The sequence below is a fragment of the Kaistia adipata DSM 17808 genome, from assembly GCF_000423225.1.
Taxonomy (GTDB): domain Bacteria; phylum Pseudomonadota; class Alphaproteobacteria; order Rhizobiales; family Kaistiaceae; genus Kaistia; species Kaistia adipata.
Window position 1 is genome coordinate 676,204 of the sequence record NZ_AUHO01000007.1, and the last position, 55,807, is coordinate 732,010.

General features: G+C 67.7%; 51 protein-coding genes (2 of these 51 running past the window's edge). 27 read left to right on the forward strand and 24 right to left on the reverse strand.

What is annotated here, in order from left to right:
- The 4 genes from G539_RS0108090 to G539_RS0108105 form a co-directional block, all read left to right on the forward strand.
- Nucleotides 1–363 carry the end of a carbohydrate ABC transporter permease gene (locus G539_RS0108090; RefSeq protein WP_051231199.1) on the forward strand. 543 nt of this gene lie to the left of the window's left edge, so the window shows 363 of its 906 coding nt (coding positions 544–906); the start codon falls outside the window, past its left edge; it ends in the stop codon at nucleotides 361–363.
- Nucleotides 363–1,193, forward strand: a complete 831-nt coding sequence (locus G539_RS0108095; RefSeq protein WP_029074742.1) for a carbohydrate ABC transporter permease — start codon at nucleotides 363–365, stop codon at nucleotides 1,191–1,193. Before G539_RS0108090 ends, G539_RS0108095 begins: the two co-directional genes overlap by 1 nt.
- A 79-nt stretch (nucleotides 1,194–1,272) precedes the next feature.
- Entirely contained in the window at nucleotides 1,273–2,055 is a 783-nt protein-coding gene (locus G539_RS0108100; protein ID WP_029074743.1) for an SDR family NAD(P)-dependent oxidoreductase, read from the forward strand.
- Nucleotides 2,056–2,285: 230 nt separating this feature from the next.
- Nucleotides 2,286–3,311, forward strand: coding sequence for an aldose epimerase family protein (locus G539_RS0108105; protein ID WP_029074744.1), 1,026 nt, complete (start codon nucleotides 2,286–2,288; stop codon nucleotides 3,309–3,311).
- 12 nt (nucleotides 3,312–3,323) lie between these two features.
- On the opposite strand, the gene G539_RS24135 is transcribed toward G539_RS0108105, so the two are convergent.
- Complete coding sequence (locus G539_RS24135) at nucleotides 3,324–6,194, reverse strand: FAD-binding and (Fe-S)-binding domain-containing protein (protein ID WP_035830558.1); 2,871 nt, start codon at nucleotides 6,192–6,194, stop codon at nucleotides 3,324–3,326.
- A gap of 61 nt (nucleotides 6,195–6,255) precedes the next feature.
- Here G539_RS24135 and G539_RS0108115 point away from each other — a divergent pair, with 61 nt between their 5' ends.
- From G539_RS0108115 to G539_RS0108130, 4 genes are all read left to right on the forward strand, one after another.
- Nucleotides 6,256–7,176, forward strand: coding sequence for a LysR family transcriptional regulator (locus tag G539_RS0108115; protein WP_029074745.1), 921 nt, complete (start codon nucleotides 6,256–6,258; stop codon nucleotides 7,174–7,176).
- A gap of 187 nt (nucleotides 7,177–7,363) precedes the next feature.
- Nucleotides 7,364–8,557, forward strand: coding sequence for an amidohydrolase family protein (locus tag G539_RS0108120; protein WP_029074746.1), 1,194 nt, complete (start codon nucleotides 7,364–7,366; stop codon nucleotides 8,555–8,557).
- A 32-nt stretch (nucleotides 8,558–8,589) separates the two neighbouring features.
- Nucleotides 8,590–9,174: an amino acid synthesis family protein gene (locus G539_RS0108125; protein ID WP_029074747.1), complete on the forward strand. Its 585-nt coding sequence runs from the start codon at nucleotides 8,590–8,592 to the stop codon at nucleotides 9,172–9,174.
- Nucleotides 9,171–9,743: an amino acid synthesis family protein gene (locus G539_RS0108130; RefSeq protein ID WP_029074748.1), complete on the forward strand. Its 573-nt coding sequence runs from the start codon at nucleotides 9,171–9,173 to the stop codon at nucleotides 9,741–9,743. The genes G539_RS0108125 and G539_RS0108130 overlap by 4 nt, the downstream gene beginning before the upstream one ends.
- Nucleotides 9,744–9,820: 77 nt before the next feature.
- Here G539_RS0108130 and G539_RS0108135 read toward each other — a convergent pair whose 3' ends face one another.
- Together G539_RS0108135 and G539_RS0108140 are read right to left on the reverse strand one after the other, a co-directional pair.
- On the reverse strand, nucleotides 9,821–10,963 hold the full coding sequence (locus G539_RS0108135) for a CaiB/BaiF CoA transferase family protein (RefSeq protein ID WP_029074749.1): 1,143 nt from the start codon (nucleotides 10,961–10,963) through the stop codon (nucleotides 9,821–9,823).
- Nucleotides 10,963–12,186, reverse strand: a complete 1,224-nt coding sequence (locus tag G539_RS0108140; RefSeq protein WP_051231200.1) for an acyl-CoA dehydrogenase — start codon at nucleotides 12,184–12,186, stop codon at nucleotides 10,963–10,965. Before G539_RS0108140 ends, G539_RS0108135 begins: the two co-directional genes overlap by 1 nt.
- Before the next feature lie 159 nt (nucleotides 12,187–12,345).
- Here G539_RS0108140 and G539_RS0108145 point away from each other — a divergent pair, with 159 nt between their 5' ends.
- Complete coding sequence (locus tag G539_RS0108145; RefSeq protein ID WP_029074751.1) at nucleotides 12,346–13,251, forward strand: LysR substrate-binding domain-containing protein; 906 nt, start codon at nucleotides 12,346–12,348, stop codon at nucleotides 13,249–13,251.
- Here G539_RS0108145 and G539_RS24140 read toward each other — a convergent pair.
- Together G539_RS24140 and G539_RS0108155 are read right to left on the reverse strand one after the other, a co-directional pair.
- A complete protein-coding gene (locus G539_RS24140; RefSeq protein WP_245576829.1) occupies nucleotides 13,248–13,691 on the reverse strand; it encodes a MarR family winged helix-turn-helix transcriptional regulator in 444 nt (147 codons plus the stop codon). The genes G539_RS0108145 and G539_RS24140 overlap by 4 nt on opposite strands.
- A gap of 123 nt (nucleotides 13,692–13,814) precedes the next feature.
- Nucleotides 13,815–14,447: a cysteine hydrolase family protein gene (locus G539_RS0108155; protein ID WP_029074752.1), complete on the reverse strand. Its 633-nt coding sequence runs from the start codon at nucleotides 14,445–14,447 to the stop codon at nucleotides 13,815–13,817.
- 302 nt (nucleotides 14,448–14,749) lie between these two features.
- On the opposite strand from G539_RS0108155, the gene G539_RS0108160 reads away from it, so the two are divergent.
- The 7 genes from G539_RS0108160 (at nucleotide 14,750) to G539_RS0108190 (ending at nucleotide 21,721) form a co-directional block, all read left to right on the forward strand.
- A complete protein-coding gene (locus G539_RS0108160; protein ID WP_035830560.1) occupies nucleotides 14,750–16,081 on the forward strand; it encodes an ABC transporter substrate-binding protein in 1,332 nt (443 codons plus the stop codon).
- A gap of 136 nt (nucleotides 16,082–16,217) precedes the next feature.
- Complete coding sequence (locus G539_RS0108165) at nucleotides 16,218–17,150, forward strand: sugar phosphate isomerase/epimerase family protein (RefSeq protein WP_029074754.1); 933 nt, start codon at nucleotides 16,218–16,220, stop codon at nucleotides 17,148–17,150.
- 4 nt (nucleotides 17,151–17,154) lie between these two features.
- The gene (locus tag G539_RS0108170; RefSeq protein WP_245576830.1) at nucleotides 17,155–18,099 is read left to right on the forward strand and encodes a carbohydrate ABC transporter permease; all 945 of its coding nucleotides are present in this window, start codon (nucleotides 17,155–17,157) and stop codon (nucleotides 18,097–18,099) included.
- Entirely contained in the window at nucleotides 18,099–18,971 is an 873-nt protein-coding gene (locus G539_RS24145) for a carbohydrate ABC transporter permease (protein ID WP_051231203.1), read from the forward strand. Before G539_RS0108170 ends, G539_RS24145 begins: the two co-directional genes overlap by 1 nt.
- A gap of 2 nt (nucleotides 18,972–18,973) precedes the next feature.
- Nucleotides 18,974–20,059: a Gfo/Idh/MocA family protein gene (locus G539_RS0108180; protein WP_029074756.1), complete on the forward strand. Its 1,086-nt coding sequence runs from the start codon at nucleotides 18,974–18,976 to the stop codon at nucleotides 20,057–20,059.
- Nucleotides 20,059–20,898 (forward strand): NAD-dependent epimerase/dehydratase family protein, encoded by an 840-nt coding sequence (locus G539_RS0108185; protein ID WP_029074757.1) that lies wholly within the window; start codon nucleotides 20,059–20,061, stop codon nucleotides 20,896–20,898. Before G539_RS0108180 ends, G539_RS0108185 begins: the two co-directional genes overlap by 1 nt.
- Nucleotides 20,899–20,911: 13 nt before the next feature.
- Nucleotides 20,912–21,721, forward strand: coding sequence for an SDR family NAD(P)-dependent oxidoreductase (locus tag G539_RS0108190; protein WP_029074758.1), 810 nt, complete (start codon nucleotides 20,912–20,914; stop codon nucleotides 21,719–21,721).
- Nucleotides 21,722–21,779: 58 nt separating this feature from the next.
- Here the strand turns inward: G539_RS0108190 and G539_RS0108195 are convergent, their stop codons facing one another.
- The 3 genes from G539_RS0108195 to G539_RS0108205 form a co-directional block, all read right to left on the reverse strand.
- Complete coding sequence (locus tag G539_RS0108195) at nucleotides 21,780–22,160, reverse strand: RidA family protein (RefSeq protein ID WP_029074759.1); 381 nt, start codon at nucleotides 22,158–22,160, stop codon at nucleotides 21,780–21,782.
- Between the two features lie 172 nt (nucleotides 22,161–22,332).
- Nucleotides 22,333–23,820, reverse strand: coding sequence for a M81 family metallopeptidase (locus G539_RS0108200; RefSeq protein ID WP_029074760.1), 1,488 nt, complete (start codon nucleotides 23,818–23,820; stop codon nucleotides 22,333–22,335).
- A 6-nt stretch (nucleotides 23,821–23,826) separates the two neighbouring features.
- Nucleotides 23,827–24,618, reverse strand: coding sequence for an IclR family transcriptional regulator (locus G539_RS0108205; protein ID WP_029074761.1), 792 nt, complete (start codon nucleotides 24,616–24,618; stop codon nucleotides 23,827–23,829).
- Nucleotides 24,619–24,881: 263 nt separating this feature from the next.
- On the opposite strand from G539_RS0108205, the gene G539_RS0108210 reads away from it, so the two are divergent.
- The 7 genes from G539_RS0108210 to G539_RS0108240 all read left to right on the forward strand — a co-directional run bounded on the left by G539_RS0108210 (nucleotide 24,882) and on the right by G539_RS0108240 (nucleotide 34,979).
- Nucleotides 24,882–26,342, forward strand: a complete 1,461-nt coding sequence (locus G539_RS0108210) for a M81 family metallopeptidase (protein WP_029074762.1) — start codon at nucleotides 24,882–24,884, stop codon at nucleotides 26,340–26,342.
- Nucleotides 26,333–27,637: a type III PLP-dependent enzyme domain-containing protein gene (locus tag G539_RS0108215; RefSeq protein ID WP_029074763.1), complete on the forward strand. Its 1,305-nt coding sequence runs from the start codon at nucleotides 26,333–26,335 to the stop codon at nucleotides 27,635–27,637. Before G539_RS0108210 ends, G539_RS0108215 begins: the two co-directional genes overlap by 10 nt.
- Before the next feature lie 266 nt (nucleotides 27,638–27,903).
- Entirely contained in the window at nucleotides 27,904–29,415 is a 1,512-nt protein-coding gene (locus G539_RS0108220) for a M81 family metallopeptidase (RefSeq protein WP_245576831.1), read from the forward strand.
- A 76-nt stretch (nucleotides 29,416–29,491) separates the two neighbouring features.
- Nucleotides 29,492–31,057 carry an ABC transporter substrate-binding protein gene (locus G539_RS0108225; RefSeq protein ID WP_029074765.1) on the forward strand — a complete coding sequence of 522 codons (1,566 nt, stop codon included), beginning with the start codon at nucleotides 29,492–29,494 and terminating at the stop codon, nucleotides 31,055–31,057.
- 39 nt (nucleotides 31,058–31,096) lie between these two features.
- Entirely contained in the window at nucleotides 31,097–33,157 is a 2,061-nt protein-coding gene (locus tag G539_RS24150) for an ABC transporter ATP-binding protein (RefSeq protein WP_051231204.1), read from the forward strand.
- Nucleotides 33,154–34,035 carry an ABC transporter permease gene (locus G539_RS24155; RefSeq protein WP_035830561.1) on the forward strand — a complete coding sequence of 294 codons (882 nt, stop codon included), beginning with the start codon at nucleotides 33,154–33,156 and terminating at the stop codon, nucleotides 34,033–34,035. The genes G539_RS24150 and G539_RS24155 overlap by 4 nt, the downstream gene beginning before the upstream one ends.
- Nucleotides 34,032–34,979 (forward strand): ABC transporter permease, encoded by a 948-nt coding sequence (locus G539_RS0108240; protein WP_029074766.1) that lies wholly within the window; start codon nucleotides 34,032–34,034, stop codon nucleotides 34,977–34,979. Before G539_RS24155 ends, G539_RS0108240 begins: the two co-directional genes overlap by 4 nt.
- Nucleotides 34,980–35,150: 171 nt before the next feature.
- On the opposite strand, the gene G539_RS0108245 is transcribed toward G539_RS0108240, so the two are convergent.
- The 4 genes from G539_RS0108245 to G539_RS0108260 are packed head-to-tail and all read right to left on the reverse strand — an operon-like array spanning nucleotide 35,151 to nucleotide 38,479.
- Nucleotides 35,151–36,299 (reverse strand): DSD1 family PLP-dependent enzyme, encoded by a 1,149-nt coding sequence (locus tag G539_RS0108245; protein WP_029074767.1) that lies wholly within the window; start codon nucleotides 36,297–36,299, stop codon nucleotides 35,151–35,153.
- Nucleotides 36,300–36,357: 58 nt separating this feature from the next.
- Nucleotides 36,358–36,846 (reverse strand): hypothetical protein, encoded by a 489-nt coding sequence (locus G539_RS0108250; protein ID WP_029074768.1) that lies wholly within the window; start codon nucleotides 36,844–36,846, stop codon nucleotides 36,358–36,360.
- Complete coding sequence (locus tag G539_RS0108255; RefSeq protein WP_029074769.1) at nucleotides 36,843–37,301, reverse strand: hypothetical protein; 459 nt, start codon at nucleotides 37,299–37,301, stop codon at nucleotides 36,843–36,845. The genes G539_RS0108250 and G539_RS0108255 overlap by 4 nt, the downstream gene beginning before the upstream one ends.
- Nucleotides 37,302–37,303: 2 nt before the next feature.
- Nucleotides 37,304–38,479, reverse strand: coding sequence for an N-acetylglucosamine-6-phosphate deacetylase (locus G539_RS0108260; protein WP_029074770.1), 1,176 nt, complete (start codon nucleotides 38,477–38,479; stop codon nucleotides 37,304–37,306).
- Between the two features lie 65 nt (nucleotides 38,480–38,544).
- On the opposite strand from G539_RS0108260, the gene G539_RS0108265 reads away from it, so the two are divergent.
- Complete coding sequence (locus G539_RS0108265) at nucleotides 38,545–39,306, forward strand: SDR family NAD(P)-dependent oxidoreductase (RefSeq protein WP_029074771.1); 762 nt, start codon at nucleotides 38,545–38,547, stop codon at nucleotides 39,304–39,306.
- A complete protein-coding gene (locus G539_RS0108270; protein ID WP_029074772.1) occupies nucleotides 39,303–40,295 on the forward strand; it encodes a GntR family transcriptional regulator in 993 nt (330 codons plus the stop codon). Before G539_RS0108265 ends, G539_RS0108270 begins: the two co-directional genes overlap by 4 nt.
- Before the next feature lie 863 nt (nucleotides 40,296–41,158).
- On the opposite strand, the gene G539_RS0108275 is transcribed toward G539_RS0108270, so the two are convergent.
- From G539_RS0108275 to G539_RS0108295, 5 genes are all read right to left on the reverse strand, one after another.
- A complete protein-coding gene (locus tag G539_RS0108275) occupies nucleotides 41,159–41,998 on the reverse strand; it encodes an ABC transporter ATP-binding protein (protein WP_035830563.1) in 840 nt (279 codons plus the stop codon).
- On the reverse strand, nucleotides 41,998–43,014 hold the full coding sequence (locus G539_RS0108280; protein WP_029074774.1) for an ABC transporter ATP-binding protein: 1,017 nt from the start codon (nucleotides 43,012–43,014) through the stop codon (nucleotides 41,998–42,000). Before G539_RS0108280 ends, G539_RS0108275 begins: the two co-directional genes overlap by 1 nt.
- Nucleotides 43,011–43,934, reverse strand: coding sequence for an ABC transporter permease (locus tag G539_RS0108285; protein ID WP_029074775.1), 924 nt, complete (start codon nucleotides 43,932–43,934; stop codon nucleotides 43,011–43,013). Before G539_RS0108285 ends, G539_RS0108280 begins: the two co-directional genes overlap by 4 nt.
- A 14-nt stretch (nucleotides 43,935–43,948) precedes the next feature.
- Nucleotides 43,949–44,896 carry an ABC transporter permease gene (locus G539_RS0108290; RefSeq protein ID WP_029074776.1) on the reverse strand — a complete coding sequence of 316 codons (948 nt, stop codon included), beginning with the start codon at nucleotides 44,894–44,896 and terminating at the stop codon, nucleotides 43,949–43,951.
- An 80-nt stretch (nucleotides 44,897–44,976) separates the two neighbouring features.
- A complete protein-coding gene (locus G539_RS0108295; RefSeq protein ID WP_029074777.1) occupies nucleotides 44,977–46,515 on the reverse strand; it encodes an ABC transporter substrate-binding protein in 1,539 nt (512 codons plus the stop codon).
- A 578-nt stretch (nucleotides 46,516–47,093) separates the two neighbouring features.
- Between G539_RS0108295 and G539_RS0108300 the strand changes: the two genes are divergently transcribed.
- Complete coding sequence (locus tag G539_RS0108300) at nucleotides 47,094–48,080, forward strand: aldo/keto reductase (RefSeq protein ID WP_029074778.1); 987 nt, start codon at nucleotides 47,094–47,096, stop codon at nucleotides 48,078–48,080.
- 135 nt (nucleotides 48,081–48,215) lie between these two features.
- Here G539_RS0108300 and G539_RS0108305 read toward each other — a convergent pair whose 3' ends face one another.
- From G539_RS0108305 to G539_RS0108315, 3 genes are read right to left on the reverse strand one after another with little or no spacing between them, the layout of a single operon-like run.
- On the reverse strand, nucleotides 48,216–49,493 hold the full coding sequence (locus G539_RS0108305; RefSeq protein WP_029074779.1) for an ABC transporter substrate-binding protein: 1,278 nt from the start codon (nucleotides 49,491–49,493) through the stop codon (nucleotides 48,216–48,218).
- 46 nt (nucleotides 49,494–49,539) lie between these two features.
- Nucleotides 49,540–50,382 (reverse strand): carbohydrate ABC transporter permease, encoded by an 843-nt coding sequence (locus G539_RS0108310; protein ID WP_029074780.1) that lies wholly within the window; start codon nucleotides 50,380–50,382, stop codon nucleotides 49,540–49,542.
- Between the two features lie 9 nt (nucleotides 50,383–50,391).
- Complete coding sequence (locus G539_RS0108315) at nucleotides 50,392–51,336, reverse strand: carbohydrate ABC transporter permease (protein WP_051231205.1); 945 nt, start codon at nucleotides 51,334–51,336, stop codon at nucleotides 50,392–50,394.
- 240 nt (nucleotides 51,337–51,576) lie between these two features.
- On the opposite strand from G539_RS0108315, the gene G539_RS0108320 reads away from it, so the two are divergent.
- Nucleotides 51,577–52,350, forward strand: a complete 774-nt coding sequence (locus G539_RS0108320; protein ID WP_029074782.1) for an IclR family transcriptional regulator — start codon at nucleotides 51,577–51,579, stop codon at nucleotides 52,348–52,350.
- Nucleotides 52,351–52,400: 50 nt separating this feature from the next.
- Here G539_RS0108320 and G539_RS0108325 read toward each other — a convergent pair whose 3' ends face one another.
- The 4 genes from G539_RS0108325 to G539_RS0108340 form a co-directional block, all read right to left on the reverse strand.
- Nucleotides 52,401–53,153 carry a ribonuclease activity regulator RraA gene (locus G539_RS0108325; RefSeq protein WP_029074783.1) on the reverse strand — a complete coding sequence of 251 codons (753 nt, stop codon included), beginning with the start codon at nucleotides 53,151–53,153 and terminating at the stop codon, nucleotides 52,401–52,403.
- A 64-nt stretch (nucleotides 53,154–53,217) separates the two neighbouring features.
- Nucleotides 53,218–54,396 (reverse strand): mandelate racemase/muconate lactonizing enzyme family protein, encoded by a 1,179-nt coding sequence (locus G539_RS0108330; protein WP_029074784.1) that lies wholly within the window; start codon nucleotides 54,394–54,396, stop codon nucleotides 53,218–53,220.
- A 39-nt stretch (nucleotides 54,397–54,435) separates the two neighbouring features.
- Nucleotides 54,436–55,533: an ABC transporter ATP-binding protein gene (locus G539_RS0108335; RefSeq protein WP_029074785.1), complete on the reverse strand. Its 1,098-nt coding sequence runs from the start codon at nucleotides 55,531–55,533 to the stop codon at nucleotides 54,436–54,438.
- Between the two features lie 34 nt (nucleotides 55,534–55,567).
- Nucleotides 55,568–55,807, reverse strand: partial view of a carbohydrate ABC transporter permease gene (locus tag G539_RS0108340; protein WP_156911915.1) — the end only. The gene runs 630 nt beyond the window's last position; the window shows 240 of its 870 coding nt (coding positions 631–870); its start codon lies off the right edge, out of view; it ends in the stop codon at nucleotides 55,568–55,570.

Here is a 55,807-nt window from a genome sequence, read left to right on the forward strand (position 1 = left end):
GTGATCCTCGGCGGCCTTTCCTCGCTGCAGGCCGACATCTTCGAGGCGGCGAAGATCGACGGCGCCAGCGGCTGGCAGCGCTTCCGCCATCTGACGCTGCCGCTGATCCGGCCGTTCCTCAACATCGTGCTGGTCCTCAACTTCATCTATGTCTTCAACTCCTTCCCGATCATCTGGGTGATGACGCAGGGAGACCCGGCCAACAGCACCGACATTCTGGTGACCTGGCTCTACAAGCTCGCCTTCCGCTATGGCGAGCTCGGCGTCGCCTCGGCGCTGTCGATCGTCATGTTCCTGATTCTGCTGGCGCTCACGATCGTCTACGCGGTCCTCGCCATGCGGAACGAGCGGAGGCAGGCCTGATGGAAAACCGCACCCGCAAATCGATCCTGATGTGGTTGCTGCTGTCGCCGCTGGTGGTCGTCATCCTGTTTCCCTTCGCGGTGATGGTCTCGACGGCGGTGAAGCCACGGGCGGAGGTGCTCGCTTATCCGCCGCGCTGGTTGCCCTCCGAGATCCGCCTGCAGAACTTCGTCGACATGTGGGAGGCGACGCGGCTGGGGCCGGCTGTGATGAACAGCCTGCTCGTCAGCGTCGCGGCGACGCTTCTGTGCCTCGCCATCGCGATCCCCGCCGCCTACGCCTCGTCGCGCATGCAGTTCACCGGCCTGAAGCTCTATCGCCAGTTCCTGCTGGTGACGCAGATGCTGTCGCCGATCGTCCTCGTGCTCGGCATCTTCCGCCTGATGGCGTCGCTGGGGATGGTCGACAAGCTGCCGGCGCTGGTGCTGGCCTATGTCGCCTTCAACCTCGCCTTCTCGGTCTGGATGCTGCAGGCCTATTTCCAGACCATCCCGAAGGAGCTGGAAGAGGCGGCGAAGCTCGACGGCGCCTCGACGCTGCAGCGGATGCGGCTGATCTTCCTGCCGCTCGCCCTGCCGGCCATCGGCATCACCGCCGTCTTCGTCTTCATCTATTGCTGGAACGAATTCGTGCTGGCGATGACGCTGCTGCGTTCGCCCGAAAGCAACACGCTGACGATCCAGACCTTCTCGCTCGTCGGCGGGCGCTACCAGGTCGACTGGGACCACGTCATGGCCGCCACGCTGGTCGCGAGCGTTCCCGTCGCGGTGATCTTCGCGCTGCTGCAGCGTGCGCTGGTCAGCGGGCTGACGGTCGGCGCCGTGAAGTAGCGGCCCGCAAGCCTCCCATCCGGCACGGCGGGTCCCCGGGGCCCGCCGTGTCCCCACGCCAGATTCGTCGGAGACCGAAATGGGACTGAAGGAATGGTTCGGCCTCGAGGGCAATCGCGCCCTCGTCACGGGCTCAAGCCGCGGCCTCGGCCGCGAGATGGCGCTGGCGCTGGCGGAAGCCGGCGCCGACATCATCATCACCGGCCGCACGCAGGCGACGCTCGACGCGACGGCGGCCGATATCCGCGCGCTGGGCCGGCAGGCCTGGACGATCTGCTCCGACATGGCCGTGCCGGAGGAATGCGAGGCGAGCTGCGAGCGCATCCTCGCCGAGATCGGCCCGGTCGACATCCTGATCAACAATGTCGGCAATCGCGACCTGAACGTGCCGATCGTCGACGAGACGCTCGACGACTGGCGCAAGCTGATGGATCTGAACGTCACCAGCTGCTTCCTGACGACGCGCATCATCGGCGGCGCCATGCTGAAGCGGGGCGAGGGCGGGCGGATCATCAACATCGCCTCGATCAGCGGCCTGATCGCCAATCGCGGCATCGGCGGTCGCCATTACGAGACCGGCAAGGCGGCGGTGCTGCATTTCACGCGCTGCGCGGCGGCCGACTGGGCGCCGCACGGCATCACCGTCAACGCCATCTGCCCTGGCCTGTTCATGACCGACGCCAACCGTTCGTGGAACGAGAAGCGGCCCGAGGTGATCGAGGCCTTCGTGCAGAACATCCCGATGGGGCGGCCCGGCAATCCGCCGGAGATCGGCCCGCTCGCGGTCTATCTCGCCAGCCCCGCGGCGACCTACGTGACGGGCGGCGCCTATGTCATCGATGGCGGCTATACGCTCTGGTAGATCGGGTCTGCGGGGAAAGGCGTAACTTGCGGCGGGGAATGGGACTGACTTTACCTCTCCCTGAGGGAGAGGTCGGAGCGAAGCTCCGGGTGAGGGCTTACGGCCCTACCCGGATGGTTCCCTAAACCCTCACCCGCCGCCGTTCCGGCGCCGACCTCTCCCTCAGGGAGAGGTGAAGAACGAGGACTTGCACGCGGGCACACGGCCCGCGCTGCAACGAGGGAGAGAACGTGTCGATACATTTCTTCGGTCGCCTGCCGGACGGCACGACCATTTCCGAGATCCGGCTTGCCAACGCGTCCGGGGCCACCGCCTCGATCCTGACCCTTGGCGCGGCCCTGCGCGATCTCGTCGTGCCGGTCGAGGGCGGCGAACCGCGCCGGGTGGTGCTCGGCTTCGAGGCGCTCGACGGCTATCAGGACAACCCGCGCTATCTCGGTGTCACGGCCGGCCGCCACGCCAGCCGCATCGATCGCGGCCGGCTGGTGATCGACGGGATCGCGCATCAGCTGGCGCTGAACGAGGGCGGCCTGCATCTGCATGGCGGCCCGGTCGGATTCTCGCGAAAGCCCTGGCGCATCGTCGAATCGGACGAAAGCTCCGTCACGCTCGGCCTGGTCTCGCCCGATGGCGACGACGGCTATCCCGGTGAGCTCGACGTGCGCTGCACCTATCGCCTGCTGGAGCCGGGCACGCTGTCCGTGACGATGACGGCGACGACTGACGCCGCGACCATCGTCAACCTCGCGCATCATTCCTACTTCACGTTGCTGCCGGGGGAATCGCTGCGCTGGCACAGCCTCAAGGTGGACGCGCTCGGCTACACGCCGTTCGGGGCCGACCTCGTGCCGACCGGCGAGATCGCCGATGTCGCCGGCACGCCCTATGATTTCCGCGCGCCGCGCCCGGTCGCCAATCCCTTCGGCGATCCGGACTTCCTCTATGACTGTGCCTTCGTCATCGATCGCGCCGGCCACGAGGACGGCAAGGGGCTGGTGCGCGCCGCCCGCCTCGAGGCGCCGGACGGCAGCCTCGCCATGGAGGTGCACACGACCGAGCCCTGCCTCATCGTCTATGACGGCGCCGGGCTCGAGCCGAGCTGGCCGCCCACCGGCGGCATCGCGCATGTCGCGCATGCCGGCATGTGCTTCGAGCCCATGCAATATCCCGACAATCCGAACCAGCCGGCCTTTCCCTCGGCGGTGCTGCGCCCCGGCGAGATCTATCGCCAGGTGACGGAATACCGCTTCAGCTGAGCCCGTTCCGGCTCAGCGCGCGGCGAGTCCGGCGGCGATCGCCGCCATCGGATGGGTCGCCTTGCTGCGCGAAAGCCGCTCGACCTGGCACCGGCAGGAGAAGCCGGTCGCCAGGATCTCGGCCTCGCCCGCGATCGGGCCGGCCCAGGAGGCCTTGAACAGATCCCGGCTCATCGCCTGGTGGCGCGCCTCGTGGCCGAACAGGCCGGCCATGCCGCAACAGCCGGTCGCGGTCGGTGCCACCGGCAGCTTCACGGTTGCGAAGATCTCCTGCCAGAGCCTGAGCGACTGCGGCGCGGCGGAAGCCTCTGTGCAGTGGACCATCAGCCGCTGGGCCTGCGCGTCGCCCTCCCGCGCGGTCGGCCAGATGTCGCCGGCGGCGCGCCGTTCCCCCAGGAATTCCTGCACGAGAAGCACTTTCGGCAGGTCCGTTTCTATTTCGCGAAGCTCGCTCCGCGTCATCAGCACGAAGGCGGGGTCGACGCCGATCATCGGCAGGCCGTGCGCGGCGAGGGCGCGCAGCGCCGCCGCTTGCCGCCGGGCCAGCTTCTCGAAGCGGCGGCGCATGCCCTTGACGTGGCTCGCCTTGGAGCCGGGCGGCATGGCGACGATCACCGGCCGGTAGCCGAGCGCCGCGAGGCCGTCGCAGACGGCGGCGACAGCGTCGGTGTCGAAGGTGGCGGTAAAGGCATCCTCGAGCACCAGCACGGTCCGCGCGTCGCCAGCGGGATCGCGGATCCGTCCCGGCATGACGACCGGGTAGCCAAGGGATGCGAGGCCGCGCCGCGAAATGGCGGGCAGGTCGACGAGGCCCAGCAGCGGCCGCGCCAGGCGATAGGCGATCGGCGCCAGCCGGCGCGCCAAGGGCCGCGTCGCCGCGATCACGGGGGCGAGCGCCTCGACGGCGACCGCCGCATGGTCGCGCAACGGCCGCCGGTGGGTCGCGTGATACGCATCGAGAAACTGCGACTTGAGGCTGGGCACGCTGACATGGGCCGGGCAGGCGCTGCCGCAGGCGTTGCAGCCGAGGCAGGTGTCGAGCGCGGCGTGGGCGTCCTCTGCGATCGCGTCCTGCTCCGGCGCCCCGGCGGCGACCGCCTGCCGCCAGCGCCGCACGACCTCGGCCCGCCCCTTCGGCGACTGGCGAAGATCGCGCGTCGCCTTGAAGGGGGGGCAGATCGGCACGGTCTTGCTGTAGTTCAGGCAGGCGGCGTTGCCGTTGCAGTGGAAGGCGCGCTCGAAGGCGGGATCGTTCTGCGCGTTGCCCTCGCGGAAAGGCAGGTCGACGATGCCGAGCGGGCGGCGCCTCACCGTGACGAGCTTGCCGGGATTGAAGCGCTCGTTCGGGTCGAAGGCCTGCTTGACGGCCTGGAGCGCGGCGAAGGCGACGGGACCGACATAGTCCGGCAGATAGGCGCCGCGAATGCCCTTGCCGTGCTCGCCCCAGAAGATGCCGCCCTGCGCCTTGCAGAGCGCGTAGACCGCGTCCGAGACGTCGCGGAACACGGCCTGGTCAGCCTTGCCGTCGAGGTCGAGCGCCGGGCGGACATGCAGGCAGCCGACGTCGATATGGCCGTAGATGCCGTATCGGAGGCCATGCCGGTTCATGATCGCGTCGAAGCCGTCGACGAAGGCGACGAGGTTCTCGACCGGCACGACGCAATCCTCGACGAAGGCGACGGGCCGGCGCGCGCCGTCGCGCTTTCCGAGCAGGCCGACGGCGGCGGAGCGGGTCGACCATAGGCGGGCGCTGTCGGCCGCGTCGACGGCGCAATAGGTGCCGATCGCGCCGGGGAGACTCTCTGCCGCGTCCTGAAGGCGCGCCACGGCGGCATCGAGCGCGTCGGCGTCGGCGCCTGCGAACTCGACGAACAGGTACGAGATGCGGTCGTTCGCCGCGCCGCGGATCGCCGGCGGCAGGCCGTCCATCAGCCCCGCCTCGCGGGCGAGCCGTTGCACCCAGTCGTCCATGATCTCCATCGCCAGCGGCTCGTGGGCGAGCAGCGGCGTGCCGGCGGCGAGCGCGTCGGCGAAGCGCGAAAAAGCGACGACGACGAGGCGCTTGTCGCGCGGCCTGGGCGTCAGCTTGAGGCGGATGCGGGTGACGAGGCCGAGCGTGCCCTCGGCGCCGAGCAGCAGACGCCACCATTCCAGCCGGTCCGCGGCCGGGCGGGCGCGCTCGAGGTCGTAGCCGGTGAAGCGGCGCGAGATGCGCGGCGTGTTCGCGATCAGCGCGGCGCGCCCGTCATCGCAGGCCGTGGCGACGGCCGCGAGCATCGGCGCTGCCCAGTCGGGGGCGGCCGCGAGGCTGCTGAGCTTTCGCCCGCCGTCCAGCACGAGGTCGAGGCCGAACACGTTGTCGCTGGTCTTGCCGTAGATCCGCGAGCCCTTGCCGGAGGCATCGGTGCTGACCATGCCGCCGATCGTGCAGCGGTTCGACGTCGAGGTATCGGGCGCGAAGAACAGGCCGGTATCGGTGATCGCGGCGTTTAGTTCGTCGAGCACGATGCCGGGCTCGACATCGACCCAGCCCTCGGCGGCGTTCACTTCCAGGATTCGCGTCATGAAGCGCTGGAAGTTGACGATGACGCCACGATTGAGGCTCTGGCCATTGGTGCCGGTGCCGCCGCCGCGCGCCGTCACCGGCAGCTCGGCGAAGGCCGGTTCGGCCGCGACGCGCATCAGGATCTCGACGTCGGCAGCCGCCTTCGGCGCGACGATCAGATCCGGTTCCAGCTGGTAGACGCTGTTGTCGGTCGCCATCGCCGCCCGCGAAGCGTGGTCGGTGGTGATGTCGCCGGCAAAGCCGGCGGCCCGCAGCGCCTCGGCGAAGGCGGCGGTCGATGCGGGAGCGGTCGAAGCGGGAATAGCGGTCTGGATCATGTGGCGAACCCTTCTCGGGCCCGTTCAAGCATGATCCGCCGGTTCGTGATATTGGAATGAAATGATCTTTCATTCGAAGAATACGAACATCGGCATTCGCCACTTCCGCGCCGCCCTGGCGCTGGCCCGTGAGCAGTCCTTCGTGCGCGCCGCCGAAATCCTCGGGGTCGTGCCGTCGGCGCTGACCGAGACGATCAAGCAGATCGAGGCCGATTGCGGCCTGCGCCTGTTCGACCGCGAGGCGCGCCCGGTGACGCCCACCGCCGCCGGGGGCGAGTTCCTGGTCGCGGCGCGGCGCGTCGTCTCGGATTTCGACCTCGCCCTGCACGATTTGCGGCGGGTCGGCGGCATCGAGCGCGGCGCGGTGAAGGTCGCGGCCGCGCCCTCGGTCGTGCTGCACCATCTCGCCCCGGCGTTGAAGCGCTTCCATGCCGAGCATCCGGCCGTCGAGGTCACCGTCCAGGACGACATCGCGGCGCGGGTCGGGGCGCTGGTGCTGGAGCGGGCAGTCGATTTCGGCATCGCCGAGCGTTGGCACGAGAGCGAGCAACTCGCCTATGAGCCCTTCCATTCCGATCCGTTCGTGCTCGTCTGCCACGCGGCACACCCGCTTGCCGGACGGGCGGAGGTGGCGCTCGCCGACCTCGATGCCGCCGAGGTCATCGGGCTCGACGAGAGCACGGGAACCGGCAAGCGGATCGCGGCGGCCACGGGGTTACCAAAAGGTTTACAGAATGGACGCCTGCGGGCGCATGGCACGATCGCGCAGCTGACGATGATCTCCCGGGGATTGGGCGTGGCCCTGATGCCGGAACTCGCGGCTTCGGTGATCCAGAGCCCGGACCTGCGCCGGATCCCGGTGCGGGACCTCGGCCTGCGGCGGACGCTCTGCATCGTCACGCGGTCGCGCATCGGCCTGTCGCCGGCGGCGGAGCGCCTGCTCGCGCATCTGCGTCCGCTCGGCTCCGTCGCAAGCGGCTGAGGCCGTTGCGTCAGCCGCGCTGGGGGCGTAGATGCACAAAATCCGTTTTCCGTCCGTCCACGCTTGAGTTTCCCTCTCGCATCCCCTGTCAAGAATGGTGATTTGTCCGCCAATATTGTTTGAACTCATATGAATTTGGGTGTAGTGGACGAAGGCTGCCTGACTATTGCACGCATGGAGAAGCGCGATGTCCCACGACCCCGTCTCGGCGCAGCCGAAGGGCAAACTCGTCATTCGCAACATCGGTATGGTGCTGAGCGGCGCCATGGAAAACCCGATCCTCGATGCGGATACGATCATTGCCGTCGACGGGAAGATCGCGGCCATCGGGCGCGCCAGGGATCTCGACATCGATCAGGCCGACCAGGTCATCGACGCCAACCAGGCGGTCGTCGCGCCGGGCCTGATCGACAGCCACGTCCATCCGGTGGCGGGCGACTGGACGCCGCGCCAGAACCAGCTGAACTGGATCGACAGCACCATGCATGGTGGCGTCACCACCATGATCTCGGCCGGCGAGGTGCACACGCCGGGGCGCCCGACCGACATCGTCGGCCTGAAGGCGCTCGCCATCGCCGCGCAGCGCACCTTCACGGCCTTCCGTCCGGGCGGCGTCAAGATCCACGCCGGCGCGCCGATCATCGAGCAGGGCATGGTCGAGCAGGACTTCAAGGACCTGGCCGATGCGGGCGTGCGCCTTCTCGGCGAGATCGGCCTCGGCAGCGTCAAGGACGGCGAGACGGCCGGCAAGATGGTCGCCTGGGCCCGCAAATACGGCATCCAGTCGACGATCCATACCGGTGGCCCCTCCGTGCCCGGCTCGGGCCTGATCGGCGCCGACGTCGTTCTGGCGGCGGGAACCGATGTCGTCGGCCACATCAATGGCGGTCACACCGCGCTGCCGGATCGCGAGATCCGCTGCATCTGCGAGGGCTGCAAGGCCGGCCTGGAGATCGTCCACAACGGCAATGAGCGCTCGGCGCTGTTCGCGCTGCGCACGGCCCTGGAGTTGAATGAGCTGGAGCGCGTCATCCTCGGCACCGACGGCCCCGCCGGCTCCGGCGTGCAGCCGCTCGGCATCCTGCGCATGGTGTCGCTGCTCTCCTCGCTCGGCGACGTTCCGGCCGAGATCGCCATCTGCTTCGCGACCGGCAACACGGCGCGCATGCGCAATCTCGACTGCGGCCTGATCGAGGTCGGCCGTCCCGCCGATTTCGTGTTCCTGGCCAAGGCGATGCATTCGGCCGGCCGCGACATGCTCGACAGCATCCAGCTCGGCGACCTGCCGGGCGTCGGCATGATCGTCATCGACGGCATCGTCCGTTCGGGCCGCAGCCGCAACACGCCGCCGGCCGAGCGTCTGCCCTTCGTCTGCAACTAGCCATCGCGTCCCCTCTCTCTCAGGAGCTTCAAATGACCGACGTCGTCGTTCGCAAGTTCGTCATCCGCATCGAGGAAATCTTCCACGAGGGTGGCCCCGTGGTTGCCAATCCGCCCCGTCGCGGCACGATCATGGCCGTGATCAAGAACCCCTATGCCGGCCGCTATGTCGAAGACATCACCGGCCTGATGGAAGACCTGAAGCCGCTCGGCCTGCAGATGTCGACCCGCCTGCTCGAAGCGCTCGGCGGCGACGCGTCGGCGATCGAGGGTTATGGCAAGGGCGCCATCGTCGGCGAGGGCGGTGAGCTCGAGCACGGCGCGCTCTGGCACGTTCCCGGCGGCTATGCGATGCGCGAGCTGCTCGGTGAAGCCAAGGCGATCGTTCCCTCGACCAAGAAGGTCGGCGGCGTTGGCGCGGCGATCGACATTCCGATCACCCATGTCAACGCCTCGTACGTCCGCAGCCATTTCGACGCCATCGAGGTCAACATCCCCGATGCGCCGCGCGCCGACGAGATCGTCGTCATCCTGTCGATGACGACCGGTTCGCGCGTGCACGCCCGCGTCGGCGGCCTGGCCGTCGCCGACATCAAGGGCGAGGATGGCCTGCGATGAGCCGCGTGATCCGCAAGATCGTCACGACGCTCGAAGAGACGCTGATCGAAGGCGACGTCGTGCTGCCGGCCCCGACCCGCAAGGTCGCGGCCGCCGCGGTCGTGTCGAACGCGGCCTCGGGTCGCTATGTCGAGAACCTCGACGAGCTGATCGCGCTCGGCGAGCAGCTTGGCGACCTGCTGCCGCGCCGCGCCGTGGCGCTGCTCGGCATTCCGGGTGACCAGGTCGAGAGCTTCGGCAAGGCGGTCATCGTCGGCGCCGAGGGCGAGTTCGAACATGCCGCCGCCATCATGCATCCGAAGCTCGGCGCACCGTTCCGCGTCGTGCTCGGCAAGGGCGACGCGCTGATCCCGTCGGCTAAGAAGCGCGCCAAGGTCGGCGCGGTCATCGACGTGCCGCTCGGCCACAAGGACCATGCGCGGGTGCGCAGCCATTTCGACGCGATGGAGATCCGCATTCCGGATGCGCCGCGCGCGCACGAGATGGTCGTCGCCATCGCCATCACCGATTCCGGGCGGCCGCTCGCCCGCGTCGGTGGCCTGCGCAAGGAGGATATCGACAAGGCCTAGACCGTCTGCGCCTTGTCGAGAACGAAAAGGGCCGCTGCGCGAGCAGCGGCCCTTTTCTATTGCGGTGGCTAGAGATTTCAGGCCTTGGCGGCGATCTCGGCGCGGATTTCGTCGCCATGCTCGCCGAGGCGCGGCGAGCGCCTGGCGAGCGACAGCTCGGCGCCCGACATGGTGATCGGCGTGCGCACGCCGGGAATACCCTCGGCGTCGATCCGCATGCCGCGCGCCAGCACTTGCGCGTCGGTGAAGACGTCCTCCAGCGTGTTGATCGGCCCGGCCGGAACATGCGCCGCCGCGAGCCTTTCGAGCAGCGCATCGCGCCGCCAGGAGGCGAGCGCGGCGGCGATCGCCTCGGTGAGGGCGACGCGGTTGGCGACGCGGCTGGAATTCGTCAGGAAGCGCGCGTCCGTCGCAAGCTCCGGCCGGCCGATCACGTCCGCGAAGCGGGCGAACTGGCCGTCATTGCCGACGGCGAGGATCAGGTGGCCGTCGGAAACCGGGAAGGTCTGGTAGGGCGCGATGTTCGGATGGGCGTTGCCGAGCCGGCGCGGCGGCTTGCCGGTGGCGAGGTAGTTCATCGCCTGGTTGGCGAGCACGCCGACCGAGGTGTCGAGCAGCGCCATGTCGATGTGCTGGCCGAGGCCGGTGCGTTCGCGTTGCGCCAGTGCCGCCTGGATGGCAATGACGCTGTAGAGGCCGGTGAAGATGTCCGCGAAGGCGACGCCGATCTTCTGCGGCTCGCCGGCCGGGTCGCCGGTCAGGTCCATGATGCCGGCCATGCCCTGGATCAGGAAGTCGTAGCCGGCGCGCTCGCGATAGGGCCCGGTCTGGCCGAAGCCGGTGATCGAGCAATAGACGAGGCGCGGGTTGATCGCCTTCAGGCTCTCATAGTCGAGCCCGTATTTGGCGAGGCCGCCGACCTTGAAGTTCTCGATCACGACATCGGCGTCGCGCACCAGGGCGCGCACGAGGTCGACACCCTCGGGCGTGCGAAAATCGGCGACGATCGAGCGTTTTCCCCGGTTGCAGGCGTGGAAATAGGCGGCGGATTTCTCGCCGCCGTCCTCGATGAAGGGCGGGCCCCAGGTGCGGGTGTCGTCGCCATCCGGGCTCTCGACCTTGATGACGTCGGCGCCGAGATCGGCCAGCGTCTGGCCGGCCCAGGGGCCGGCCAGAATGCGCGCGAGCTCGATGACCTTCAGTCCCTCGAGCGGCTGCATCAGAAGAACGCCTGGATGCCGGTCTGGGCGCGGCCGAGGATCAGCGCGTGCACGTCGTGCGTGCCCTCATAGGTGTTGACCGTCTCGAGGTTCTGGGCGTGGCGCATGACGTGGTATTCGATCTGGATGCCGTTGCCGCCATGCATGTCGCGGGCCTGGCGGGCGATGTCGAGCGCCTTGCCGCAATTGTTGCGCTTGACCAGCGAGACCATTTCCGGCGCCGCCTGGCCCTCGTCGAACAGGCGGCCGACGCGCAGCGATGCCTGCAGGCCGAGCGCGATCTCGGTCTGCATGTCGGCGAGCTTCTTCTGGTAGAGCTGCATGCCGGCGAGCGGCTTGCCGAACTGCTTGCGGTCGAGGCCGTACTGGCGGGCGCGGAACCAGCAATCCTCGGCGGCGCCCAGCACGCCCCAGGAGATGCCGTAGCGGGCGCGGTTCAAGCAGCCGAACGGGCCCTTGAGGCCGGCGACGTTCGGGAGCAGCGCGTCTTCCGGAACCTCGACGTCGCTCATCACGATCTCGCCGGTGATCGAGGCGCGCAGCGACAGCTTGCCGCCGAGCTTCGGCGCGGATAGGCCCTTCATGCCCTTCTCGAGGATAAAGCCGCGAATCGCGCCGTCATGCGCTTCCGACTTCGCCCAGACGATGAAGACGTCGGCGATCGGCGAGTTGGAGATCCAGGTCTTGGCGCCGTTCAGGACGTATCCGCCCTCGGTCTTCTTGGCGTTGGTGATCATGCCGGCCGGGTCGGAGCCGGCGTCGGGCTCGGTCAGGCCGAAGCAGCCGATCCACTCGCCGCTGGCGAGCTTCGGCAGGTACTTCTCGCGCTGCGCCTCGCTGCCATAGGCGTAGATCGGGTACATCACCAGCGAGGACTGCACGCTCATCATCGAGCGATAGCCCGAATCGATGCGCTCGACCTCGCGGGCGACGAGGCCATAGGCGACATAGGAGGCGCCGACGCCGCCATATTCGGCCGGCACGGTGACGCCGAGCAGGCCGGTCTCGCCCATCTCGCGGAAGATCTCGGGATCGGTCAGCTCGTCCAGATAGGCCTTCTCGACGCGGGGGAGGAGGCGATCGGACGCGAAGGCCTTGGCCGTGTCGCGGATCATGCGCTCCTCGTCGGTGAGCTGCGCCTCGAAGTGGAACGGGTCGTCCCAGACGAAGCGCGAGAGCGCGGGCAGGTCCTTCGGCTTCAGGGTCGGGTTCTGGGTGGACATGATTCTCACCTTTGCGTCTGACGGGGGAGGGCGCGGCTCTGCGCCGGCCGCCCTACCGGAATGATCGACCGAGAAACTAGCAAATCTGGCCCAAGCGAGATAACAAGCCTTTCAGCGAAGTTGATGAGTAATGATCATAGAGGGGCGGGAGTGCGGGCCATGCGCGAGGGCTATATCCCCACGATCACGGAGCTGCAGGCCTTCTCCGCCTGCGCCCGGCTCGGCTCCACGACGCGGGCCGCGCAGGCGCTCAACCTGACCCAGAGCGCCGTCAGCCGCTCCGTCGGAACGCTGGAGGAGCGGCTGGGCGTACGGCTGTTCCACCGGGTCAAGCAGCGCCTGATCCTCTCCGATGCCGGGCGCGCGCTCAATCGCGATGCCGATCGGCTGCTCGACGATTTGCGCCAGGCGGCGATGACCGTGATGGCCTTCGGCGGCCATGCGGACGTGCTGCGGCTCGCCGTGCTGCCGACCTTCGGCTCGAGCTGGCTGGTGCCGCGCCTCGCCGCCTACCGGGTGATCGCGCCGGACCTCACCTTCGACATCTCGGCCCGGCTCGAGGCGGTCGATTTCGAGGCGGACGGATTCGATGCCGCGATCCAGCGCGGCGACCACCGCCCGGGCGGGGCCTATGCCGACGTGCTGATGGCGGAGGAGCTGGTGGTTGTCGCGGCGCCGGCCTTGCTCGGCGGGCGGCCCGTGCTGCCGGACGACGAGCTGGCGCATCTGCCGCTCCTGCAGCAGTCGACGCGGCCGACGCTCTGGCTCGACTGGTTCCGTGATGCGGGCCTCGACAGCCGCACCATCCTGCGCGGCGCCCGCTTCCAGCATTTCGACATGGTGGTCAACGCGGCGATCGCCGGGCTCGGCGTCGCGCTCGTGCCGGAGGTGGTGGCGCGGCCGGCGCTCGCCGCGGGCACGCTGGCGCCAGCTTCCGATCGCCGCCTGGTCGGCGACCAACCCTATACGCTGATCTATCCGGCGCGCAGCCGCCAGATGGAGGGCTTCATGCGCTTCCGCTCCTGGCTGCTGGAGCAGGTCGGCCAGACGGCGGCCGCCCCCTAAGAGGAGCTCTGGTCGTCGCTGATCCGCTGCAGCAATTCGAGCAGCAGCGCCTGTTCGGCGGCGGAAAGTGGCGCCAGCAGCTGCAGGCCCGCTTCCTTGCTCTTGCCGAGCCGCGCGAGCGTGTAATCGACGCCCTTGTCGGTCAGCTGGATGATCACCATCCGCTGGTCCGTGCTGGAGGCGCCGCGCGTCACCAGGCCGAGCTTGCGCAACTTGCGCACGACGAGGCTGATCGTCGAGGGATCCATCGCGGTCAGGCGGCCGAGATGGTTCTGCGAGACCTCGCCGTGGCGTAGGATCGTGGCGAGCGCGGCGAACTGGGTCGGCGTCAGATCCTCGCCCGCCATCACCTGCTGGAAGCAGGTGGTGGCGCGCTGATGCACCTTGCGGACGATATGGGCCGGATGCAGGTCGAGATCGTAGCCGGTGGCGGCGATCATCGCGTCGATCTGCTCCCGTGTGTAACGGGTTCCCTCCGCGGACGGTTCGTCCGGCGGGATCGCGCTACTGCTTTCATCAATCAAGGGATCGGGCCTCTTCATCGCTTGCCGCAAAGACAAACCTCAAACCTGCTGCAACGCAAGGCCGTTCTTCAGGGAAGCCACAACATCCGCGGCAGTCGAGACGACGCCGAAATGGGTGGCGATGTCGTAGAGCGAGCTCTCCTGCTCGCGCGGTCCGGTCGCGGCGCAGCAATCCTCCGGGACGACCACCTCGTAGCCGTTGAAGAAGGCGTCATGCACGGTCGAGCGGACGCAGATGTTGGTGACGACGCCGAACACCACGATCTGGTTGACCTGCATGTCCTTCAGCGTCATGTCGAGGTCGGTCTGGAAGAAGGCTGAATAGCGCCGCTTGATGATGTGGATCTCGTCGTCGCGCGCGCCGAGGTCCTCGATGATCTCCGTGCCCCAGCTGCCCTCGACGCAGTGCGGCGTGCGCTTCACCCACTCGCGGTCGCGGCGCATGTTGGCGCGGTGCACGTCATGCACCCAGAGGACGGGGGCGCCGACTTCGCGGGCGGCCTCGATGACGGCGAGCTGGTGCGGGACCAGCTTTTCATAGCCCGGCAGCACCATGGCGCCGCCCGGCTTGCAGAACTCGTTGATCATGTCGACGACGATGACGGCCGTCCTGGCCTTGTCGAGCACCATCTGCTCGCCATGACGATGCGACGAGAAAACGTCAGTACTCATACGGCCCTCCATGCCGGTTCTGTGGCGTCGCCAGGGTTGTGCCGGCGCGCCATTACGCCTCTCGGCGCCAAAATTTATTTGGCTAGTAAGTATATTCCGAGGGCTCTGTCAACCAAAGCAGACTGCCCTGCCTTTGGTCAAGGGCATGCACTATCTAGCTGATTTTTATGCAGATTTCAAAAATGAGCTGCGCCCCTCAGAATGCATTGACAAAGACCGGGATTCAGTCGGATCATTGTATGACTACCAATGAACGGAGAGGCTGGAGGGACCGGTTCTCATCATTGGTTGGGAGACAAGTCATGCATATTCGCAAGCAAACTGTGTCGCGTCTCATGCTCGCCGGCGCGCTCACGGCCCTGGTCGCGTTTTCGCCCTCGCTCGCCAGTGCCGAGGGGCTGACGCTCAAGGTGTTCGGCGGCTCGGCCCTGAACAAGCTGGCGCCGCGCCAGACGCCGGATGTCCAGAAGGCCATCCAGGACAAGGTGATCGCCGGCTTCCTCGCCGCGCATCCCGAGGTCAAGGCGGTCGAGTGGGACGCGCAGGGACCGCAGGCCAATGACGTCCAGCGCGTGATGACCGCGCGCCTCGCCGGCCAGGAAATGGATCTGCTCTCCTGCTCGGCCTATTACACCAACGGCGCCTATGTCCGCCGCGGCGTGCTGCGCCCGATCACCAAAGAGATCGAGGCGTTTTCCGCCAATCTGGATCCGGCCGCCGTCGGCGCCTTCACCATTCGCGGCGAGGTCTATGGCGTTCCGATCACGACGATGTCTACCTCGGCGATCTTCTACAACAAGAAGGCCTTCGCCGATCTCGGCATCCCCGTGCCGCCGAGCTACGAGGACCTGAAGGCCGCCGCGCCGAAGCTGGCCGCCGCCGGCATGATCCCGCTGCTGCATCAGGGCTCGAACACGCCGATGTGGCCGATGTGGTATTTCGAGACCTACGCGCAGGCTTCCGGCGATCCGATCGGCCGCACCACCGCGATCCTCGATGGGACCGCGAAGTTCAACGACGCCGACGGTGTCGCCGCATTCGAGCTGATCAAGCAGTGGGTCGATGACGGCATCCTGTCGAAGGATTCGCTCGCGGTCGACCAGGACGGCATGCGTTCGGCCTTCGCCGGCGGCAAGAGCGCCATGTACTATGGCGGCACCTGGGAAATCCCGTCTCTCCAGGAAGGCGTCAAGAACTTCGAATGGGGCGCCTTCGCCTTCCCGAAGATGCCGGGAACGCCGGGCGAGCCGAAGCATGGCGGCGGCGCCGACAATGGCATGTGCCTGTCGGCGACGATCGCTCCGGAGAAGGTTGATGCGGCGCTGGCCTTCATGGCCTACCTGACCAAGCCCGACGTCGCCACGCTCTATCTCGAACCCGAGCAGCCGCTCGCCGCTTCGGTCAAGGGCGTGCCGGTCGTCGAGGCGGAATACGCCAAGCAGCTGCGCGCCAGCGCCTTCCCGAACACCGTCAAGTTCCTCGACTGGATCTGGCCGTCCGAGGTCGCGACCGCCGTCTCGTCCTCGATCGCCGGCGTCGTCGGCGGCCAGCTGACGCCGCAGCAGGCGGCCGACGCCGTGCAGGCGGCCTTCGACGACCTCGTCGCCCAGGGCAACTGGCCGCCGGCCGACTGAGTCCCCTGACACGCGACCCGACGCCGGCGGCTCGATCCGCCGGTGTCCAGCCTTCGAGGAGGCGCCCGGGGCCGGAAGCCCGCCGGGCGTCGCCTTTGGCGTTCCGCCTGACCCGATCGTCGACAAGGATATGACCATGACCACCCTGAGCTCGAAGCCGCAGCGCTTCTCCATCGGCTATCACCTGAACAGCTGGGACCTGACCGGGTTGCCGCTGCAGCCGGCGCTGAAGTTCCTCGCCGACCAGGGCTTCGGCTGGTTCGAGATCCTCGCCTTCACCAGCCTTTCCGACCAGTTCGCGCGCAAGTACATGCAGCTCGGTCACCAGGCGCCGATGGGCGTCACCACCGACACCGACATCCTGCGCCGCTACGCCATCCTGTCGAAGGCGCAGAGCGAGCTCGGCATCCGCCTGTCGTCGCTCTACGTCAACGCCGTCTTCGTCAATCCCGTCGCCTGGGAATACGAGCGCGACGTGCTCCTGTCGCTCGCCCGCCTGCTGAAGGGCTTCGATGCGCCGGTGCTGGTGCTCGGCGGCGGACCGTCGGTCGCTTCCGGCAACGCGCATGACGCGCAGGACTATCGCGATTTCGCCCGCGCGCTCGAGGATATCGGCCGCCGCACCAAGGACCTCGGCATCGACACGGTCTATCACCCGCATCTCGACACCTTCGTCGAGACGCGCGAGCAGCTCGACCGCCTGATGGACGAGCTCGACACTTCGGTCGCCGGCCTCTGCATCGACCCGGCGCATCTGGCGCAGACCCATTCCGACCCGGTCGACGCGCTCAGGACCTACATCGAGGCCGTGCGCTACATGCATCTGAAGGACACCAAGGTCGATCCGGCGCTCAAGGGCTATGACCGCTACGCCGCCTTCTGCGAGCTCGGCGCCGGCGTCGTCGACATGCCGGGGCTGGTCAAGGTCCTGCTCGACAACGACTATGACGGCCTCGCCATCGTCGAGCTAGACGCCTCGCAGAAGACGGCGGAGCAGAGCGCGCTGGAGAGCATCGCCTATCTCAAGGACACGCTCGGCCTCGTGCTGACGCCGGAAACCAAGCCGTAAGATGATGAGCGCGCCGGCAATCTCGGTCCTGAAAACATCGGCCGCTCCTCGCGTCTCGCTCGCGCGACGCCTGGGGCGCAGCGATGGCTTTGTCGCGGCGATGATGATCCTGCCGGCCGCCATCCTGTTCGGGCTGTTCTTCCTCTGGCCGTTTTTCAACGGTCTCTGGCTCAGCTTCCATCGCTGGGACGGCTTCTCGCCGCCCCGCTTCATCGGCGCCGCCAACTATCTCCGCCTGTTCAAGGACCGGATCTTCCTCGGCGCTTTGGAAAACAGCTTCATCTTCGTCATCCTGAGCCTCGCCTTCAAGAACGGGCTCGGGCTGGCGCTGGCGCTGCTGCTCAACCGCGTCACCTTCGCGCGCGGCTTCATCCGTGGCTCGGTCTTCGTGCCGGTCACGATTTCCTTCGTCGCCGCCGGCCTGCTCTGGTCGTGGATCTACAATCCCGTCTTCGGCCTGCTCAATGCCGGCCTCGATCTCGTCGGCCTGGCCTCGCTGAAGCGCAGTTGGCTCGGCGACGCCAACACGGCGCTCTACGCCGTCATCGTCGTCGATGTCTGGAAATGGCTCGGTTTCCATGCCGTCATCTATCTGGCTGGCCTGCAGACGATCCCGTCCGAGCTCTACGAGGCGGCCCGCGTCGACGGCGCCAGCGCCTGGCGCCGGCTCTGGCACATCACGCTGCCGCTGATGGTGCCGGTGATCTTCATCAACACGATCCTCGGCCTCTCCGGCGCCTTCGTCCGCAACTTCGATATCGTGCATGTGCTGACGCAGGGTGGCCCCAACCACGCCACCGAGGTGGTGATCACGGCGATGGTGAAGACGGCCTTCAACGAAAGCCAGATGGGTTACGCCGCTGCCATGGGCTACGCGCTGTTCGTCCTCGTCGGCGGTCTCTGCGCGGCGCTCGTCTATCTGCTCGGTCGCACGAGGTTCAAAATCTGATGGCCACCTCCTCCGTCCACGGCGCGCCGCCGGCGGCCCCGGCTTCCTTCGCGCAGTCGCTCGAGCGGCTCGGCATCTATGCCGCGCTGGTGATCGTGCTGTTCCAGACGCTCTATCCGCTGATCTGGGTGCTGTTCGGTTCGCTCAAGACCAAGCCCGAGCTGATCAACAATGTCTGGGGCCCGCCGTCGAGTCTGGTGTTCGAGAACTATGTCCAGGCCTGGCAGATGGCCGACATGGGCAACCGCATCTTCAACAGCGTGACGGTGACGGTGTTGTCGCTGGCGATCCTGATCGTCGTCGTGACGCCCTGCGCCTACGCGCTGGCGCGGTTGCGCTTCCCCGGTCGCGGCGTGATCACAGGCCTCGTCGTCGGCTCCATGCTGGTGCCGCCGCAGGTGCTGGCCATTCCGCTCTTCATGGTGGCGCGCGACCTCGGGATCATCAACTCGACGGTCGGCATCTCGTTCATCTACGCGGCGGCGATCATGCCGCTGTCGATCTTCATCATGCGCAGCTTCTTCCTGTCGCTGCCCTTCGACCTCGAGGACGCGGCCCGCGTCGACGGCGCCGGCCGGGTGGCGATCCTCGTCCGCATCATGCTGCCGCTGGCGCGGCCAGGCATGGCGCTGATCATCATCTTCGGCTTCATCGAGGTGTGGAACGACTTCTTCCTCGCCTTCCTGCTGCTCCGGCAGCCGGAGGTGCAGACCATCCCGCTCGGGCTGGTCAACTTCTTCCAGCAGTACGACTCCCTGTGGAACCTCTATTTCGCAGCGCTGATGATCACCACCCTGCCGGTGATCGCCCTGTTCGTGCTGATGCAGCGGCAGTTTATTGCCGGCCTGACCGCCGGCGCAGTGAAGGCCTGAGAATGACAAAGCGTAAGATCGGTGTCGGCGTCGTCGGCTGCGGCGAGATCGCCCAGCTCATGCATCTGCCGATCCTCAAGGAACTGCCCGAGCTCGAGATCGCGGCGCTCTGCGATCTCTCGCGCCAGGTGGTCGACAGCCTCGGCGACGCCTATGGCGTGGCCGGCCGCTACACCGACCATCACGAGCTGATCAACGATCCGGCCGTCGACGTCGTGGTGATCTGCACCTACGACCACGGTCCGATCATCGAGGACGTGATCGCCGCCGGGAAGCACTTCACGGTCGAGAAGCCGCTCGCCTTCACGGCCGAGGAAGCCGCGCCGCTGATCGAGAAGGCGAAGGCCAAGGGCGTCATCGGGCTGGTCGGCTACATGAAGCTCTACGATCCCGGCTATGTGCTCGGCATCGAGCGCATGGCCTCGATCGAGGCGCTGAAGCAGATCCACGTCCATAATTTCGCCGGCCGCTTCGACCGCTACCAGAGCCTCTACACCCAGGTGCGCGGCACCGACATCGATCCGGCGAGCCTCGCCGCCGGCCGTGCCGCCGCCGATGCCCGCATCGAGGCGTCGCTCGGCCCGGATCATGCCGGCTACAAGAACCTCTATCTGATGCTCCTGATGCTCGGCAGCCACAACCTCGCCGTCCTGCGCGGCGCCTTTGGCGTCGCCGAAAGCGTCGAATACGCCAAGGCGGTCGATCCCAACCACATCTTCGCGCTGCTCAACTTCCCGAACGGCGTACCCTGCGTTTTCGAAGTGTCGTTCGGCGCGCAGTATGAGTGGTGGGACGAATGGATTGCCGCCTATGGCAAGCATGACGAGGTTCGCGTCGACTTCCAGAACCCCTATGTCCGCAACACGGCGGCGACCGTGACGATCCGCGAGCCGCGCGGCGACGGCCCGTCCGAGGTGGTTATCCCCGGCAAGCCCGACACCGCCTTCCGCCAGCAGTGGCTGCACTTCATCGATTGCCTGCATAATGGCGCCGCGCCGCGCACCAGCATGGAGGGCGGCCTCGAGGATCTGAAGCTGGCGCAGGCGATCATCCAGGCGCTGCCCGCCTGCCCGAAAGAGGTGAAGTGATGCGGATTGTCATTACCGGTTCTAGCGGTCTGCTCGGCCGTCACGTTGCCGCCGCGGCCGTCGCGGCGGGGCATGACGTGCTCGGCATCGACACGGCGCCGCCGCCGGAAGGCGGCTGGCGTCACATCAGTGCCGACCTGACCGATCTCGGCGTGGCGCTGCAACTCGTTCGCGATGCCGACGCGGTCTTCCACATCGCCGCCATCCCGCGCCCGACGGGTCGCGCCGCGGCGGAAGTGTTCCAGACCAACATGGCGCTGGCCTACAACGTCATCGAGGGCGCGGCGCTCTCCGGTGCCCGTCGCTTCGTCTACGCCTCGTCCTTCTCGATCTTCGGCTATCCGTTCTTCACCAAGCCGCCGGAGCAGCTCTACCTGCCGATCGACGACGCCCATCCGGCCGGCCCGCAGGATGCCTATGGCGTCTCGAAGTGGCTTGGCGAGGAGATGGTCGACGCGGCGGTCCGCCGTGGCGCCTTCACGGCCGTCAGCCTGCGCATGCCCTGGGTGCAGACGCCGGAGAGTTTTGCTGGTCAGATCGGTCCCCGCCGCGCCTCCGGCGAGGCGTGGAAGGATCTCTGGACCTATGTCGACGCGCGCGACGCGGCGGCCGCCTTCCTGCTGGCGCTGGAAGCGCCGGTCGAGGGGCACGCCCGCGTGATGATCAGCGCCGCCGACAGCTATGCCGACGAGCCGTCGGCGGAGCTCGCGGCGCGCCATTTCCCGAAGGCGCGGCAGGGGGCTCTGCCCGGCTTCGCCAGCACCTTCGACCTCGACAAGGCGCGGAAGACGCTGGGCTACGAGCCCCGCTATTCCTGGCGCGACTATCCGAAAGCATGATTGGAGACAGCGTATGACGCGCTTCGTGGACAAGATCGTTCTGGTGACCGGCGGCGCGGGCGCCATCGGTCAGGCGGCGGTGCGTCGCTTCCTCGACGAGGGCGCGGCCGGGGTCGCCATTCTCGACCAGAACGCCGAGCAGGCGGCGGCGCTCGCCAAGGAACTGGGCGAGCGCGCCTTCGCAGTCGCGGCTGACGTGACCGATCCGGCGGCGGTCGACAAGGCGCTCGCCGCCGTTGTCGAGCGTTTCGGTAGGATCGATGTCCTCTTCAACAATGCCGGCATTTCCGGCACGCCGGCGCCGATCTATGACCTGCCGCTGGAGGAATGGGATCGCGTCATCCGCATCAACCTGCGCGGCATCTTCATCGTGCAGCAGGCGGTGGTGCGGATCATGATCGCCCAGAAGAAGGGCGGCGCGATCGTCAACATGGGCTCGTCCATGGCGGGCTGGGACGTGTTGTCGGGCGGCTCGCCCTACACGGCCAGCAAGCACGCCGTCGTCGGCCTGACCAAGGTCGCCGCACTCGACTGCGCGCCCTACGGCATCCGCATCAACGCCGTCTGCCCCGGCGTCATCCAGACGACGCTGGGCGTGCCGGCTGGCGACAAGGCCGCCTTCGAGGCGAGCACCAAGCGCTTCTCCGACCGCATCCCGCTGCGTCGCATCGGCCAGCCCGAGGATGTCGCGGCGACGGTCGCCTTCCTCGCCAGCGACGATGCCCGGCATCTGACCGGCTCGGAGCTCCTGATCGACGGCGGCCAGACCCTGATGAGCTGGGCCAACGCGCCCGACGCGGACGCCTATCCGCGCTACATCTAAACAAGAAGGGGCAGCCTCGCGGCTGCCCCTTTTGCTTTGGTCCGAGCGGACGGGCCCGTCAGGCCTTCTTGGCGATGGCGATGCACTCGACCTCGTAGCGGAGCGCCGCGCCGAGGCAGTTGGTGATCGTCGTGCGGGCCGGGAACGGCTCGCTGAAATATTCGCGATAGAGCTTGTTGAAGAGCGGGATGTCGGCCGGGTCCTGCACGTAGTTGCGCGTCTGCAGCACATGCTTGAAGTCGCTGCCGGCGGTCTCCAGCACCTTGCGCATGTTCTCCATCGAGCGGCGCATCTCGCCCTCGAAATCCTCCGAGATGATCTTGCCGGTGGCGTCGACCGAGGCCTGGCCGGACACGAAGATCAACTCGCCGAACTTCGTTGCCGGGCTGAAGGGCAGGTGCGAGCGGGGGGTATCCGGTTCGCTCGGATATTCGATCATCTTGGGTCTCCGTTTGGCTTTCTTCACCTCTCCCTGAGGGAGAGGTCGGACCGAAGGTCCGGGTGAGGGCTTAGGGAACGTTCCGGAGAGGGCGTAAACCCTCACCCGCCGGCTTCGCCGTCGACCTCTCCCTCAGGGAGAGGTGCAAGGGCGGGAGGACGCCGTCCGGCGCTTAGCTGACGGGGAAAACCGGGCTGCGCAGGCGGCGATAGGGCAGCGAGGTCAGCACGCTGGTGCAGGGGCCCGATGTCGCCACCGTGAAGCTCTTCGCCGTGATCGGGTCGTAGGCACGCCGGTGCGCGACGGCGGCCTTGACGCCGATCGCCTTCAGCGCCTCCGGGATGATCCCCTGCGAGCGGAGCTGGCCGAGATCGAAGGGCGGCGTCTTGCGGCTGTTGACGAGGATCTGGATGCCAGCCGCCTCCAGCACAATCGACGGCCCCATGCTGATATGGACGCCCTGCATGGCGGCGAGGTGGCTGTTGCGGTCCTCGAGCTCGAACTCGCCGTCGCTGCGGCTGACGAAGGTCGCCTCGATCTCGACCGGGCCGGCGCCGAGCCGGCTGCCCTTGCCGCCGAGGGAGACCTTGCGCACCTCGCCCGGCTTCGCATCCGCGAAGAGCTTCACGGCCTCCGCGTCGGCGATGGCGACGGCGGCGTTTGTGATGCCGTGGCGCAGGAAGCCGCGCAGCACGGCCGTGTCGTCGCCGGGCGCGCCGCCGCCGATATTGTCGGCCGGCTCGACCACGATATAGGGGCCGCCTTCGGCGTCCTTGATCTCGGCGAGCGCCGCGTCGAGGTCCCACTCCTTCGGCTGGCCGAGTTCGCGCAGCTCCCAGGCGAGCGCCTCCAGCCGGTCGAGCGCGGCTTTCGCCTGCTCGGCGCTGCCGGTGGTGATCAGCGAGAAGGCAACGCCGGCATCCGGCACGTCGGAAAAGGAATAGCCGCCGATGATGTTGACGGTCCAGATTTCGGCATCCTCGGCCTCGATCTGGCGGGCCAGCGCCTCGAGGTCGCGCATCGGCCGATCGGCCGTGCCGGTGCCGGGCGGCGCCCAGAGGATGGCGGCGTTGCGCGCGTGCATGACCGGCGCGGCCTTCTCAGCCAGCGCCCGCGCTAGCAGCTCGGCCGAGCGGACGGCGGAATCGCGCGCGTCGGTGTGCGGGTTCTCGCGATAGGCGACGAGGCCGTTGGCGTTCTTCGCCATGGCGGCGGTGAAGGTGGCGTGCAGGTCGAACACGCCGTAGAGCGGCAGCGCCTCGGCGCCGGGAACGGAACGGATGCGGGCGAGCAGCTCGCCCTCGGGATCGATGGATCCGGTCGTCACCATGGCGCCGTGCAGGGCCAGCCAGATGCCGTCGAGGCCGCCATCGGCGAGCGCCGCGCGCAGGCCGGCTTCGAGTTCGTCCCAGAACTGCTCGAACACGGCGTGGTCGGTCGTGCCGGAGGGGAGGGCCGAATATTCGACGACCGGAACGACGTCCCAACCTTCGGCCGCAGCCACCTCGAGGAAGCCGTCGACGGTGGAGCCGTCGCCGGCGCGCGCCGGCAGCTCCGCCCCGCGCAGGATCTCGTAGTCGGCGAGCCCGGTGATTTCGTCCACGAAGGTGTGGGTCTCGTGATACAGCCCGGCCAGCAGGATGCGGGGACGTCTGGTCATGGATGGCTACCTGTTGCGTGACATGTTCGCCGTGATCTCGGCGAGGGTGGCGACGAGGAGGCGACCGAGCCGCTCGATGGCGTCGGGCTCGAAGCGGGCCGAGGGGCCGGCGATCGAGACGGCGGCGATCGCCTCGCCGCCCGGCGCGAAGATCGGCGCCGCGACGCAGGCACCGCCGATCTCGTTCTCCTCATATTCCGTGGTCCAGCCGACGGTGCGGCAGCGTTCGAGCACTTCCTCGAGCGCCTGCGGGTCGGTGATGGTGCGGTCGGTCGCGGCCGGCAGCGAGCCGAGATTGTAGATGATCTTGCGGAAGGTCAGTGGCTGGTAGGCGAGCAGCGCCCGGCCGCAGGCCGTCGAGTGATAGGCGGCGCGCGTGCCCGAATAGGACGAGACGCGCAGCGTCTGGCTGCCTTCCAGGCTCTCGACGATGACGGCGTCGGTCGGGCCGGGCAATGCGAGGTTGACGGTCTCGCGCGTCTCCGCGCAGAGCCGAACCAGATAGGGCTGCGCGATCGCCGCGATGTCGAGCCGGCGTTCGACCGCCTTGCCGTAGACGAGGTGCTGCAGGCTGAGCCGGTAGGCGCCGGCCTTGGCGTCGCGCTCGGCGAGGCCGACATCGACCAGCGCCGTGACCAGGTTGAAGGCGGTCGTCTTGGCGAGCCCGGTTCGGAGCGCCAGATCGCGCAGCGAGACGAAGTCGCCGCTCGCCATCGCGTCGAGCAGCGCCTTGGCGCGGGCGACCGACTGGATGCGCGCGGCGACGGCCGCGCCGGATTCGCTCTCTTGTTTCGACATGCTCGTCCTGACCCGGCCTCTCGTTGGGAGGGTGGTTCGTTTGTTCCATATTATAGGATAATCGATCGCGCCCTCGGTCGACAGTTTGGCACGAAGCGAAAATCATGCGCAAGGCGAATGCGGGATTTCCCATGATGATGGTGTCTGGCGTGGTTGACACCGTGGCGGGCAATCCCTTTAACTTTGCCCAACGGGCCGAATGGACGTTCCATTAGGTGGAATGATTGTGCGGCGGGGTCTCCCGTCGCTGCGGGGGATCGGGAATGCGGGTTTTTGTGGCGTCGCTGGCGACGGAGACGAATACGTTTGCGCCGCTCTTCGTCGATCGCGGGGCGTTCGAGGAGGCGTTCTACTGCCCGCCCGGCACCCATCCCGAAACGCCGACGCTCTGCTCCGGGCCGATGGTGGCGGCGCGCCGCCGCGCCCGCACCGACGGCTTCGCCCTGTTCGAGGGCACGGCAACCTGGGCCGAGCCGGCTGGCCTCGTCTCCCAGGCGGCTTATGAAAGCCTGCGCGACGAGATTTTGGACCAGCTCCGGGCGGCGATGCCGGTCGACATCGTGCTGTTCGGCCTGCACGGCGCGATGGTGGCGCGCGGCTATGACGATTGCGAGGGCGACCTGCTGGCGCATGCGCGCGCCATCGTCGGGCCGAAGGCGATCGTCGGCGCCGAGCTCGACATGCATTGCCACCTGACCGACCAGATGGTCGAGGCGGCCGATGTCATCGTCGCCTTCAAGGAATTCCCGCACACCGATTTCCTGGAGCGCGCCGAGGATCTGGTCGATCTCTGCCTCAAGGCGGCGCGGCGCGAGATCGCGCCGGAAAGCGCCGTCTTCGATTGCCGCGCCATCACCGGCTTCATGACCAGCCGCGAGCCGGGCCGCAGCTTCGTCGACCGGATGAAGGCGCTGGAAGGGCGGGACGGCATCCTCTCGATCTCCGTGGCGCACGGCTTCCAGGCCGCCGATGTCTATGACGTCGGCACCAAGGTGCTGGTGATCGCCGATGGCGAGGCCAACCGCGGCAAGGCGGCGGCTCTCGCCGAGCAGCTGGGGCGCGAGATCCTGAGCTGGGGCGCCGGCGGCGGCCCGTACCACTACAAGCCCGAGGAGGCGATCGAGCAGGCGCTGGCCGAGATCGGCCAGCCTGTCGTGCTGGCGGATCGCTGGGACAATCCCGGCGGCGGCGTCGCCGGCGATTCGACCGTCATGGTCGAGGCGCTGCTGCGCCACCCCGAAATTCCGGCCGCGATCGGAGCGCTCTGGGATCCGGTCGCCGTCGCCTTCTGCCGCGCCGCCGGCGTCGGCGCCGAGATCGACCTCCGTTTTGGCGGCAAGGCGGCGCCGACCTCGGGCAAGCCGGTCGACGCCCGGGTGGTGGTGCGCGGCATCACCGACGACCTGCTGGTGCCGTTCGAGCAGAGCTGGGTCTCGCTCGGGCCGGCCGCGGCGGTCACGATCGGCAATCTCGACGTCGTGCTCGCCTCGACCCGGGCCCAGACCTTCAGCCCGCCCGTCTTCACCGATCTCGGCGTCGACCTCGCCGCCAAGAAGATCGTGGTGGTGAAGTCCTCCAACCATTTCCACGCCGCCTTCGCGCCGATCGCCCATAAGGTGCACTACCTCGACACGGGCGGCCCCTATCCCAGCGACACCGCCAAGATTCCCTATACCAAGGCCCGTCGCCCCCTCGCACCGCTGGACCCCAATCCATGGCTCTGATTCCTCGTCTCGACATCGCCGCGCTTGACGCCCTCGAACTCGATCCCTCGACCAAGGGGCTGCCCTATGATGCGCCGCGACTGACGGTCGGAGACGTCGCAAAGCAGGGCTGGTCCGTCCTCGACGGCGACCTGCCAATGCCGCTCGCCGTGATCCGCCAGGACATCCTGGCGGCGAACAGCGCCTGGATGAGCGCCTTCACGGCCGGAAACGACCTCGTCATCGCGCCGCACGGCAAGACGACGATGTCGCCGCATCTGTTCGACCTGCAGATCGCCGACGGCGCCTGGGCGATCACCGCCGCGACGCTGCAGCAGGTCGAGGTCTGCCGTCGCTTCGGCGTCAAGCGCGTGCTGCTCGCCAACCAGCCGGCCGGCCGCCAGGCCGTCGACGCCTGTTTCCGCGCGCTTCAGGGCGACAACGCGATCGAGCTCTACTGCCTGGCCGACAGCCTCGACGGCGTCGCCATGCTGGCCGAGGGCGCGCTGCGCAATCCGCCGCCGGCCGGCAATCCGTTGCGCATCCTGATCGAGATGGGCTTCGAAGGCGGCCGCACCGGCGTGCGGTCGCGCGCCGGCGCGCTCGAGATCGCCCGCGTGGTCGCGGCGGCGCCGGGTCTGGAGCTGGCCGGCTTCGAGTGCTTCGAGGGCATGCTGCCAACGCCGGAAACGGCGGATGTCCTGATCGACGACGTCGCCGAGACGGCGCTCCTGGCGCTGGAGCAGGGCCTCTACACGTCGTCGGCGCCGATCATCATCAGTGCCGGCGGTTCGGCTTTCTTCGATCGCGTCGTCGAGCGCTTCAACCGCGTTGCCTTCCCGCATCCGGTGCTGCGCGTGCTCCGCTCGGGCTGCTACCTGACGCATGACTCGATCGCCTATGCGGCGGCTTTCCGGCGCATTGTCGACGAGACGACGCTGACGCTTCCAGAGGGCGGGCTGGAGCCGGCGCTGGAAGTCTGGGCGCATGTGCAGTCGCGCCCCGAGCCGGGCCGCACCATGCTGACCATGGGCAAGCGCGATGTCAGCCACGACGCCGGCCTGCCGGTGCCGCTGCGCTGGTATCGTCCGGACGGCAGCATGAGCGCTCCGGCCGAGTTGCCGGCCGGCCATCAGGTGGTGGCGCTCAACGACCAGCACTGCCATCTCGTCACGCCGGAGGGAAGCCCGCTGAAGGCGGGCGATCTCGTCGGCTTCGGCATCAGCCATCCCTGCACCACCTTCGACAAATGGTCGGTGCTGATGCTGGTCGACGAGGAGTACCGCGTCACCCGCGCCCTGAAGACGTTCTTCTGACCAAGCTTGCGCCGCCGCGCTCCGCGCGTGGCGGCGCATGAAATGCCGGGAGTGTAGAAGTTATTCCGCCTGACGAAACGTCGCGGCATTGACGCGAAATTTGACGGTTTATAGCCTGATCGACGACCGGACACCCCGATCTGTGCTGTCCATGTGCTCTTCGAGCGCAAGCCTATACCGACCGATTGCGATATTCCCATTCGCACGGATGCCGGCTTGGCCAATCTATTCGTTCGCACTGAACACTAATTCTCATGGAGACTGACTTGCGTATCGCCGTCATCCACGTCGCGCAGGAAACGAACGACTTCAATCCGGTGCTGACCACGCTGGACGACTATCGCTCCTTCGGCATTTTCGAAGGGGACGAGATGATCGAGAAGCAGCGCGGCTACGGCCAGGTCGGCGGCCATATCCAGGCGATCGAGGAAAGCGGGCTCGACATCGAGACCATCCCGATCATCCGCGGCTATGCGGTCGCCGGCGGCCGCATCTCGACGGAATCCTTCCAGTTCTTCCAGGACAAGATCCGCGAAGGCCTGCGCGCGGCCGGCAAGGTCGACGGCCTGGCGCTGCAGTTGCATGGCGCCTGCTCGGCCGAGGGCATCGACGATGTCGAGGGCGAGCAGATCGCGCTCTGCCGCGAGATTCTCGGGCCGGACGTGCCGATCGTGCTCGGCCTCGACCATCATGCCAACGTCACGCAGAAGATCATCGATAACGCGACCGCCATCGTCGGCCATCGCACCCAGCCGCATGATCCCTACGACACCGGCCTGATCGGCACGCGCCTGCTGCTCCGCATTCTGACCGAGGGGCTGAAGCCCGTGACGGCGTGGCGGAAGATCCCGCTTGTCTCGCACCAGGAACAGTTCCTGACCTCGCAGGGGCCGATGAAGGTCTGGTTCGACGCGGCCCGGGCGGTCGAGGCCGATACCCGCGTGCTGCAGGCGTCGAATTATCCGATGCAGCCCTGGCTCGACGTCGCCGAGGGCGGCTGGTCGGTCATCGTCGTCACCGACAACGACCCCGAACTGGCGGAGAAGCTGGCCGACGATCTCGCCGATCTCTGCTGGTCGTTGCGCGACGATTTCCAGATCCGCGAGGCGGTTCCGGTCGACGAAGCGGTCCGCCTCGCCGACGCGGCGCCCGGTCGCGTGGTGCTGAGCGATACAGGCGACACCGTGTTCGGCGGCGCCGCGGGCGACAGCAACCTGCTGCTCGAAGCCATGCTGCGGCTCGGCATCCAAAAGCGCGCGCTGGTGCCGCTGATCTCGCCGCAGGCGGCGGCGACGCTGGTCGCGGCGGGCGAGGGCGCCACGGTGACGCTGCCGCTCGGCGGCGATGCGGCGGCGGCGTTCTTCACGCCGCTCGAGGTCACCGGCACGGTGCGCAAGGTGGGCGGCGGCGTGGTGACGCTGGACGACTATAACCAGCAGTCCGAGGTCGATCTCGGCCCGTCCGTCATCTTCGACGTCGGTCCCGTCACGCTGATGATCACGACGCTCCGCGGTGTCGCCGGCAACGTCCCCGGCATCTACCGGGCGATGGGCGTCGAGCCGGAGGATTACGGCATCGCCGTGCTGAAGACGGCGTCGAACTTCCAGTATTTCGCGCCGATCGCGCCGACGGTCGTCCGTGCCGACACGCGCGGTCCCGGCCAGTCGGACGTGTTCACGCTGCCATGGGCGCGGATTCCGCGCCCGATCTATCCGATCGAGCAGTTCAACGACTGGCGGGCGCACTCGTCGCAGCCGGGCAAGCGCGTCGACGCCTGAGCGGTCGCGGCCCCGGCTGCGACACCACCTTGTTAACCAATCGTTAGCCATAAAGCGCAACAGCGGGGATCCCAGCATGAAGACCCAATTCCTTCGGACACTCAGGCGGCTGGGGTTCCTGTTTCTCGCCGCGACGGCGCCCGTCGCCATCGGTGGCGCGAGCTTCATCGCCCCGGCGCAGGCCGAGGAGGCGGCGCTGAAGGGCGGCACGCTCCGCGTCGCGGTGCTGAGCGACCTGACCAATTTCGACCCGCACCAGTTCTCGACGGTGAACTTCCACCTGATCAAGAACCTCTATGACAGCCTGATCGAGTATTCGCCCGAGGGCGAGGCGGTGCCGAGCCTGGCGACCGCCTGGGCGATCGCGCCCGACAACCAGTCGGTGACGGTGACCCTGCGCGACGACGTCAGCTTCGCGAGCGGCGCCAAGCTGACCTCCGCCGACGTGGCGGCGACGCTCGCCAAGGCGGCCGATCCCGATCGCGGCAAGAACGTCTATGCCACCATGTCGATCGTCAAGGACTGGACGACGCCAGACGACAAGACGATCACGATCAACTTCAAGGCGCCCGTGCCGCAGCGCCAGATCACCGACCTGCTGCAGTTCACCCTGCCGATCGAGGCCAAGGGCATCGACACCGTCGAGACCGTGCCGGCCGGCACCGGCCCCTACCTGCTCGACAGCCGCGCCGTCGGCCAGGGCCTGACGCTGAAGGCCAATCCGAACTACTGGCGCAAGGGCCAGCCGATCGCCGAGAAGGTCGACTTCACCATCTTCAGCGAGGATTCCTCGGCGAGCGCCGCGCTCGAATCCGGCGCGATCGACCTGATCTATGGCGGCTCGTCGCGCAGCGCCGTCCGCCTGCAGGATGCCGGCTTCCAGGTCCTGCGCGGCTCCGGCCCGCTCGTCCAGGTGTTCCGGATGAACTCGACCCGCGGTCCGTTCCAGAACGCCAAGTTCCGCCAGGGCTTCAACTACTTGATGGACCGCGAGGGCATGCTGCGAGTCGGTTATGCCGGCCTCGGCGAGGTCGTCGCGCTGCCCTGGGCGCCGGCGAGCCCGGCCTTCGACGCGTCCTATGTCGAGGAATTCGCCTACAATCCAGAAAAGGCCAAGGAACTCTTCGCCGCCTCGGGCCTCAGCCCGGCCGAGCTGAGCGGCTGGAAGCTGCTCGTCTGGGGCAATGACGAGCCGAGCGTCGTTCTCAGCCAGATCCTGCAGAGCGCGCTCGCCGAGCTCGGCATCAACATCGAGCTCGATGTCCGCCAGGGCGCCGAATACACCGAGGCGCAGCTCGCCGGCGACTATGACGCCACCTTCGGCGCCGTCGGCAACGTGCAGAAGTTCCCGTCCCGCGTCGCCACCAACAGCATCTACCGCGTCGTCAAGAACCCGGTGCTGAAGGACCCGCATCCGCATCCCGAATATGTCGACGCCATCAACCGCGTGAACACGACCTCGGGTCCGGAAGCCGACGTCAAGGCCGCCTACGACCATCTGAACCGCGTGCTGGTCGAGACCGCCTTCGCCGTGCCGACGAACTCCTACGACACCGGCCTGGTCGTCGCCGCGCCGAATCTCGGCGGCCTCGCGCTCGACATCGACAACCTCTTCGTCGCGCGCACCGTGGGCTTCCAGTAATGCGGCCGGGCACCGTTCGCATCGCCGCGGGGTCCGCGCATGGTTGACCCGGTTCTCTCCGTCCGGGGGCTGAAGGTGGATTTCGGCGGCGAGGGGCGTTCGGTGCCCGTCGTGCGCGGCGTCGATTTCGACGTCTATCCGAACGAGCTGCTCTGCATCGTCGGCGAGTCCGGCTCCGGCAAGAGCGTCACGTCGCTGGCGGTGACGGGCCTGTTGTCGGAGACGGCGCGGATGTCCGGCTCCGTCCGGCTGTGCGGCGTCGACGTGATCGGCGCCGCGCCCGAAACGCTGCGCCAGATGCGTGGCCGCGACGTCGGCTTCATCTTCCAGGACCCGACGACGACGCTCAATCCGGTGTTGACGGTTGGTCGGCAGATCACCGAGGGCGAGGTGGCGCATGGCCGGCTGAAGAAGGCCGACGCCCATGCCCGCGCCGCCGAATTGCTGCGCGAGGTCGACGTCGCCGACCCGGAGGGCAGGGCGGGGCAGTATCCGCACCAGTTCTCAGGCGGCATGCGCCAGCGCGCCGTCATCGCCATGGCGATGGCCGGCCAGCCGAAGCTGATCATCGCCGACGAGCCGACCACCGCGCTCGACGTCACCGTGCAGGCGCAGGTGCTCGCCGTGCTGGCGCGGCGCCAGGCCGAGCTCGGCTCGGCCGTCATCCTGATCACGCATGATCTCGGCGTCGTCGCCGAGGTCGCCGACCGCGTCGCCGTGATGTATGGCGGCCGCATCGTCGAGACGGCCCCGGTCGCCGAGATCTTCGCCAATCCGCGCCATCCCTATACGCGGGCGCTCCTGCGCAGCCAGCCGCGCATCGACACCAGCGACGCCCGGCTCGACCCGATCCCCGGCCAGCCGCCGACACCCGGCGCGCTGACCAAGGGTTGTTCCTTTCAGCCGCGCTGCGCCGTCGGTCGCGACCGACCGCTCTGCATGACCGAGGAACCCGGCCTGCGGCCGGTCGGCGACGGCCGCCTGTCCGCCTGCCACTACCCGGACGAGCTGGGCCCCGACACGGTTCCGGCGGCGCCGCGCGCTGTAGCCGAGGCGGCCTCCGCGACGGCCGAACCGCTGCTCATCGTCGACGGGCTGAAAGTGCATTTCCCGGTCAAGACCGGCGTGCTCCGCCGCACCACCGGCTGGGTCAAGGCCGTCGACGGCGTCAGCCTCTCGGTCAATCCCGGCGAGACGGTCAGCCTGGTCGGCGAATCCGGTTGCGGCAAGACCACGACCGGCCGCGCCATCATGGGCCTGATCAAGGCGACTGGCGGCAGCATCCGCTTCGCCGGCCGCTCGGTCCGAGACCTCGACGGCGCCGCTATGCGCAAGGCGCGGCGCGAGATGCAGTATGTCTTCCAGGATCCCTATGCCTCGCTCAATCCGGTACTCTCGGTCGAGGACATCGTCGCCGAGCCGCTGAAGATCCACGGCATCTATGACGAGATGGGCGGCGCGCGACGGATCGCCGAGCTGTTCGACATGGTCGGGCTGTCGCGCTCGATGCTCGGCCGATTCCCTAGCGAGTTTTCCGGCGGCCAGAAGCAGCGCATCGGCATCGCCCGCGCGCTCGCCCTGCAGCCGAAGCTGCTGATCCTCGACGAGCCGGTCGCCGCGCTCGACGTCTCGATCCAGGCGCAGGTGATCAACCTGCTGCAGGACCTGCAGGCGGAGCTCGGCCTCGCCTATCTCTTCATCGCGCACAATCTCTCGGTCGTGCGCCACGTCTCCGACCGCGTCGCCGTCATGTATCTCGGGCGGATCGTCGAGGAGAGCTCGCGCGACGGGCTCTACGGGCTTCCCGTCCATCCCTATACGCAGAGCCTGCTTTCGGCTGCACCCGTGCCGGATCCGGAAGTGCGCGACACGCGGCGCCGGATCGTGCTCGAGGGCGAGATCCCCAATCCGGCTTCGCCGCCCACCGGCTGCACCTTCCATCCGCGCTGCTTCCGCGCCACGGCGCGCTGCGCCTCCGAGTCGCCGTCCTTCGGCCGCTATCAGGAGACGGCGACGCGCACCTCCTGCCATCACGCCGGACCGTTGGCCGAGGCGCACCGCAACGTCTTCGCCGCCGGCAGCCTGGAGGCGGCATCATGAGCAGGCTCCTCCGCAAGACGGGCTCGATCCTCGCGCGCCTGCTGTCCCGCAAGGGCTCGGCGCTCGCGCTGTTGTTCCTCTCCGCCGTCACCTTCGCGGCGATCTTCGCCAATTTCCTGCCGCTTGATCCCTTCGGCCAGAAGCTCGTCAACGCGCTGAAGGGTCCGTCCGCCACTAACTGGTTCGGCACGGACGAGCTCGGCCGCGACATCCTCGCCCGCGTCGTCTATGGCGCGCGCACCTCGCTTTTGACGGCGGCCGGCGCGGTCGCCATCGCGGCGCTCGCCGGGGTGCCGATCGGCCTCGTCGCCGGCTTCTTCGGCGGCTGGCGCGACGCGGCCTTGATGCGCCTCGTCGACGTGCTGCTGGCGCTGCCGGCGATCCTGTTCGCCATGGCGATGATCGCCGTGCTCGGCCGCAGCCAGGCGGCGGCGCTGATCGCCGTCGGCATCACCGGCATTCCGAGCTTCGCCCGCATCACGCGGGCGCAGGTTCTGACACTCCGCAAGCGCGACTTCGTCACCGCCGTCGAGGCGTTCGGCGGCAGCGCGACCTACAACATGTTCCGCACCATCCTGCCCAATTCCTGGAGCCCGATCTTCGTCCAGGTCGTCGTGCTCTGCTCGGTCGCGATCCTGCTCGAGGCGGCGCTCTCCTTCCTCGGCGTCGGCGTTCCGCCGCCGACCCCGAGCTGGGGCGAGATGCTGCGCACGGGTAAATCCTACCTGCACGAGGCGCCGTACTACGCGGTCCTTCCCGGCCTCGTGCTGACGCTCACCATCCTGTCCTTCGACGTGCTGGGCCGCGCGCTCAGCGACATCCTGCAGGGCCGCCGCGACGTCGATGTCGTCGCCAAGGCCGGGGAGGCCTCGTCATGATCGGCTTCGTCGTCCGCCGCCTGCTGCAGCTCGTGCCCGTTCTGCTGCTCGCCTCCACCGGCATCTGGGCCATGATCTACGCGGTGCCCGGCGGGCCGATCGCGGCGATCGCCGGCGACAACGCCAGCCCCGAGCAGATCGCCGCCGCCACCGCCCAGTTCGGCCTCGACCGGCCGGTCCTGGTGCAATATGCCGACTGGCTCTGGAACGCGCTCCGCGGCGATTTCGGCATCTCGATCCGCGGCCGCGCGCCGGTGCTGGAGCTGATCGGCCAGCGCCTTCCGGCGACGCTGCAACTCGCCGTCGCCGCGACGATCGTGTCGCTCGTCATCGGCATCCCGGTCGCGATCGCGAGCGCGCTGAGGCCCGGCTCCTGGATCGACCGGCTGCTGTCGGGCTGGAGCGCACTGGCGCTCGGCGTGCCGACCTTCTGGCTCGGCATCCTGCTGATCCTGCTCTTCGCGGTGGAGCTGCGCTGGCTGCCGTCGGCGTCGGGCTATGTGCCGTTCTGGGAGAACCCGCTCGGCGCGCTGCGCAATTTGGCGCTGCCGGCCCTGACGCTCGGCGTCTATGTCTCCGGCATTCTCGCCCGGTTCCTGCGCGCCTCGCTGGTCAACGAGCTCCAGGCCGATTATGTGCGCACGGCGCGGTCGAAGGGCCTGCCGGAGCGGCAGATCGTCGGCGTGCATGTCCTGCGCAACGCGCTGCTGCCCTTCGTCACCATCGTCGGCCTGATGATGGCGAACTTCATCGGCGGCGCCGTCGTCACCGAAGCGGTGTTCACCTATCCAGGCATCGGCCGGCTGCTGATCCAGGCGATCACGACGCGCGATTACCCGCTGATCCAGGGCTGCATCGTCGTCATCCTGGTGCTCTACATCGCCATCAACCTCGCCGTCGACGTGCTCTACGCCTATATCGACCCGCGGATTGACTATCGGTGAGGGGCTGTTGCCGACCGCTCGCTCTGCTGCAGCCCCACGCTCGCCGTCATCCCGGGCCTGACCCGGGATCCATTCCGCCGGGTTGGCCGACGTGCGAAATGCTCTAGATCGCGGCTGCATGGATCCCCGCCTTCGCGGGGATGACGGCCGGAGTTGGACGGGCGAAAAAACTCAATCCGCCAGGCCGCGGGCCTCGATCGGCCAGATGTCCTCCAGCTTGTCGGCGCGGACGACGTGCAGGAAGTCGTGCAGGTTGGCGGTCGGGTCGCAGTGCGGCACGCTGCATTCGAGGCGGGTGCCGATCGGCGGCACAGGCTTGCCGCGCAGCGTCTCGAGCCGGCCGAACTCGTCGCCGACGAAAGCGATCGTGCCGATCTCGCGGCCGTCGAGATAGGCGCGCGGCGGCGGCCCGTCGACGGCGAAGCTCTTGGTGCCGGCGTCGACGATGGCGTCGCCGTGCAGGTTGTGGGCGATGACCGTGACGGTGACGAAGAGGGCGGTGCCGAACACGTCGGCGCCGGAGCCGTGCAGGTCGACCCGGCGATAATCCTCGTCCATGAAGATGTAGGAACCGGCCTGCACCTCGGTCAGCACCTTGTCCTCGAAATCGAGCAGGTGGCTGCCGGTGCCGCCGCCTGTGACGAGGGCGGGCGGGAGCCCTGCCGCATCGAGCGCCTCGACGATGGCGAGCAGGCGGCCCATCGCAATGCGGTTCTCGGTCCGCCGCGCCTCGTGGTCGAAGATGTGCTGGACGAAGCCGGCATAGCCCTGCACGCCGACGAAACGGAGTGACTCTTCATCAGCGATCTGGCGGGCGAGCGAGACGACGCGTTCCGGCGTCGCCACGCCGGTGCGGCGCTGGCCGACGTCGCACTCGATCATCACGTCGAGCCGGACGCCGGCCGCGCGCGCCGATTCCGCGAAGTCGGCGATCAGGTCGGAGCGGTCGACGGTGACGGTGATGTCGGCGCCGCGCGCCGCCGCCTCGGTCAACCGGTCGACCTTGCGGCGGCTGGCGATCGGCGCGGTCAGCATCAGCGGGTTGATGCCGGCCTCATAGAGCGCCAGCAGCTCGCCGACCTTGGCGCAGGCGATGCCGAGCGCGCCATCCTCCAGCTGCCGCCGGGCGATCTCGGCGCATTTGTGCGATTTCGCATGCGGGCGGAGGCCGAGGCCGGCGGCGCGCGCCATGCCGGTGAGCGCCTGCAGATTGGCCTCGAAGGCGTCTGCGTCGAGGATCAGCGCCGGGGTTTCCAGCTTGTTGCGGCCGCCCCGCGCGCCGATCAGCGTTTCGTTCAGCCCGGCGACGCCGCGTCTCATGTCGTCTCTCCCCCGCGCCATCCGGCGCTCGGGCGCGGGGTGCGTCTCGTGTTTTCGTTCAGCCGACCTTGTGGCCGGGCCAGCCCATCAGGAGCTTGGCGTCCTTTTCGGCCGCCCGCGCCTTGGCGGGATCCTTGAAGATCCTCGTCACGCATTGCGGCTTCTTGCGGTCGATCACGTCGTAGACCATGTGGTAGCCGGTCTTGTCCATGATCGGGCCGATCCAGCCGGCGCAATGATCGCAATAGCGCTCCATCGGCTCGGCGTCGTTGTCCATCACCTTCGATAGGCTCGGACAGACGTTCATCCGAAGTTCCAGCCGGTCCTCGTTGAAGTCGAGGTCCATGTCGCAGTTTTCCTCGATCTTGATGTGCGACCAGTACTCGTACATGCCTTCGAGGCCCTGGGTCTCGATCAGCTCGAGGATGTGGCGCTCCTGGTTTTTCGAGATCGCCAGCCAATAGGCTTCGAGCGCCTCCTCGCCCTGGCTTTCCAGGAACTTGAAGACCTCGTTGTAGAACCGCGTGAAGTGGTCGCTCGGAATCATGCCCGCCTCCGGATGACCTGCCGGCACGAGCCTTCGCCGGTGATTTCGGTGTCGATGGCATAGGGGGAGCCCTCCGCCATCGACGCGTTGGTGACGGTGGTCTGGTCGCAGAAATGCGGCGAGACACTGCCGGTCAGCGCCTTCACGTGATGCCAAGCGGGGCAGCGGCGCACCGTCAGCACGATCTGGTCGTCGCCGATCGCGATGTCGTAGTCGCCGCCCTCGCGGTCGAAGAAATGCCGCCAGTGTCGCACCAGCTGGCGCGTGTCGCCGGCGACCAGGTCGCTGCGGATGCTGGCATAGACGTCGCGGCCGACCTTCCTGAATATCTCGTCCATCGCCGCGACGCCGAAGCGCTCGACGATGAAGTCGATCGTCGTGTTGGCGGCGCCGTGGAAATCGAGATGGACGTTGCCGCCCTCCTCGTAGCGCATCGTGACTTCGCTCTCCGCCATTCTCACACGCTCCCGTAAAGCCGTTCGCCGCCGACATAGGTGGCCCTGACCGAAAGCGTCGCCGGATCGAGCACGGCGAAATCGGCCCGCTTGCCGCGTTCGAGGCTGCCGATCTCGCCCTCGATGCCGAGCACGCGCGCCGGCACCAGGCTGGTCGCATGCGCGGCGCGGACGAGGTCCTTGCCCGAGAAGCGGAGATAGTTGCGCATCGCCTCGTCCGGCGCCAGCGACGAGCCGCAGAGGCCGCCGCGCTCGTCGACCACCGCCTTGCCGGGCGCGCTGGTGACGACGTAGCCGGGATAGAACTCGAAGGTCTTGCCGGGCGTGCCGGCATATTTCATCGCGTCGGTCTCGAGGAAGACGCGGTCTTCCGGCAATTGCGCCAGCAGGCGGATCAGCTGCGGGTCGACATGGATGCCGTCGCAGACCAGGCCGAGCGCCAGCGTCGGCTCGGAGAGCAGCGCGTCGGTGAGCGACACCACATGCAGTCCCATGCCGGTCGGCGGATAGGTCGGCATGACGTTGTACATGTGCGTCACCGCGTCGATGCCCCACGAGACGTAGCGGGGAACGTGCTCCGGCCGGGCCAGGCTGTGGCCGAGATGGATCGAGACGCCGGCGCGCTTCAGCACGCGGATGAAATCCTCCGCTCCCTCGCGCTCGGGCGCCACGGTGACGGCCTTCAGCCTGCCGCCAGTCGCGACCAGCATGCGCTCGGCCAGCGCCGCGCTCGGGGCGACGATGTTTTCCGGATTATGCGCGCCGGGCGAACCGAAGCAGGGCCCCTCGCTGTGCACGCCGAGTGCCCGCGCGCCCTTCGCCTCGTCGCACTGGGCGCCGAGGCGGGCGAGCACGCCCTCCATGCTGGCGGGCGGCAGGCAGCTTATCGACGGCAGGAAGCCGGTGACGCCGTGGCGCAGCATCGCTAGCGAATTGGCGGCGACCGCGCCCGTCTCGGTGTCGTTGTAGAGATGCTGCCCGAAGCCGTGCTGCAGCAGGTCGATCATGCCCGGGAACAGGATCGCACCCTTACCGTCGACCGCCTGCCAGTCGTCGCCGACGACCGTATCGGCCGCGACGACGCCGGCGATGCGGTCGTCCAGGATCAGGAGATCGCTCGCCCGCTGGCCCTCCGGGGTGACGATTGTGACGTTTGACCATCTCTGCTTGACGGGCATCGGATTTTCCATCGTTATGATGTTATCATGCTAACAAAATAATCTGGACCGGCAAGGAGAAAGAAATGGCCCAGCCCTGCGTTCTGGTGACGGGTTCGACCCACGGCATCGGTTACGGAATCGCCGAGGCGTTCGCCCGTCAGGGTGCGCGGCTGGTGATCAACTCGCACCTTCCCGACAATGGCGCGCTGGCCAAGCTCCAGGCGCTGACCGAGTGCCATTTCGTCCAGGCGGATCTTTCGACCGCCGCCGGCGCCCGCGCCGTGGTGCAGCAGGCGCGTGAAAAGCTCGGAAGGCTCGATACGCTGGTCAACAATGCCGGCACCTTCCTCGACACGCCGTTCGACGATCTGACCGAGGAGCTGTTCGACCGCACCTTCAACCTGAACGTGAAGGCGTATGTCTTCGCCTCGCAGGAATTCGTGCGCGGGCTGGAGCCGGGGCAGGAGGGTGCCAGCATCATCCTCGTCGGCTCGACCAATTCGGTGATGGCCGAGCGCCACAGCGTCGCCTATGACGCCTCGAAGGGCGCGGTGCTGATGATGGTGCGCTCGCTCGCCGTGTCGCTCGCCGGTCGCGGCGTCCGCGTCAACGGCCTCGGACCGGGCATCGTCGAGACGCCGCTGACCAAGCGCGGCCTCGACACGCCGGGCGTGCGCAAGTCGCTGAACGCGCAGATCCCGTTCGGCCGCATCGGCCAGCCGGAGGATGTCGGCGGCGCGGCGGTCTTCCTTGCCTCGCCGGCGGCGGGCTATATCACCGGCCAGATGCTGTTCGTCGACGGCGGCATCCTCGCCATCCAGAAGACGTGGGAACCGCCGGTTTGACCCTCGACGCCTCGCCCCGCCATCTCCAGCTCCGCGAAATGCTGTTCCGGCGCTGGAAACAGGCCGGGCTGAAGGCGGGCGATCGGATCGAGTCGCAGAACGAGATCGTTCGTTTCTGCGACTTCTCGTTGATCACGGTCGTGAAGACGCTGAAGGATCTGGAGAGCGAAGGGGTCATCCAGCGCCAGGTGGGGCGGGGCTCCTTCCTCGTCGCCACGCCCTGGGCCGAGGCGCACCGGCGCGTCGGCTTCTTCTACAATCGCGACATCGTCGGCGGCGGCATCTTCGACAACGCCTTCTACACCCGTCTCGTCATGGCCTTCGAGAAGGGCATCGTCTCGGCGGGCCATGAATTCGTCATGGGTTCGTTTACCGACGAGCGCATGCCTACCGGAATGTGGGACGCGCTCGACGCCGTCGTGCTGACGGGTTTCACGCGAAAGACCCGGCTCGAGGCGCTCGACACGGTTTCGAGCCAGGTCAGCCTGATCGACGCCAGCCTCGACGGCGCGCGTTTCCACACCTACCGCCTCGACTACGGCCCGGCCTTTTCCGCGATGTTCGCGGCGCTTGGCGGTGCGCGGCTGAAGGTCCTTTATCTCGATTCCGAGATCGGCTCGAACGAGCAGGCGGCGCGGCTTTCGGCGTTCCGCGCAGCGGCGTCCGGCGCGCCGGTGCCGCAGGATATCGAGATCATCGCCGTCAACCAGGAGATCGATGTCGGCAACACGACGGCGCTGCTTGCGGCCGTCGATCGGGTGCGGCCGGACATCGTCTGCGGCCATGTGCACGAGAGCTGGCGGCCGCTGATCCGGGATGTGTTGCCGGAGGCGAAAATCTATCCGTTCCTGCTCGACCAGAAGGGCCCGGGCTTCGTCATCGACAGCGCGCCCTGGATGGCGGAGATCCTGCCCAGCATCGAGGCCAACCTCGCCGACCGGCAAAGACCACCGGCGGTGCACGCCTTCGCCGCGCGGTTCCAGGGGTAGGGCGGGCAGTCCTCCTCCGGAGACCTCGCAGAACGCCGCCCTCAACATGCTGAGGTGGCCCAAGGGCCGTCTCGAAGCACGCAGAGCGGCGGTGCTATGGGCACCGCGAGCGTGCGTCCTTCGAGGCCCGAGCTGCGCTCGGGCGCCTCAGGATGATGGAGATCGAGCCCCGCATGACGGTTGGTCAGGGACGCGCGCCGCTGTCCGCCCCACGCTCGCCGTCATCCCGGCCCCCGAGCCGGGATCCATCCCGCCGCGCCTCGCCGCCGGGAATCTTGGTGCGAAGCCTCGGAGTTTTCGGCTGCGTGGATCCCTGATTTCGCGAGGATGACGACGGAGGGGGAGGAGGGGCGGACTGCTTCTTCACCTCTCCCAAGGGGAGAGGTCGACGGCCGCAGGCCGGCGGGTGAGGGGTTCAGACCTCTCCGGAGAGGCCGCAACCCCTCACCCGGCTCTTCGAGCCGACCTCTCCCTATGGGAGAGGTGAAGGGGAGGCCCATGCCGTCGAAGCGCCGCCGCCCGCAACACGCTCGCCGTCATCCGGCCTCCGAGCCGGGATCCATTCCCTCCGGGTTGGTGGCCCCGCGAAACTCTCGAGGCTGCAGCATGGATCCCTGCTTTCGCAGGGATGACGGTGGAGCGTGAGGAGAGGGCGGAGCAGGCTGAGCAGGAGTTGAAGTGAGGCCGCCTATTCTGTCGAAGCGCCGCCGCCGCCCCAGGCTCGCCGTCATCCCGGCCTCCGAGCCGGGATCCATTCATCCGCGCCCCCGCCGCCGGGAATCTTGGTGCGATGCCTCGGAGTTTTCGGCTGCATGGATCCCCGCCTTCGCGGGGATGACGGGGAGCGAGAAGAAGCCGACCGCCTACGCCAGCGCGTTCCCCGCCAGGCCCGCCTCGACCGTGAGGATCGCGCCGACGAGGTTCTGCGTCGCTTCCGCCTGCGGCTTCGTGAAGAGGTCGAGCGGCTTGCCGACCTCGACGATCCGGCCCGCCGACATCACCGAGACGCGGCTCGTCGTGTAGGCGACGACCGAGAGGTCGTGCGCGATGAAGACGAGGCTGAGGCCGAGCTCGCGGACGAGGTCCTTCAAGAGGTTCAGCACCTGCGCCTGGATCGAGACGTCGAGCGCCGAGACCGGCTCGTCGGCGATCAGCACCTTCGGCGCCGGCATCAGGGCGCGGGCGATGGCGATGCGCTGCAGCTGGCCGCCGGAGAACTCGTGCGGATAGCGCTCCAACGCCTGCCGGGTCATGCCGACCTGGTCGAGCACCTCGTGTACCCGGGCAACATGGTCGCCCTCGATCTTCAGTGCGCGCAGCGGCTCGAGCAGCGACAGGCCGATGCGCATCCGTGGGTCGAGCGACGAGCGCGGGCTCTGCATCACCACCTGCACCGAGCGGCGGAAGTTCCGCCAGCGCTCGCCGTCACCGGCCCAGACGTCGGCGCCGTTGTAGAAGACGTGGCCCTGCTTGGGCTTCTCCATGCCGGTCAGGATGCGCGTCAGCGTCGTCTTGCCGGAACCGGACTCGCCGACCAGGCCGACGGCCTCGCCGGGGCGGACGTCGAAGCTGACATTGTCGAGCACCGTCAGCGACGGCCGCGCGCCAAGCAGCGACTTGCGATTGAGCAGGTAAGTCTGCGTCACCTGCCGCATCTCGAGCAGCGGCGGCGTCAGGTGGTGTTCGTCGAAGGGGCGGGTCATCACGCGGTCACTCCGGCTTGCACGGTGGCGTCCGCTCCGGCCTCGATCGGATGCCAGCAGGCGGCGCGACGTTGGCCGGTCTCGAGCTGCGGCACCTCCGCCCGGCAGCGATCGCTGGCGGCGCTGCAGCGCGGATGGAAGGCACAGCCCCTGGGCAGGCTGTGCAGCGGCGGCACCATGCCGGGGATCGAGGCAAGGCGCGAGCTGCCGTCGAGGGCGATGTTGTCCATGGTCGGCTGCGAGTCGAGCAGACCCTTGGTGTAGTGGTGGCGCGGCGCGCGGAACACCTCGGATACGGGCCCCATCTCGACGATGCGGCCGGCATACATGACGGCGACCGTGTCGCACATCGCCGCGATGATCGGCAGGTCGTGCGTGATCATCATCAGCGCGCAGCCGCGTTCCTGCACCGCGTTGTTGAGGATGCGCAGCACCTGCTTCTGCACGGTGACGTCGAGCGCCGTGGTCGGCTCGTCGGCGATGATCAGCTGCGGATAGCAGGCGAGCGCCATGGCGATCATGACGCGCTGGCGCTGCCCGCCCGAGATCTCGTGCGGATAGGCGCGCATCAGCTGCTCGGGGCGCGGCAGCGACATCTGGCGGAACAATTCCAGCGTCTGCGCCTCCGCCTCCTGCTTGCTCGCCTTGGTGTGCCGGCGGATGACGGAGGAGACCTGGAAGCCGATGCGGCGGACCGGGTCGAGCGACGAGAGCGGATCCTGGAACACCATCGAGATGGTGCGGCCGCGGCGGCTGGAGAACGCCTTGTCGGACTGGGTGATCAGGTCGACGCCGTCGTGCCGGACGGTGCCATTCGCCTGCCAGCCCATCGGCAGCAGGCCCATCAGCGACAGCGCGGTCAGCGTCTTGCCGGAGCCGGATTCGCCGACCAGGCCCATCCGGCCGCCGGCGGGCAGGGTGAAGTCGATGCCGCGCACGGCGGTCAGCACCGTGTTGTGCACGACGAGGTTCTGGACCTCGAGCGCATCCGGCCGGTTCGTCTGGGGCTTCGTCATGAGGCCCTCCGGGCGAGCTTGGGGTCGAGAACGTCGCGCAGGCCATCGCCGAGCAGGTTCAGGCCGAGCACCATGAGCACGATGGCGAGGCCCGGCCAGATCGCGAGCGGCGACGACACGCCGACCTGCTGCTGCGCCTCGTTCAGCATCAGTCCCCACGAGATCGACGGCCGGTGCACGCCGACGCCGAGATAGGAGAGGCCGGCCTCGGTCAGGATGCCGGCGGCGAAATAGAGCGTGAACTGGACGATCATCACGCCGGCGATGTTGGGCAGCACATGGCGGGCCAGCACGAAGATCTTGCCACGCCCGTAGAGCTTGGCGGCGGTGATGAAGTCCTCGTTCAGCACGCCCATCGCGGCCGAGCGGATGACGCGGGTGAAGGAGGGCGTGAAGAAGGCGGTCAGCGCCAGGATGGTGGTGAGCGCGCCGGAACCCATCGTCGCGGCGAGCACCAGCGCCGTCACCATGCCGGGGATCGACAGCAGGATGTCGGCGCCGCGCGAGATCGCCTCGTCGGTGATCTTGCCGGAGGCGGCGGCGGCGAGGCCGGCGATGGTGCCGAGGATCAGGCTCAGCGTGGCGCCGCCGGCGCCGACCAGGATCGAGGTGCGCGCGCCGACCATCAATTGCGCGATGATATCGCGGCCGAGCACGTCGGTGCCGAGCCAGTGGCCGGGCGTTCCCGCCGGCAGCAGGCGGTTGCGGATCACCGGGATGTTGGGGTTCGACGGCAGGTAGAAGAACGACACCAGCGCCACGGTCAGGAAGATCGTGGTCAGGATCAGGCCGAGGATCAGCGAGGCGTTGCGCGGCAGCCTGCGGCGGGATTTCCGCGCCGGCGGCGAGATCGGCACGCCGGGGCCGGCGGAGCCGCTGGCCGGGGCCGGGGCATGGGTGGATTTGCTCATGGTCATCATGGGGCTTCTCCCGGTCACCGGCTCGACCGGACGCGCGGGTCCAGGATGCCGTAGAGGAGGTCGACGAGCAGGTTCACGCCGATGACGAAGATGATGATCAGCATCACGGTCGACTGCACGACGATCACCTCGCGGGCGGCGACGTTGGCGAGCATCATGCGGCTCAGCCCCGGCAGCGAGAACACGGTCTCGATGATCACGGTGCCGCCGATCAGTTCGGCGATCTGCAGGCCGACGATGGTCACGAGCGGCAGCGAGGCGTTGCGCAGGCCGACCTTGAGGAGCGCCTCGGTGCGGGTCATGCCGACGGCGCGCGCGGTGCGCAGGTAGTCCTGGTTCATCACGTCGAGCACGGCCGAGCGGACATAGCGGATCAGCACGGCGGCCATGATCAGGCCGAGCGACAGCACCGGCAGCACGAGCGAGCGGACGGCGCCCCAGGGGCTGACCGACCAATCGGTCCAGCCGCCGGTCGGCAGCCAGCCGAGGCGGACGCCGAAGAGCAGCGAAAGCAGGATGCCGGCCCAGAACACCGGCACGGCGACGCCGACCTGGCTGATCAGGGCGAGGATGGCGCCGGACGGCGTGCCGACATTGCGCGCGGCGTAGGTGCCGACGGGAATGGCGATGATCAGGCCGAGGATCAGCCCGGAAAGGGCGAGCGGGATGGAGACGGAAAGCCGGGCGGTGACGAGGTCGGAGACGCGCTCATTGGTGCGGAAGGAGCGGCCGAGATCGCCGGAGAGCATGTTGCCGATCCAGTCGAAATACTGGACGAACAGCGGCCGGTCGAGGCCGTAGCTGTGCGCGAGCGCGTTGATCGCCTCCGGCGTCGCGCCCTTGCCGAGCACGACCGCGGCGACGTTGCCGCCGGCGCCCCGGATCAGGAGGAAGATCGCCACGGAGGCGATGAAGATGGCGCCCAGGAAGAACACCAGTTTGCGCAGGACGTAGATCGCCATCAAGCTTTCCCGGAGAGGATCGACGGATGCGGCCGCCGCCGGCCCGGAGGCTGCGGCGGCCGCTTCTTAGGCTGGTCGGCTTACCAGTGCAGCTTGTTCATCTCGATCGCGACGCCGACGCGCGGCTCCTCGAAGCCCTTGAGGCCGGCGTCGAACAGGCCGACGCCCTTCTTGGCGATCAGCGGGACGATGACGGCGTCCTTGCGCAGGATGTCGGCGGACTTCTTCATCTGCGCCGCGTAGTCCTCGTCGGTCAGCGCGACGTCGGCATCGGCGAGCGCCTTGGTGTATTCGGCCGAGCAATAGGTGCTCCAGCCGGCCTTGGCCTCGTCCTGGCAGGCCCACTGCACCGGGTTGGCGTCGCCCGACATGATCGTCACGTCGAACTGCGGCGGCCGGCCCTGGAAGATCAGCTGCGAGTAGCGGGCGAGGTCGATGGCGTTGCGGGTGACGTTGAAACCGGCGGCCTGCATGGCGGGAACCATGATGTCGGCCGGCAGCGACAAGTCGGGCACGTCGCTGAGCGAAGCGTATTCGAGCGGCGTGCTCGCATAGCCCTTCTCGGCGATCGTCGCCATCGCGCCTTCCATGTCATACGGGAACGGGCAGGTCTCGGCGTTTTCCGGCGAGTACCAGACCTGGTTCGGCAGCGCGAAGGTGCAGGTGTTCTCCGCGCCCCAGGCGGCGCCGAAGGCGTCGTTGTAGGACTGGCGGTCGAACGTCCTGGCGATGGTCTCGCGCAGGTCCTTGTCGAGCTTCTGGTTCAGGACCGCATAGGTCGGCTCGCCGACCTGCGGATAGGTGACGAGCGTGAACTTCTTGTCGAGCTCGCGCTTCGAGAGCTGCTCCCAGAGGTCGATGGTGATGACGGGGAGCGAATCCACCTCGCCCGCCTCGAGCGCGTTCAGGCCGGCCGTGCCGTCGGTGATGATGCGGACGGTGACGTTCTCGACCGCCGGCTTCTTGCCCCAGTAGGTCGGGTTGGCGGCGAACTCGAAGGTGCTGTTGGTGGTGTAGTTGGCGAGCTTGTAGGGGCCGGTGCCGATCGGGTTGGTGGCGATGTTGGCGGCGTTCGCCTCGGGCTGGATCAGGCCGGAAATCGCACCCATGCCGCGCCAGAAGTTCTGGCTCGGGCGGGAGAGGGTGACCTTGACCGTGCGGTCGTCGACCTTCTCGATGCCGGTCACCGCCTCATAGGCGGCGGCGTAGTCGACGACCGGGCTCGCCTTCATGGTGTTCAGCGAATAGATGACGTCCTCGGCCGTCACCGGCGCGCCGTTGGAGAAGGTCGTCTCGCGGATCTTGAAGGTGTAGGTCTTCTTGTCGTCGCTGATCGTCCAGCTCTCGGCGACGCCCGGCTCGACGCTGCCGTCCTTGTTGAAATAGACGAGCGGCTCGACGATGTTGGCCGGAATCCACAGCCGCATCGCCGTCAGGTTGCTCTTGACGAAGTCGAGCGTGCCGGGGTCCTGCCGGGCGACGAGGACCATCTTGTTCTCGGCCGCGCGCGGCGAGGCGGCTTCGGCCATCGAGCCGGCGCCGAGCGCGCCGGCGAAGAGCGTCGCCGCTGCCGTCAGCAGGCCGAGGCGCTTGGTGATCGAGTTCATTTTTCCCTGCATGTCCCAATTTCCCTTCTGGAAGTATCGGACGCTGAAACGTCTCTCGGTGGCGCGACCGATCCGGTCGCGGACCACGATGGTTCTCTTGGCAATCGCGCCGCTATCTCGCTGCCGAGGCGGCCGGATAAACCGGGCCGTCGCGGGCGAGGCCGCCGGCCCCGATGGTGCTATGCTGGCGTGAAGATCGGCCCCCTCATGACCTTTTCAAGATTCATGTTCCATTATGTAGAACGAGAATTCCTGATACACTGGAACAGTTTGAAGAGGATGCGGCGGAAATGCAAGTAGCTTCACGCGCGCCGCGTTCCACCTGTTGGCAATCTCGATCGGGAACATTCTCCGTGTTCTATGATGTGGAATATTGCTGCTGGTCGCGCCCGGTTCCGCTTGAGCGGGGTCCGGCTGTGGGCCGTCGCCCTGCCGGGATCGGCCCGGATTGCTTCCCGGCGCCAGTCGCGCAAGGGTAGCGCCGCGCTGTGCCGGCGGCTTCATCGCCGCGGCGCCGGAGCCGCCCGGCTTCGCGGCGCACAGGGAGCGGCGGCCAGAGGGTGCGCCGGCGAGAAGAGAAAGAACGCGACATGAAGAACCGTCAGCTCGGGCGCACGGGTGCCCGCATCTCGGAAATCGGCTTCGGCGCCTGGCAGATCGGCGGCTCGTGGGGCGACGTCAGCGAGGCGGACGGCAAGCAGGCTCTGAACGCTGCGCTCGACGCCGGCGTCACTTTCATCGACACGGCCGATGTCTATGGCGACGGGCGCTCGGAGAAGATCATCGCCGCCGTGCTGAAGGAGCGGGGCGGCGTCCGGCCCTTCGTCGCCACCAAGGCGGGCCGCCGGCTCAACCCGCATGTCGCCGACGGCTACAACGCCGCCAATCTCGAGGGCTTCGTCGATCGCAGCCTGAAAAACCTGGAAGTCGAGACGCTCGATCTGGTGCAGCTGCACTGCCCGCCGACCGAGGTGCTCTACCGGCCGGAGGTGTTCGGCGCGCTCGATGACCTCGTCGCCAAGGGCAAGATCCGCAACTACGGCGTCTCGGTCGAGAAGGTCGAGGAGGCGCTGAAGGCAATCGAGTATCCCGGCGTCGCCACCATCCAGATCATCTACAACATCTTCCGCCAGCGCCCGCAGGAGCTGTTCTTCGCCGAGGCCGCGAAGAAGAATGTCGGCGTCATCGTCCGCGTGCCGCTCGCCTCGGGCCTGCTCTCCGGCAAGATCACCCGCGACACCGCCTTCCGCGCCGACGACCATCGCAACTTCAACCGCCATGGCGAGGCGTTCGACGTGGGCGAGACCTTCGCCGGCGTGCCGTTCGAGGTCGCGCTCGAGGCGGTGGAGCGGCTCCGGCCGCTGGTGCCGGCCGGCATGGCGATGTCGACCTTCGCGCTGCGCTGGATCCTCGAGCAGCCGGCCGTGTCGGTGGTGATCCCCGGCGCGCGCAACGCGGCGCAGGCGCAGTCGAACGCGGCGGCGAGCGACGCCCCGGCGATCGCCCCGGAGACACTCGCCAGGATCGGCGAGATCTATGACAGCCTGATCAAGCCGCATGTCCACCAGCGCTGGTAGGCGACGCCGGCTCGCGTGACGGGAAGCGGCACGGCCGAGAAGAGGGGGACGATTCTCGGGCCGTGCCGGGTGCCGCGTCGGTCGTGACCGGCGCGGCGTCGGGTAGTCCGGCCGGGAGGGCGGCCGGACACCGGGTTACTGCGCGGCGGCGAGACGCTCCATCTCGGCCTGCGCCCAGGCGACGGCCTTCTCGGCGCTCTCGCCATCGACCAGCATGCGCTGCAGCGACTGCGTCACGATCTTGGCGTTGAAGATCGCGGCCGCGGTCGCCGAGGGCGGGCCGGCATGGCCGTCGACCAGGCCGTTGCGGGCCATCTCGTCGAAATTGGCGAAGGCCGGCGTGTCCTTGAACAGCGGCATGGTCTTGGTCAGTTCCGGGTAGATCGGCAGCCAGCGGCCGCCCACCGTGGCGATGATCTGCTCGTAGCGCTTCGGCTCGAAGAAGTGGTTGAGCCACGCCTTGGCATCATCCGGGCGCTTGGTGTCCTTGCTGACGAGCCAGGAGAAGGACGAGATCAGGTTGGCCGAGCGGCCCTTTTCGCCGGGGCCGGCCGGGATCGCGATCATCGCCGTGTTGGCGAGCAGCTCCTCGTCGTTCTGCGTCATCCACTGGTAGATGCTGGGCGGATTGATCGTGAAGGCGGTGCGGCCGGTCTGGTAGGCGGTGTTGTTGCCGGCGTCGTCCCAGGTCAGCGTCGAGCGCGGGATCGTGCCCTCGGCGAACATGTCGGCGATGTACTGGTAGGCGGCGACCGTCTCCGGTGAGTTCCAGGTGATGGTCTTGCCTTCCTTGTCGAACATCTCGCCGCCATAGGACAGCACGATCATCCGGGCGAAGGATTCGGCGTCGTTGGCCGAGGAGAGCGTCATGCCGAAGGCGGTGATGCCGGGATTGGCCTTGAGGATCGCCTGCGACGCCGTGCGCAAGTCGGCGAGCGTCTTCGGCACGTCCATGCCGACTTCCTTGAGCAGGTCGGTACGGGCGAACATCGGCACGATGTCCACCTCGAGCGGCAGCGCATGCGCCTTGCCGTCGTACATCACCTGCGAGACGGTGCTTTCATAGATGCCGCCCGGCACGGCGCGCATGGTGGCGAGGATATCGTCGAGCGGCAGGGTGACGCCGAGCTTGGCGTAATACTGCGCCTGCGGCCCGACCTGCATGAACACGTCCGGCGGGGCGCCCGCCTGCAGCGCGGCGGCGAGACGTTCCGTCATCGCGTTGCCGGGAACGACGACATACTCGACGTCGATGCCGCGTTCCTTGCCGAATTCGACGGCCATTTCGGTGATCAGGTCGTCGGCCTGCTGGTTGAAGGCCTGCAGGCCCCAGATCGTCAGGTCGGCCGCCTGGGCGGTGAACGGCAGCAGGGTCGCTGCCGAGACCAGCAGGGACATGGCGAGTTTCTTCATTGTCTTCCTCCTCCTCTTGTCGTTGCAGTCCGGAATCGGGCGCGCGCTATCCCTTGACGCTGCCGGCGGCGAGGCCTTCGACGATGTAGCGCTGCGCGACGATGTAGATGATCAGGATGGGAACGATGGCGATGACGGAGCTCGCCATCAGCTGGCCCCAGATGAAGGTGTCGCCCATGATCAGGCCGGTCAGGCCGGCGGTGAAGGTCTTGGTGTCGTTCGAGTGCACGAAGACCAGGGCGTAGAGGAACTCGTTCCAGGCGTGGGTGAAGGCGAACAGCGCCACCACCGCGAGGCCGGGCTTGGCGATCGGCAGCACCACCCTGAGCAGGGTCTGCAACCGCGTCGCGCCGTCGACCGTTGCCGCCTCGTCCAGCTCGCGCGGGATGGTGCGGAAATAGCCGATCAGCATCCAGGTGCAGAACGGCACCGTGAAGGTCAGATAGGCGATGACCAGGCCGGTCTTGGTGTTGATCAGGCCGAGGTTCTGCAGCACCAGGAAGAGCGGGATGAACAGCAGCGAGGGCGGCAGCAGATAGGCCATGACGATGGCCCGCGCCGTCACGCCGCGGCCCTTGAACTCCATGCGGGCGATCGGGTAGGCGGCGAGCGCCCCGACCACCGCAGAGATCAGCGTCACCGAGATCGCCACCGTGGCACTGTTCAGCACGAATTGCGGGAATTTCGAGTTGAACAGCGCGGTGTTGAAGTTCGCGAGCGTCGGACGCGCCGGCAGCAGGGTCGGCGGCACGGCGTAGATCTCGCGCGACGTCTTCAGCGCCGTGACGACGATCCAGTAGATCGGCGCCAGCGACCAGAGAAGCGCGAGGAGGACGCCGATCGTGGTGACGATACGGCCGATGATCTTCTCGGACGAGCTCTTGACCATCTCCGCCTCCTAGTTCTTCGACGCCAGCATGCGGCGGGTGAGCAGAACGATCAGCACGACGAACACCGGGATAACCGACACCAGCACCGCGGCGCCGAGGCCGAGCTGGCTCTGGGTGATGCCGTAGTCATAGGCGAGCGTCGGCAGGATGTGCGTGCGCATGGCCGGGCCGCCGCCGGTCAAGATGAACACCATGTGGAAGGAGTTGAACGTCCAGATTGCCGACAGCATCACCGTGACGAAGATGACTTCCTTCATCTGTGGCAGTGTCACCTTGAAGAAGCGCTGGATCGGGCCGGCGCCGTCGATCGCCGCCGCCTCGGTCAGGTCGCCGGGGATGGCGGTCAGCGCGGCGAGGAACATCATGGTGAAGAAGGGCAGGCCGTGCCAGACCATGGCGACGCCGATCGAGAGCATCGCGATCCTGGGGTCGGACAGCCAGTAGACCGGCTGGTCGGTGATCCCAAGCGCCATGACGAGATAGCTGAGCACGCCGGCCTGCTCGTCGAAGATCCATTTCCAGGACAGGCCCGCGATCAGGCCGGGCACCGCCCAGGGCAGGAAGACGAGCGCCCGGATCAGCCCGCGCGCCGGCATCTTCTGCGCCAAGAGCACGGCGCAGGCGAGGCCGAGCACCAGCTTCACCGCGACGACGCCGGTCGTCAGGAACAGCGAATTGGCGGCGGCGCGCTGGAAATGCGCGTCGCCGAGCAGCCGGGTGAAGTTCGCCAGCCCGACATAGGCGCCTGCCTTGCCGACCATCTGGTCGGTGAAGGAGGTGAGGATGCCGTCGACGAGGGGGTAGGCGATGAAGGCGGCGAAAACAGCCGCCGCCGGCGCCAGGAACAGATAGGCGACCAGCCAATCAGGCTTGCGGGCCGGATTGCGGCGCGGGATCGGCGGGGCCGTGAACCCCTTCGGCAGTCGCGCGGCGTCAGTGGCGGCTTGCTGCATCGATGCCCCCCGACGACCGGACATCCAGCCTTGCGGCGACGAGGCGGGCGCCTGCGGGCCCCTGGAAAGCGCGCCTCACGGCGCGGCCTCGACGGAAGACGGACTCAGGGCGTTGGTCGGCATCGGCGTTCCTCCACGGGGGGCTTGCTGCCCTTTTGCGGGCATGTTATTGCCGAGTTTATTATTTGAAACTCAGTCATTCATATAATAACCGTCGCAAAGAAGAGCGGGGCTGTCAACGTGTCCGAAGACGAGGCGGCGTCGCCGCATCGCAATCCCGCCGTCGATCGCATGATGGCGATGCTGGGCGAGCTCGAGAAAGTCCCGGCCGGGCTGACGTTGAAGGGGCTGGCCGAACGCACGGGCGTGACGCGCTCGACCGTCTATCGGATCCTGAATTCGCTCGAGGCGCACGGCATGGTGCGCCAGGTCGACGGCGCCCGCTTCGTGCTCGGCGCCCGGCTGCTGTCGCTGGCGAGTGGGGTGATCGCGCCGCCCATCGGCCGGATCGTCGCCGAACGGGCGCAGCCGCATCTCGACCGCCTGGCGACCACGCTCGGCGAGAGCAGCAAGGTGTCGGTCTATGATCGCGGCTTCGTGCTGGTGGTGGCGGCCGCGAGCGGCCACAACGCCTACGCCCTCCATGCCGCCGTCGGCCAGCACCTGCCGATCCATGCCGGCGCCGGCAGCAAGGTCCTGCTCGCCAGCCTTCCGCCGGACGAGGTCGACCGGGTGCTGGCGGGCGAACTCAAGCGCTTCACGGACCTGACCTTCGTCGATGCGGCGGCGCTGCGGGCCGAGATCGAGCTGGTCAGGACGCGCGGCTGGTCGCGCGACGGCGGCGAGTTCGCCGTGTCGGTCAATGCCTATGGCGCGCCGATCATCGACGCCTCGGGCGCGGTGGTGGCGGCGCTCAGCGTGCCCTTCTTGGCCGGCCGCGACGCCGCCTATGAGGAGCAGGTGCGGATCGTCACCGTCACCACCGCGCTGGCGATCGGCGGCGACCTGCCCTGAACCGGGGATCGGCCGCCGCGACCGGGTGATCGCGGCGGCGGACGGGTCGATCATGTCTTGAGCGGGTTCAGCTTGCGCCAGGCCTGGTATTCCTCCTGCGCATCGGCATGCAGCGGGTAGTAGCGCTGCAGCGCGCCGCCCTCGAGCAGCTTGATCTTGGAGAATTCCTCCCACTCGTGGTGTTCGGAGGCGATGGCGATCACCTCCGCCGCCAGCGCCGCCGGCAGCACCACGGCGCCGTCGTCGTCGGCGACGATGATGTCGCCGGGGATCACCGTCACGCCGCCGCAGGCGATCGGGATGTTGTAGTCCATCGGCATCAGCCCGGTCTGGGTGTGGAAGTTCGGCGTCAGGCCGCGGATCCACATCGGCATGTCGAGCTCGATCTGGCCGGGATAGTCGCGGATGCAGCCGTCGATGACGAGGCCGGCGCCGCCACGACCCTTGAAGTAGGTCATCATCATCTCGCCGAACACGCCGGCGGTCATGTCACCGCGCGAGTCGACCACGACCACGTCGCCGGGCTGGGTCTTGTAGAGCACGTGCCGGTGCAGCTGCTTCTCCGGATCGGCGTATTCGCCCTCACCGTAGAGATCCTCGCGCTTCGGCATGAACTGCAGCGTCAGCGCCGGGCCGACCATCACGCGGCCCTTGTGCCAGCTGACCGGGCCCTGGATGTGCGGGTTGCGGATGCCCATGTGGCCGAGCGTGCCGGCGACCGTCGCGGCGCCGATCTTCTTCAGCGCCTCGATCTGTTCCTTGGGCGGGCGCTTGATGTCCTTGAAGTCCTGGTTCGTCGTCATGGTGGTCTCCTCGTCTGGCGGACACGGCCGCCGTCAATGCAAGTCGATCTGTTGCCCCGCGCCGTCAGGCGTAGGGAGTCTCGCCGAAATAGCTGGAGCCCTTCTTGAGATGCGCCTTGGCGACATCCTCGTTGAGGGTCAGGCCGTGGCCGGGCTTGTTGTTCAAGGGGATGAAGCCGTCGACCAGCGGGTTGCCGCCCTCGACCAGGTCGCCCCACCAGGGCACGTCGTGGGCGTGGTATTCCATCACCAGGTAGTTGTTGATCGCGGCGCAGACATGGGCGCAGGCGACCGTGCCGATCGGGCTGGCGACGTTATGGGGCGCCATGGCGATGTAGTACATGTCGGCGTGGTCGGCGACCTTCTTGAACTCCGACAGGCCGCCCATCTTCGGGATGTCGGGCGAGATGATGCGGGCCGCCTGCTTCTCGATCAGGTCGCGATAGCCCCATTTGGTGTAGAGGCTCTCGCCCGTCAGGATCGGCGTCTTGGTCGAACGCGTCACCTGCACGAGCGCGTCGATGTTGTGCGGCGGCGTCGGGTCCTCGAGCCAGACGAGGTCGAGCGGTTCCAGCCGCTGTGCCAGCTTGATCGCGTCGTTGACGCCGAACTTCCAGTGCGCGTCCATCGCCACCATGATCTCGGGGCCGACGGCCTCGCGCACGGCGGTCGCGACGCTGACCATCCAGTCGAGCTCCTGCGAGCCGATGACGCGGTTGTAGGGCTCGACCCACTGCCGGCTCGGATAATCGTCGTCGGTGACGTCGAGCGTGTAGGGGTTCTCGTTGTCGAGGTCGAACTTGATCGCGGTGAAGCCGGCGGCGACGACTTCCTTGGCGCGGCGGGCATATTCGGCCGGGTCATGCGTCTCGCCTTCGTGGCAATCGGCATAGATGCGGACCTTCTCGCGGAAGCGGCCGCCGAAGAAGGTCGAGATCGGCAGCTGGTGGGCGCGGCCCATCAGGTCCCAGAGCGCGATCTCGATGCCGGACATCGCCGTCACCGTCGTGCCGCCCTGCGCACCTTCGCCGGAGAGCACGCGCTCGATGATGAACATCAGCTTGCCGATATTGGTCGGGTCCTGGCCGATGATGTAGGGCGCGGCGCGGTGCACCAGCTCGGCGACGCCGGCGCCCCAATAGGCCTCGCCGAGGCCGGTGACGCCCGTGTCGGTCTCAATTCGCACCAGCACCCAGGGGAAGTTTCCGTCGATGACGGCGGTGCGCACGCTCGTGATTTTCATTCCGGTAGCTTTCTGGAGGTGAAGTTGGGCGGGTGGGTCTCAGGCAGCCGGCAGCGCCTTCTCGGTGGCGCCGTCGAAGAGGTGGATCCGCTCCTGGTCGAACTCGATCCAGACCTTCTGGTCCGGCTCGACGACGAAGCTCGGATCGAGGCTGACGATCACGACGGCATCGCCCAGGAACACCTGGACGAAGGTGATGTCGCCGGTCGGTTCGACCGTGTAGACGACGCCGGGAACCGCGCCCGGCGTTTCGGCCTGGTGGAGCCGGACGGTGCTGTGGCGGGCGCCGAGCACCACCTTGCTGGTGGTCGAGCCGAGCGCCTTGCGGGCATTCTGCGGCGACAGCGGCATTTCCCAGCCCTCGGGGCTGCGCAGCGCCACGTCGGAGCCGTGCGTGACGGCCTCGAGCGGGATCAGGCTCATGGCCGGGCTGCCGACGAAGCTCGCGACGAACATGTTGGCCGGATTGCCGAAGACATTCTTCGGCGAGTCGTATTGCTGCAGGAAGCCGCCATTCATCACCGCCATCTTGTCGGCCATGGTGACGGCCTCGAGCTGGTCGTGGGTGACGTAGATGACCGTCGCCTGCAGGTCCTGGTGGAAGCGCTTCAGCTCCGTGCGCATCTGCACGCGCAATTTGGCGTCGAGGTTGGAGAGCGGCTCGTCCATCAGGAACACGCGCGGATCGCGCACCAGGGCGCGGCCGAGCGCGACGCGCTGCTGCTGGCCGCCGGAAAGCTCGCGCGGCTTGCGCTCCAGCAGGTGGACGATGTCGAGCACCTTGGCGGCCGACATCACCTTGCGCTCGATCTCCGCCTTGGACAGCTTTCGCATCTGCAGCGGGAAGGCGAGGTTCTTGAACACCGACTTGTTCGGGTAGAGCGCGTAGTTCTGGAACACCATGGCGATGTCCCGGTCCTTCGGGTCGAGGTCGTTGACCAGCCGGCCGCCGATATGGATCTCGCCGCCGGTGATCTCGTTCAACCCCGCGACAAGGCTGAGGGTCGTGGTCTTGCCGCAGCCCGACGGCCCGACGAGGGCGACGAACTCGCCGTCGGCGACGGTCAGCGACACGTGGTTGACGGCGTAGACATTGCCGTAGGACTTGACGACTTCGTTGAGGACGACTTCGGCCATCGGATATTCCTTTCGGTGCTTCAGGGAAGGGCGGTCAGGACTTGACCGCACCTTCGGTGAGCGCACGGACAAAGTATTTCTGCAGCACCAGGAACAGCACGACGACGGGCACGCTCATGATGAAGGACGCCGCCATCAGGCCGGGCCAGTCGGTGGCGTATTCGGCGAAGAAGCGCTGCAGGCCGACCGGAAGCGTCAGCATCTCCTTCGAGTTCAGGAAGGTCAGCGCATAGACGTACTCGTTCCACGCCATGATGAAGGCGTAGATCGCGGT

What these genes read in the sequence shown, in the direction of transcription:
- G539_RS0108120 (WP_029074746.1), top strand. Translation starts at nt 7,364, where the DNA reads ATGTCCCACGACCCCGTCTCGGCGCAGCCGAAGGGCAAACTCGTCATT.
- G539_RS0108260 (WP_029074770.1), bottom strand. Translation starts at nt 38,479, where the DNA reads ATGCCCGTCAAGCAGAGATGGTCAAACGTCACAATCGTCACCCCGGAG.
- G539_RS0108180 (WP_029074756.1), top strand. Translation starts at nt 18,974, where the DNA reads ATGACAAAGCGTAAGATCGGTGTCGGCGTCGTCGGCTGCGGCGAGATC.
- G539_RS0108185 (WP_029074757.1), top strand. Translation starts at nt 20,059, where the DNA reads ATGCGGATTGTCATTACCGGTTCTAGCGGTCTGCTCGGCCGTCACGTT.
- G539_RS0108190 (WP_029074758.1), top strand. Translation starts at nt 20,912, where the DNA reads ATGACGCGCTTCGTGGACAAGATCGTTCTGGTGACCGGCGGCGCGGGC.
- G539_RS0108145 (WP_029074751.1), top strand. Translation starts at nt 12,346, where the DNA reads ATGCGCGAGGGCTATATCCCCACGATCACGGAGCTGCAGGCCTTCTCC.
- G539_RS0108330 (WP_029074784.1), bottom strand. Translation starts at nt 54,396, where the DNA reads ATGAAAATCACGAGCGTGCGCACCGCCGTCATCGACGGAAACTTCCCC.
- G539_RS0108130 (WP_029074748.1), top strand. Translation starts at nt 9,171, where the DNA reads ATGAGCCGCGTGATCCGCAAGATCGTCACGACGCTCGAAGAGACGCTG.
- G539_RS0108265 (WP_029074771.1), top strand. Translation starts at nt 38,545, where the DNA reads ATGGCCCAGCCCTGCGTTCTGGTGACGGGTTCGACCCACGGCATCGGT.
- G539_RS0108205 (WP_029074761.1), bottom strand. Translation starts at nt 24,618, where the DNA reads ATGTCGAAACAAGAGAGCGAATCCGGCGCGGCCGTCGCCGCGCGCATC.
- G539_RS24150 (WP_051231204.1), top strand. Translation starts at nt 31,097, where the DNA reads ATGGTTGACCCGGTTCTCTCCGTCCGGGGGCTGAAGGTGGATTTCGGC.
- G539_RS0108280 (WP_029074774.1), bottom strand. Translation starts at nt 43,014, where the DNA reads ATGACGAAGCCCCAGACGAACCGGCCGGATGCGCTCGAGGTCCAGAAC.
- G539_RS24135 (WP_035830558.1), bottom strand. Translation starts at nt 6,194, where the DNA reads ATGATCCAGACCGCTATTCCCGCTTCGACCGCTCCCGCATCGACCGCC.
- G539_RS0108315 (WP_051231205.1), bottom strand. Translation starts at nt 51,336, where the DNA reads ATGCAGCAAGCCGCCACTGACGCCGCGCGACTGCCGAAGGGGTTCACG.
- G539_RS0108240 (WP_029074766.1), top strand. Translation starts at nt 34,032, where the DNA reads ATGATCGGCTTCGTCGTCCGCCGCCTGCTGCAGCTCGTGCCCGTTCTG.
- G539_RS0108215 (WP_029074763.1), top strand. Translation starts at nt 26,333, where the DNA reads ATGGCTCTGATTCCTCGTCTCGACATCGCCGCGCTTGACGCCCTCGAA.
- G539_RS0108200 (WP_029074760.1), bottom strand. Translation starts at nt 23,820, where the DNA reads ATGACCAGACGTCCCCGCATCCTGCTGGCCGGGCTGTATCACGAGACC.
- G539_RS0108255 (WP_029074769.1), bottom strand. Translation starts at nt 37,301, where the DNA reads ATGGCGGAGAGCGAAGTCACGATGCGCTACGAGGAGGGCGGCAACGTC.
- G539_RS0108160 (WP_035830560.1), top strand. Translation starts at nt 14,750, where the DNA reads ATGCATATTCGCAAGCAAACTGTGTCGCGTCTCATGCTCGCCGGCGCG.
- G539_RS0108170 (WP_245576830.1), top strand. Translation starts at nt 17,155, where the DNA reads ATGAGCGCGCCGGCAATCTCGGTCCTGAAAACATCGGCCGCTCCTCGC.
- G539_RS0108275 (WP_035830563.1), bottom strand. Translation starts at nt 41,998, where the DNA reads ATGACCCGCCCCTTCGACGAACACCACCTGACGCCGCCGCTGCTCGAG.
- G539_RS0108285 (WP_029074775.1), bottom strand. Translation starts at nt 43,934, where the DNA reads ATGATGACCATGAGCAAATCCACCCATGCCCCGGCCCCGGCCAGCGGC.
- G539_RS24155 (WP_035830561.1), top strand. Translation starts at nt 33,154, where the DNA reads ATGAGCAGGCTCCTCCGCAAGACGGGCTCGATCCTCGCGCGCCTGCTG.
- G539_RS0108295 (WP_029074777.1), bottom strand. Translation starts at nt 46,515, where the DNA reads ATGCAGGGAAAAATGAACTCGATCACCAAGCGCCTCGGCCTGCTGACG.
- G539_RS0108250 (WP_029074768.1), bottom strand. Translation starts at nt 36,846, where the DNA reads ATGATTCCGAGCGACCACTTCACGCGGTTCTACAACGAGGTCTTCAAG.
- G539_RS0108115 (WP_029074745.1), top strand. Translation starts at nt 6,256, where the DNA reads ATGATCTTTCATTCGAAGAATACGAACATCGGCATTCGCCACTTCCGC.
- G539_RS24145 (WP_051231203.1), top strand. Translation starts at nt 18,099, where the DNA reads ATGGCCACCTCCTCCGTCCACGGCGCGCCGCCGGCGGCCCCGGCTTCC.
- G539_RS0108125 (WP_029074747.1), top strand. Translation starts at nt 8,590, where the DNA reads ATGACCGACGTCGTCGTTCGCAAGTTCGTCATCCGCATCGAGGAAATC.
- G539_RS0108155 (WP_029074752.1), bottom strand. Translation starts at nt 14,447, where the DNA reads ATGAGTACTGACGTTTTCTCGTCGCATCGTCATGGCGAGCAGATGGTG.
- G539_RS0108225 (WP_029074765.1), top strand. Translation starts at nt 29,492, where the DNA reads ATGAAGACCCAATTCCTTCGGACACTCAGGCGGCTGGGGTTCCTGTTT.
- G539_RS0108305 (WP_029074779.1), bottom strand. Translation starts at nt 49,493, where the DNA reads ATGAAGAAACTCGCCATGTCCCTGCTGGTCTCGGCAGCGACCCTGCTG.
- G539_RS0108165 (WP_029074754.1), top strand. Translation starts at nt 16,218, where the DNA reads ATGACCACCCTGAGCTCGAAGCCGCAGCGCTTCTCCATCGGCTATCAC.
- G539_RS0108300 (WP_029074778.1), top strand. Translation starts at nt 47,094, where the DNA reads ATGAAGAACCGTCAGCTCGGGCGCACGGGTGCCCGCATCTCGGAAATC.
- G539_RS0108325 (WP_029074783.1), bottom strand. Translation starts at nt 53,153, where the DNA reads ATGACGACGAACCAGGACTTCAAGGACATCAAGCGCCCGCCCAAGGAA.
- G539_RS0108310 (WP_029074780.1), bottom strand. Translation starts at nt 50,382, where the DNA reads ATGGTCAAGAGCTCGTCCGAGAAGATCATCGGCCGTATCGTCACCACG.
- G539_RS0108210 (WP_029074762.1), top strand. Translation starts at nt 24,882, where the DNA reads ATGCGGGTTTTTGTGGCGTCGCTGGCGACGGAGACGAATACGTTTGCG.
- G539_RS0108195 (WP_029074759.1), bottom strand. Translation starts at nt 22,160, where the DNA reads ATGATCGAATATCCGAGCGAACCGGATACCCCCCGCTCGCACCTGCCC.
- G539_RS0108095 (WP_029074742.1), top strand. Translation starts at nt 363, where the DNA reads ATGGAAAACCGCACCCGCAAATCGATCCTGATGTGGTTGCTGCTGTCG.
- G539_RS0108245 (WP_029074767.1), bottom strand. Translation starts at nt 36,299, where the DNA reads ATGAGACGCGGCGTCGCCGGGCTGAACGAAACGCTGATCGGCGCGCGG.
- G539_RS0108290 (WP_029074776.1), bottom strand. Translation starts at nt 44,896, where the DNA reads ATGGCGATCTACGTCCTGCGCAAACTGGTGTTCTTCCTGGGCGCCATC.
- G539_RS24140 (WP_245576829.1), bottom strand. Translation starts at nt 13,691, where the DNA reads ATGATCGCCGCCACCGGCTACGATCTCGACCTGCATCCGGCCCATATC.
- G539_RS0108335 (WP_029074785.1), bottom strand. Translation starts at nt 55,533, where the DNA reads ATGGCCGAAGTCGTCCTCAACGAAGTCGTCAAGTCCTACGGCAATGTC.
- G539_RS0108135 (WP_029074749.1), bottom strand. Translation starts at nt 10,963, where the DNA reads ATGCAGCCGCTCGAGGGACTGAAGGTCATCGAGCTCGCGCGCATTCTG.
- G539_RS0108100 (WP_029074743.1), top strand. Translation starts at nt 1,273, where the DNA reads ATGGGACTGAAGGAATGGTTCGGCCTCGAGGGCAATCGCGCCCTCGTC.
- G539_RS0108140 (WP_051231200.1), bottom strand. Translation starts at nt 12,186, where the DNA reads ATGTCCACCCAGAACCCGACCCTGAAGCCGAAGGACCTGCCCGCGCTC.